The organism is Streptomyces sp. NPDC001515 (assembly GCF_053597115.1).
On sequence record NZ_JBSFHN010000027.1, the window covers coordinates 55701 to 113371 of the forward strand.

The window sequence follows — 57671 nt, forward strand, 5'->3', positions numbered from 1 at the left end:
CGCCTTCGTCCTCGCCCCGTGGCACGACGTCGACCCCGAGGCCCAGCTCCCCGGCGCCGGACCGGTCGCCGAGCTGCTGGACGGCGTGGGCCGCGGCGGCGTGCTCCCCCGCACCGATCTGGAACTCCGGCTGCCCGAGTAGTCGTTAGGCTCATCGCAGACAGCAGGACAGGAACAGGCGGCGAAGGGCGGCACACCCGGTGAAGCAACTACGGCTCGGAGTACTGGCGGGCCTCTTCGCCGCCGCCGGGGTCCTCTCCTGGGGCGCCGCGCGCCTCTGGAGCGCCTTCGGCACCCTGCCGGCCGTCCCCCTGGCCGCCCCCATCGTGCTCGCCGTCATCGCCGTCGTCCTGCTGGCCACGGCCCTCTCCCTGCGCGCCCGCCTCCGCGCCCAGCGCGAGCGGCGCCCCGGCGCGAAGGGCGTCGAGCCGATGATGGCCGCCCGCGCCGTCGTCTTCGCCCAGGCCAGCGCCCTCGTCGTCGCCCTGGTCGCCGGAATGTACGCCGGGGACGGCATCTTCCTCCTCGGCTCCCTCGACATCCCGCCCCGCCGCGACCAGGCCATCTACGCCGGCTCCGCCGTCCTCGCCGGCATCGCCGTCGTCGCCGCCGCCCTCTTCCTCGAACACGTCTGCAAACTCCCGGACGACAAGGACGGCGCCAACGGCAGAAGCGCGGCGGGGGCGTAGGGGAGCCGCTCCGGCTCAGCGAGCCATGATCAGGCTCATCGCCTCGGCGCGCGTCGCGGGGTCGCGGAGCTGGCCGCGGACCGCCGAGGTCAGGGTCTTCGCGCCAGGCTTGCGGATACCGCGCATCGACATGCACATGTGCTCGCACTCCACGACGACGATGACGCCGCGCGGCTCCAGGATCTCCATCAGCGACTCGGCGATCTGCGTGGTCAGCCGTTCCTGGACCTGCGGCCGGCGGGCGTAGACGTCCACCAGCCGGGCCAGCTTCGAGAGCCCGGTGATCTTTCCGCTGGTCGCGGGGATGTAGCCCACGTGCGCGACGCCGCGGAACGGGACCAGATGGTGTTCACACGTACTGAATACTTCGATGTCCTTGACGAGCACCATCTCGTCGTGGCCCAGGTCGAACGTAGTCGTCAGGACGTCCTCGGGCTCCTGGTACAGCCCCGCGAATATCTCCTTGTACGCCCGCGCCACCCGCGCCGGCGTCTCCCGCAGGCCCTCCCGGTCCGGGTCCTCGCCGACGGCGATCAGGAGTTCGCGTACGGCCGCCTCGGCCCGCTTCTCGTCGAACTCGCCGATCGAACCCTGGCCGTCCAGCGTCACCGGGTCGGTCATCTGTGCCTCGTTCCTCTATGCCGTGCCGCGGTGTCATCCGCGCAGGTGTACGGAAATGCCGCGCCCCCACAGGCTAAAACCTGGGGGGCGCGGCATCCATTCCGGGCCCGGTGCGGGCCCCGTGACGGGGACCACACCGGGGACGGGTCTAGCTCTCGGGGCGGTCCTCCGCGACCGGCTCGGCGGGGGTCTCCGTGACCGAGCCGTTGGCGGTGGTGGCGCCGTTGGTGAGGGCGAGCTCCTTCGGGGAGAGCACCGGGGGCCGGGTGGACGGCGTGCGCCGGGCGGAACCGGTCCACGCGGGGCGGGCCGGGCGCTTGACGATCGGGGCGAAGATCTCGGCGATCTCCGCCTTGCCCAGGGTCTCTTTCTCCAGGAGCTGGAGGACCAGGGCGTCCAGCACGTCGCGGTTCTCGACGAGGATCTCCCACGCGTCGTTGTGGGCGGTCTCGATGAGCTTCTTGACCTCTTCGTCGACCAGCGCGGCGACCTCTTCCGAGTAGTCGCGCTGGTGGCCCATCTCGCGGCCCACGAACGGTTCGGTGTTGTCGCCGCCGAACTTGATCGCGCCGAGCCGCTCGGTCATGCCGTACTGCGTGACCATCGCACGGGCCGTCGCGGTGGCCTTCTCGATGTCGTTCGCCGCACCCGTGGTCGGGTCGTGGAAGACCAGCTCCTCGGCCGCGCGCCCGCCCAGCATGTACGCCAGCTGGTCGAGCATCTCGTTGCGGGTCGTGGAGTACTTGTCCTCCTCCGGGAGCACCATCGTGTAACCGAGGGCGCGGCCGCGGGAGAGGATCGTGATCTTGTGGACCGGGTCCGACTGGGGAGAGGCCGCCGCGACCAGGGCGTGTCCGCCCTCGTGGTACGCGGTGATCTTCTTCTCCTTCTCGGACATGATCCGGGTCCGCTTCTGCGGACCCGCCACGACGCGGTCGATGGCCTCGTCGAGCGTGGCGTTGTCGATGAGCTTCTGGTTGCCGCGCGCCGTGAGGAGCGCCGCTTCGTTCAGCACGTTCGACAGGTCGGCACCGGTGAAGCCGGGCGTGCGGCGGGCGACGGCGCCGAGGTCGACGTCCGGGGCGACCGGCTTGCCCTTCTGGTGGACCTTGAGGATCTCCAGACGGCCCTGCATGTCGGGGCGGTCGACCGCGATCTGGCGGTCGAAGCGGCCCGGACGCAGCAGCGCCGGGTCGAGGATGTCGGGCCGGTTGGTGGCGGCGATCAGGATGACGCCGCCCTTCACGTCGAAGCCGTCCATCTCCACGAGGAGCTGGTTGAGCGTCTGCTCGCGCTCGTCGTGGCCGCCGCCCATGCCGGCGCCGCGGTGGCGGCCGACGGCGTCGATCTCGTCGACGAAGACGATCGCCGGGGCGTTCGCCTTGGCCTGCTCGAAGAGGTCGCGCACCCGGGAGGCACCGACACCGACGAACATCTCGACGAAGTCGGAGCCGGAGATCGAGTAGAACGGGACGCCCGCCTCGCCGGCGACGGCGCGGGCGAGCAGGGTCTTGCCCGTACCGGGAGGGCCGTACAGCAGGACGCCCTTGGGGATCTTGGCACCGACGGCCTGGAACTTCGCCGGCTCCTGGAGGAACTCCTTGATCTCCTGGAGCTCCTCGACCGCCTCGTCCGAACCCGCCACGTCGGCGAAGGTCGTCTTGGGGGTGTCCTTGGTGATCAGCTTGGCCTTGGACTTGCCGAACTGCATGACCTTGGAGCCGCCGCCCTGCATCTGATTCATCAGGAACAGGAAGACGACCACGATGAGGACGAACGGCAGCAGCGTGAAGAGGATCGAGACGAACGGGGACTGCTTCGACGGCGAGACGGTGTAGCCCTTGTCGATGTCACCGCTCTCGAACTTCTTCTGCAGCGCGTCGGCGATCTGGACGCCCTGGTCGCCGATGTAGCTCGCCTGGAACTTGCTGCCGGACTCGCCCGAGAGCTTCTGGCCGTCCTTCAGCTCGATCTTGATGATGTGATCGTCGCCGGTGGTGAGCTTGGCCTCGTCCACCTGGTTCTTATTGATCGCCTGGATCACCTTGCCGGTGTCCACCGTCTTGTAGCCGCCACCCGAGCCGACGACATTCATCAACACGACCACGGCGAGGACGGCCAGCACGATCCACATGACCGGCCCACGGAAGTATCGCTTCACGTCCATCCATACGGAGCGGAAGCCGCCCCGTCCCTCCTGCCCGTAGGTAAATGCTGCTGTGAGTAAAGACTGTTCTTCGGACGGTACACCGGCATTGTCGCCGACGTCCGCCTGGGACGTCCGGCAAACCCGCCTTCGAAGGCTCAACGGCGGGACCCCGGTGAGGGTTCCCCGCCCCCGGGGCGGGTTGTCCCGGCGTGGTCAGCCGCCGTACACGTGCGGGGCGAGGGTGCCGACGAACGGGAGGTTGCGGTACTTCTCCGCGTAGTCCAGCCCGTAGCCGACGACGAACTCGTTGGGGATGTCGAAGCCGACCCACTTGCAGTCGAGCGCGACCTTCGCCGCGTCCGGCTTGCGCAGCAGGGTGCAGATCTCCAGCGAGGCCGGCTCGCGCGAGCCCAGGTTCGACATCAGCCAGGACAGCGTCAGGCCCGAGTCGATGATGTCCTCGACGATCAGGACGTGCTTGCCCTTGATGTCGGTGTCGAGGTCCTTGAGGATCCGTACGACCCCGGAGGACTGGGTGCCCGCGCCGTACGAGGAGACGGCCATCCAGTCCATGGTGACGGGGGTGGACAGCGCGCGCGCCAGGTCCGCCATGACCATGACCGCGCCCTTGAGGACTCCGACGAGGAGCAGGTCCTTGCCGGCGTACTCCGCGTCGATCTTCGCGGCCAGCTCGACGAGCTTCGCGTCGATCTCTTCCTTGGTGAGGAGCACCGCCTGGAGGTCGGCGCCCATGTCCTTCTCGTTCACCCGCGTCTCTTTCTCCGCCTGGCGGGTCCGGGACGTGGTCCCGGGCCCGGGCGGCCGCTCGCCCTGCATGTCAGCACGCTTGTGCGTCAGCTCTGCCGAATGACCAGTCTGCCACCCTGACGCAGGGCTTCGACGCGGCCGGGGAGGTTGATGGCCTGCTGGCCGCGCCAGCCGGTGACGAGGCGGTCGACTTCCTCGATGTGCCGGGCGAAGAGCGAACCGGCCGGGGAACCGGCTTCTATGGCGGCGCGGCGCAGGACGCGGCGGCGGACGGCGGGGGGCAGCGCGTGCAGTTTGGCGCACTCCAGCCGGCCCGCGTCGTCGCGCACGTCACGTCCGGCCTCGGCGGCCCAGGTGTCGAGGGCGTCCGCGTCGTCGCGGGAGAGCTGGGCCGTACGGGCGAGTGCTTCGACGACCCCCTTGCCCAGGGCCTTCTCCAGGGCGGGCAGGCCCTCGTGGCGCAGCCGGGAGCGGGTGTAGGCGGGGTCGATGTTGTGCGGGTCGTCCCAGACGGGCAGGGACTGGGCCATGCAGGCGGTGCGGGCGGTCTGCCGGTCGAGCTGGAGGAAGGGGCGGCGGTAGCGGCCGGCCGGTCCGGAGGCGGCGGCCATGCCGGACAGGGAGCGGATGCCGGAGCCGCGGGCGAGTCCGAGCAGGACGGTCTCCGCCTGGTCGTCGCGGGTGTGGCCGAGCAGGACGGCGGCGGCGCCGTGGCGTTCGGCGGCGGCGTCGAGGGCGGCGTAGCGGGCGTCGCGGGCGGCGGCCTCGGGTCCGCCGTCGCGGCCGACGTGGACGGCGACGGCTTCGACGGGGTCGAGGCGCAGGGCGCTGAGGCGGCCGGCGACCTCGGCGGCGCGGAGGTCGGAGCCGTCCTGGAGGCCGTGGTCGACGGTGATGCCGCCGGCGCGGACGGGGAGTTTGCGGGCCTCGAAGGCGAGGGCGGAGGCGAGGGCCATGGAGTCGGCGCCGCCGGAGCAGGCGACCAGGACCAGGGGGCCCAGGGGGGTGTCGGGCCGTTCGGGGAGGGCGGGGGCCCGTCCGCCGGAGCCGGCCCGGACGAGCTCGGGGCGCGGGGCCCGATCGGTCCGTTCGGCTCGTTCGGTGTGTTCGTTGAGTACGTCGTGGAGTACGCGGCGGACCGCCAGGCGTATCGCCGCGACCGCAGGATGGGGACCCATGTCCGGTGCCCTTCGTGAAGTTCTGGAGAGGAGCCTCCGAGTTCCGGGACGGGAAGGAGTGCCGTCACTCAGAGTGCGTCGATGGTGACAGAGCAATGCCGTTCATCGAGCATTGCACGCCTTCCCATGCCCCTACGGTCCCTCGGATGGGTGATTACCGGCGCGTTGCCCTCGTGGAAGTGTCCGGTGAGCGCCCCCCTCGTCCATGATCCGCCGGGCAGCTCCGCTTCCGGGGCGTCCCTCAGCGGTGCACGCGGGCGATCCAGTCCTCGGGGGCGGCGATCTCCGCCTTGGTGGGCAGGGTGTTGGGCGAGGTCCAGACCCGGTTGAAGCCGTCCATGCCGACCGCGTCGACGACGGCGCGCACGAAGCGTTCGCCGTCGCGGTACTGGCGGAGCTTGGCGTCGAGGCCGAGGAGCTTGCGCAGGGCCTGGTCCAGGCGGCTCGCGCCGCGCGCCCTGCGCTTCTGGAACTTCTCGCGGATCTCGCCGACGGAGGACACCACTTCGGGGCCCACGCCGTCCATCACGTAGTCGGCGTGGCCCTCCAGGAGGGACATCACCGCGGTGAGGCGGCCGAGGATCTCGCGCTGGGCGGGGGTCTGGACGAGCTCGACCAGGCTGCGTCCGCCGTCCTCTCCCTCCTCGCCCTCGGGGCGGCCCCCGGCGAGGGACTGGGCGGCCTCGCGGAGCCGTTCGAGGAAGGTCATCGGGTCGACGTCGGTCTCGTCGAGGAATGACTGGATCTCGCCCTGGAGGTGGTCGCGGAGCCAGGGCACGGCGGTGAACTGGGTGCGGTGGGTCTCCTCGTGGAGGGCGACCCAGAGGCGGAAGTCGTGGGGGTCGACCTCCAGCTCCCGTTCGACGTGGACGATGTTCGGGGCGACCAGCAGCAGCCTGCCGCCGCCCTCGGCGGAGGCGGGCAGATCGCGGGTGGCGGGGGCGAAGGTCTCGTACTGGCCGAGGACCCGGGAGGCCAGGAACGACAGCAGCATCCCGACCTCGACGCCGGTCACCTTGGAGCCGACCGCGCCGAGGACGGCGCCGCCCGCGCCGCCGCCGCGCCGCTCCTCCATCTTCTCCAGGAGGGGGCGCAGCAGTTCCCGGAAGCCCGCGACGTTCGCCCGGATCCAGCCCGCCCGGTCGACGACCAGGACGGGGGTGTCCTCCGGTTCGGTGCCCTCCGGGATCATCCGGGTGAAGGCGCGGACGTGCTCCTCGGCCGCCTTGGCGTGCCGGCGCAGCTCCGCGACGACCTCGCGGGCCTCCTCCCGGCTGACCTCGGGGCCCGGCCGCACAAGCCGGGTCGCGGTCGCGACCGCGAGATTCCAGTCGACCATCCCGGCACCACCGATGCGCGTCATGCGTCAACCGTACGTGCTCCGCCCTTGATGCGGAGCGGTGTTGACGGGCCGGAGGGCGGCGTCCGGCCGGTCAGCGGTGGCCGGCCGCCAGGGCGGCGGCGAGGGAGTCGAGGGCGGACTGGGCCTCGGCCGGAGCGGTTGTGCCGGAGGCGAGGAAGGCGAAGGCGAGGAGCCGTCCGGCGGGGTCGACGACGGTGCCGGAGAGGGTGTTGACGCCGGTGAGGGTGCCGGTCTTGGCGCGGACCAGGCCGGTGCCGCCGGACTTCGTGGTGTAGCGGCCGCTGAGGGTGCCGCTGAAGCCGGCCACCGGGAGGCCGGTGAGGACGGGGCGGAGTTCGGGATGGGCGGGGTCGGCGGCGCGGGCCAGGAGCCCGGCGAGGAGGGCGGCGGTGACCTTGTCCTCGCGGTCCAGTCCGCTGCCGTCGGCGACGGTGACGCCCTTGAGGGGCAGTCCGAGCTTCTTCAGCTGGGCGGTGACGGCGCGTCCGCCGCCCCGGAAGTCGGCCTTCTGCCCGGCGGCGTGCGCGGTGCGGCGGGCGAGCGCCTCGGCGATGTCGTTGTCGCTGTGGGTGAGGGCCCGTTCGACCAGGGCGGAGAGCGGCGCGGACAGGTGCCGGGCGACGGGTGCGGAGCCGGCGGCGGCGCGGCCGGGGGCGGCGCCTTCGCCGGTGTCGACGCCGGCCTGTTCGAGGAGTTTCCCGAAGGCGTCGGCGGCGTCGCCCGCCGGGTCCTCGCTGCGCGGCGCGGGCCCGCTGGAGCTCTTGTCGAGCCGCCCCTCGTCGATCATCAGGGCGCTGAGCGGGGCGAGGTTCTCGTTGGGGCCGATCGGGTGGAGCGCCGGTCCGGAGTAGGCGGAGGTGTCGTAGCGCAGCCGTACGGAGCGGACGCCGCCCTCCTTGAGGGCGCGGGCGGTGTCGGCGGCCAGGGTGCGCAGGGCCGCCCGGTCGAGGGTGGGGTCGCCGCCGCCGACGAGGGTGACGGTGCGCAGGTCCTTCGAGGCCCGGACGGTGGTGGGGATGCGGTCGTCCGGGCCGAGCGCGGTGAGGGCGGCGACGGTGGTGGCGATCTTGATGGTGGAGGCGGGGGTCATGGGCGCGTCGGCGGCGACGCCGTAGAGCCGCCGGCCGGTGGCCGTGTCGATGACGACGGCGCTGCGCCGGGTGCCGAGCGCGGGGTTCCTCAGGAGCGGGTCCAGGGTGGCGCGCAGGGGGGCGGTGGCGGGGGCGTCGGCCGTCCGGGGGGTGGCGTCGCCGGACGCGGTGCCCAGGGGGGCGAGAACGGCCGGGGCGCTGGGGGCGGGGGCGGCGGCGACGGTGCCGGGTTCGTGATGTGCGCCACCTGTCCGGGTCCGGGCGGCCGCCCAGTCCTGCTCGGCCTTACGCTGACCCGAGTCCCAGGGACCGGCGGCGAGGACGGCGCCGGCGGCGAGCGCCAGGCCCAGGACGGCGGAGACGGCCGTGAACTGCCGGTCGCTCAGTCCGTTGCGCAGCGAGAGGTGGTCCGTGAGGGCCCTCCCCTTCAGCGCGGAGAGCGGGTTGAACGACGGTCTTTTCCCCGGCTCGGCCACCGTTGACCAGCCCCTTTCGCGAGCACACATCTCCGTGGGGGACACTTAACCACCAGTCGTATGTGTTGATCATGGAGGAGCCACCCGTGGAGTTCGACGTCACCATCGAGATTCCGAAGGGTTCGCGGAACAAGTACGAGGTGGACCACGAGACCGGCCGGATCCGTCTGGACCGTCGACTCTTCACCTCGACGAGCTACCCCGCGGACTACGGCTTCGTCGAGAACACCCTCGGCGAGGACGGCGACCCGCTGGACGCGCTGGTCATCCTGGACGAGCCGACCTTCCCGGGCTGCCTCATCAAGTGCCGCGCGATCGGCATGTTCCGGATGACGGACGAGGCCGGCGGCGACGACAAGCTGCTGTGCGTGCCGGCCTCCGACCCCCGGGTGGAGCACCTGCGCGACATCCACCACGTGTCGGAGTTCGACCGCCTGGAGATCCAGCACTTCTTCGAGGTCTACAAGGACCTGGAGCCGGGCAAGTCCGTCGAGGGCGCCGACTGGGTCGGCCGCGCCGAGGCGGAGGCCGAGATCGAAGCCTCGTACAAGCGCCTGGAGGCGCAGGGCGGCGCTCACTGACGCAGCGCTGTCCCACCGTTCCGCTTGAGGTTCGGTACAGCGTGTCGCGGGCGGTACACCTTCGCGGGTGTGCCGCCCGTTCGGCTGTCCGGCCATAGCCGTGGCCATACTGGGCAGAAGCGCGGCCGAGGGCCTGTCCGGCCCTTCCCGTCGTCCGCCCGGAGGGCCGTCGGACGGGAGTGGCCGGACAGGCCCTGTGGACGCGCAGCCGATGAGGAGCGAGGTCGAGCAGTGGCGGAACCGGGCGGTCCCGATGACCAGAAGCCCCAGTCCGACGAGGCGCGCAGCGCCTTCTCCCAGCCTGCCGGGGTGGAGAGGTCCACTCCGGTGGACGACGACCATCCGACGTCGGAGTTCGCTCTTCCGGAGGGGCTGACGCCCGAGCCGCAGGGCCCGGCCCAGGGTTCCGGTTCGGGTTCCGCTTCCGGTTCGGAGACGATCGGCTCGGCGTTCGCCCCGCCCCGCACCTACGACGTCCGCTCCTCCCCTCCGGCCTTCACCCCGGCGCACGGCATCCCGATGGTCCGGCTGACCCGGGAGGCGCCCTGGCAGGACCGGATGCGCACGATGCTGCGGATGCCGGTGGCCGATCGTCCGGCGCCGGAAGTCGTCCAGCGGCACGACGACGCGGGTCCGGCCGTGCCCCGGGTGCTCGACCTGACGCTGCGCATCGGTGAGCTGCTGCTGGCCGGGGGCGAGGGGGCCGAGGACGTCGAGGCGGCGATGTTCGCGGTGAGCCGCAGCTACGGGCTGGACCGCTGCGAGCCGACGGTGACGTTCACCCTGCTGTCGATCTCGCACCAGCCCTCGCTGGTCGACGATCCGGTGACGGCGAGCCGCACCGTGCGCCGCCGGGGCACGGACTACACCCGGCTGACCGCGGTCTTCCGGCTGATCGACGACATCACCAGCGAGGACGCGGAGGTCTCCCTGGAGGAGGCCTACCGGCGGCTGGCGGAGATCCGGCGCAACCGGCATCCGTACCCCGGCTGGGTGCTGACGCTGTCCGCGGGGCTGCTGGCGGGGGCGGCCTCGGTGCTGGTGGGCGGTGGTCCGCTGGTCTTCCTGGTGGCGGCGCTGGGCGCGATGCTCGGGGACCGGCTGGCCTGGCTGTGCGCGGGGCGGGGGCTGCCGGAGTTCTACCAGTTCGCGGTGGCCGCGATGCCGCCGGCCGCGATGGGGGTGGCGCTGACCCTGACGCACTGGTCGGACGTGCGGCCGTCGGCGGTGATCACCGGTGGGCTGTTCGCGCTGCTGCCGGGGCGGGCCCTGGTGGCGGGGGTGCAGGACGGGCTGACGGGCTACTACATCACCGCCTCGGCACGGCTGCTGGAGGTCATGTACTTCTTCATCGCCATCGTCGCCGGGGTGCTGCTGGCGCTGTACGGGGGGCTTCAGCTGGGGGCCGAGCTGGACCCGGAGGCGCGGTTCATCACGCACGACCGGCCGGTGGTGCAGATCCTGGCCTCGATGATGCTGACGCTCGCGTTCGCGATCCTGCTCCAGCAGGAGCGGGCCACGGTGCTGGCGGTGACCCTGAACGGGGGCGTGGCCTGGGTGATCTACGGGGCGATGGCCCGGACCGGGGGTCTGTCGGCGGTGGCGTCCACGGCGGCGGCGGCCGGTCTGGTGGGGCTGTTCGGGCAGTTGTTCTCGCGGTACCGCTCGACGTCGTCGCTGCCGTACATCACGGCGGCCATCGGTCCGCTGCTGCCCGGTTCGGCGACGTACTTCGGTCTGCTGGGCGTGGCGCAGAACGAGCTGGACCGGGGGCTGGCCTCGCTGTCGACGGCGGTGGCGACGGCGCTGGCCATCGCGATCGGGGTGAATCTCGGGAGCGAGATCTCCCGGATGTTCATGCCGGGGGCGGTCGGCAGGTCGAGCCGCCGCGCGGCCAAGCGGACGCGCGGCTTCTGACCCGGGACCCGGGAGCCGGGACCGGGGGCACGGACGGCAGGGGCCGGGGCCCCGAGGTCAGGGGCCCGGACCCCCGGGCGGCGGGTTCAGCGCTTGGCGTGCCGGCCGCCGCGGCGGGCGGCCGGGGCGGTGCCGGGGGCCCGCTCCGGGTCGTCGGCGCCGCCGGCGGCGGCCTCCCTCTTCGACTTGGAGCGGGCGCGCAGGTACTCGATGCCGATCGGGACGACGGAGATCAGCACGATGAGGACGAGCATCGCCTCGATGTTCTCGTGCACGAAGTCGATCTGGCCCAGGCCGGCGCCGAGCAGGGTCACGCCGACGCCCCAGAGGACACCGCCGATGATGTTGAACGTGATGAAGGAGCGGTAGTTCATCCGGCTGACGCCCGCGATGATCGGCGTGAACGTCCGCACGATGGGCACGAAGCGGGCCAGGACCAGCGACTTGGGCCCGTACTTCTCGAAGAACTCGTGGGCCTTCTCGACGTTCTCCTGCTTGAAGAGGCGGGAGTCCGGGCGGTTGAAGAGCGAGGGGCCGACTTTGCGGCCGAAGAGATAGCCCACCTGGTCGCCGATGATCGCGGCGAGCGCGACGAGCACGCAGACCAGCCAGAGCGGGGTGTCCAGCTTGTCCGTCGTCACCAGCAGGCCCGTGGTGAACAGGAGCGAGTCGCCGGGCAGGAAGAACCCGATCAGCAGCCCCGACTCTGCGAAGACGATGACCAGCACGCCGATCAGCCCGAACTGACCGATGAGGTGGTCCGGATCCAGCCAGCTGGGTCCGAGCGCAAGCGTATTCAAGGGTCCGGGCTCCAGGATGTGGGTCGATGGCGGCTGCGTGGCCGCCCAAAGCTATCAACGCCGCGGGAGGGCTCCGGGTTCCACCGGCCGCTGTGGAGATGCACAGGGGGCGAAGCGGGGCAAAACTCTTCTCCAGGAGGTGCCACCCATGGGCATGGAGGAGTACGGCGGCGGCCAGGCGGCCCAGTCCGATGTGCTGGTCGTCACGACCAACGATGTCCCCGGACACCAGGTGACGCAGGTGATCGGGGAGGTGTTCGGACTGACGGTCCGCTCCCGCCATCTGGGCAGCCAGATCGGCGCCGGGCTGAAGTCCATGATCGGCGGCGAGCTGAGAGGGCTGACCAAGACCCTGGTCGAGACCCGCAACCAGGCCATGGAGCGCCTGGTCGAGCAGGCGCGGGCGCGGGGGGCCAACGCGGTGCTGATGATGCGCTTCGACGTGACGGAGGCGGCCGACGTCGGCACGGAGGTCTGCGCGTACGGGACCGCCGCCGTGATCAGCCGGACCTGAGCGGGGGCGGACACCCGCCCCCGCTCAGCCGCCGTGCCGCTCAGCCCCGGCGCCGGGCGTTGGCCTCGATCGCGTCCCTCAGGTGCTCGGCCAGGCCCGGCCGCATCGAGTCGTAGTACGCCTTGAACCGGGGATCGGAGACGTACATCTCCGCGAGCCCCCGGTGCATCTCGGTGGAGCACTCGTAGAACCAGCCCGTGATGTGGAGCCGGTGCTCCTCGGCCATGTCCATGGCCCGCTCCCCGTCGGCGGGCTCGCCGTCCGCCATCAGGGCGTCGTAGCGCTCGCCCCAGGAGGCGACCTCGGCGTGCATGCGCTGCCAGTCCTCCTTGGTGTAGCGGGCGGCCCGGCGCTGCGACTCCGCGTAGGACTCGGTGCCTCCCCAGCGGCGCTCGGCCTCCTCGGCGTACCGCTCCGGGTCCTTGTCCCCGAAGACCTCGAACCGTTCCTCGGGCGTGAGGTCGATACCCATCTTCCGTGCCTCCATGGCTCTCTCCACCGCATCGGCCATCCGTTGCAGTTCGGCGATCCGACGCTCCAGGAGGGCGTGCCGGCGGCGCAGGTGCTCCCGCGCGTCCGCGCCCGGATCGTCGAGCAGCGCGGCGATCTCGTCGAGGGGGAAACCCAGCTCCCGGTAGAACAGGATCTGCTGGAGCCGGTCGAGGTCGGCGTCGTCGTACCGCCGGTGGCCGGCATGGCTGCGCCCGCCGGGCGAGAGCAGTCCGATGCCGTCGTAGTGGTGCAGCGTGCGCACCGTGACCCCGGCGAATCCGGCGACCTGTCCCACGGAGTACTCCACGGTTCCCCCGCTCCTTCCCTGTGGTCGGTACGTGTCCGAGCCTCGGTCCTGACGTGACGTGAGGTGCAAGTCCGAAACCCCGCACTCTTCGCCCGATTTGCGGGGTTATCAGCCTTTTGCCTGGCTAGGGTGACCCCCATGGCCACCGATTCCGCCGCCCCCGCCGCTCCGGCGCCCGCGCGCCGGCTCCTGCTGCTCATCGTGCCCGCCCTGGCGGTCGGTGTGGTGTCCGCCCTGATCCTGCTCGGCGTGAGCCTGCTCGCCGAGGGGCTCCAGGACGTGCTCTGGGAGACGCTGCCGGACGCGCTGTCGATCGGCGGCTACTCCTCGCTCTGGATGATCGTCATGCTCACCGCGATCGGCCTGGTGACCGGCCTGGCCGTACGGGCGGTGCCCGGCCGGGCCGGACCCGATCCGGCGACCATGGGCCTGGTCGACCCGCCGCTGCCGCCGATGGTGGTGCCGGGGCTGCTGGTGGTGACGGTGCTGGCGCTGGCCGGCGGGGTCAGCCTGGGCCCCGAGAACCCGATCACCGCCGCCAACATCGCGCTCGCCTTCTGGGCGGGGCGCCGCTTCGCGCCCGGTGCCCCGGCCGAGCTGTGGCTCGGGCTCGCCGCCGCCGGCACCATCGGGGCGCTCTTCGGCACCCCGGTCGCCGCCGCGCTGATCCTCTCCGAGACGCTCGCCTCCGCCCCCGGCGCGGGCGCCCTCTGGGACCGGCTCTTCGGGCCGCTGGCGGCCGGTGCCGCCGGTTCGCTCACCATGACGCTGGCGGCCCACCCGAGCTTCGACCTGTCGCTGCCCGACTACCCCGGACCGCACTGGGGCGATCTGCTCTCCGCCGTCGTGATCACCTCGGCCGGCGCACTGCTGGGGCTCGCGGCGGTGTACGCGTTCCCGCCGGTGCACCGGGGGTTCCGCGCGCTGCGCCACCCGGTCCTGGCGATGACGGCGGGCGGGCTGCTCCTCGGGCTGCTGGGGGCCCTCGGCGGGCACCTCACCCTCTTCAAGGGGCTCGACGAGGTGAAGACCCTCGCCGCCGACCCGGACGGCTGGTCGGCCGGGGAGTTCGCGGGCATGGCCGTGGTGAAGGCCGCGGCGCTGGTGATCGCGGCGACCTGCGGCTTCCGGGGCGGCCGGATCTTCCCCGCGGTGTTCTCCGGCGTGGCGCTCGGGCTGTGCGCCCACGCCCTGGTCGACGCGGTGCCGGTCTCGCTCGCGGTGACCTGCGGGGTGCTCGGGATCCTGCTCGCCATCACCCGGCAGGGCTGGCTCAGCCTGTTCACCGCCGCGGTCCTCGCCTCGGACATGGACCTGATCCCCCTGCTCTGCGTCGCCACGCTCCCCGGCTGGCTGCTGGCGACCGGACGCCCGCTGATGCAGCTGCGCGAGGACGGGACACCGATGCGGTAGCCCGACGCGCCGGACGCCCCAACTGTCCGTATCGTCGGGAAGGTCCATCACCGGACCCTCCGTCAGGCCGGCGCCACGCCGGGAAGGGCAGGTCAGCGATGCCGCTCCACCAGGGCTCCGCCGCGAGCGCCGAACCGTCCGACGCCCACCGCAGGCTCGCGCTCAACCCCTTCTTCGGGGAGGCCGACCCGGTCGCCGGGATGGAGTCGGCGCCGCCCCTGCACCGGATGCCCGACGGACCGCTGCCGCCGCGCACCGCCTACGGCCTCGTCCACGACGAGCTGATGCTCGACGGGAACTCCCGGCTCAACCTGGCCACCTTCGTCACCACCTGGATGGAGCCCCAGGCCGGGGTGCTGATGGGCGAGTGCCGCGACAAGAACATGATCGACAAGGACGAGTACCCGCGCACCGCCGAACTGGAGCGGCGCTGCGTCGCGATGCTCGCCGATCTGTGGAACGCACCCGACCCGTCGTCGGCCGTGGGCTGCTCGACGACCGGGTCCAGCGAGGCGTGCATGCTGGCCGCGCTGGCGCTCAAGCGGCGCTGGGCCGCGAAGAACGCCGACCGCTATCCGGCGACCGCCCGGCCCAATCTGGTGATGGGCGTCAACGTGCAGGTCTGCTGGGAGAAGTTCTGCACCTTCTGGGAGGTCGAACCGCGTTTCGTCCCCATGGAGGGCGACCGCTTCCACCTCGACCCCCAGGCCGCCGCCGCACTCTGCGACGAGAACACCATCGGCGTCGTCGGCATCCTCGGCTCCACCTTCGACGGCAGCTACGAACCCGTCGCCGAGCTGTGCGCGGCCCTGGACGCCCTCCAGGAGCGCACCGGCCTGGACATCCCCGTCCACGTGGACGGGGCGTCCGGGGCCATGGTGGCGCCCTTCCTCGACGAGGACCTGGTCTGGGACTTCCGGCTGCCCCGGGTCTCCTCCATCAACACCTCGGGGCACAAGTACGGACTGGTCTACCCGGGCGTGGGCTGGGCGCTGTGGCGCTCGCCCGCCGAACTGCCCGAGGAGCTGGTCTTCCGGGTCAACTACCTCGGCGGCGACATGCCCACCTTCGCGCTCAACTTCTCCCGGCCCGGCGCCCAGGTGGTCGCGCAGTACTACACCTTCCTGCGGCTGGGCCGCGAGGGCTACCGGGCCGTGCAGCAGGCATCCCGGGACGTGGCGACCGGGCTGGCGCGGAAGATCGAGGCGCTGGGCGACTTCCGGCTGCTGACCCGGGGCGACCAGTTGCCGGTCTTCGCGTTCACCACGAAGCCGGAGGTGACGGCGTACGACGTCTTCGACGTCTCCCGCCGGCTGCGCGAACGGGGCTGGCTGGTGCCCGCGTACACCTTCCCCGCCAACCGGGAGGACCTCTCCGTGCTGCGGATCGTCTGCCGCAACGGCTTCTCCTCGGACCTGGCCGCGCTGCTCCTGGGGGACCTGACCCTCCTGCTGCCGGAACTGCGGGCCCAGGACCACCCGTTGAGCAGGGACCACGCCCCGGCCACCTCCTTCCACCACTGAGGCTCAGCGGCTGAGCCGGGCGAACCTCCGCACCGCCAGCGGGAAGAACACCGCGAGCATCGCCAACGGCCAGAGCACCGCGAGGAGTCCGGCGTGGCCGGCGGCCCAGGAGTCACCGCCGCCGCCCGGGTTCCCGAACAGTCCGCGCACCGCCGTCGCGGTGGCCGACAGCGGGTTCCACTCCACGGCCGCGCCCAGCCAGCCCGGCATCGACTCCGGGACGGCGAACACGTTGGAGAGGAAGCCCACCGGCCAGACCAGGATCTGCACCGCCTGGACCAGCTCCGGCCGCCCGGCCACCAGCGCCAGCAGGATGCCGGCCCACAGCATCGCGAACCGCAGCAGCAGGAGCAGCCCCACCGCCCCCAGCGCCGCGACCGCCCCGCCGTGCCACCGCCAGCCGACGGCGTACCCCACCGCGCCCATCACCAGCAGCCCGGCCACCGACTGGAGCATGTCCGCGACCGAGCGGCCGACCAGCACCGTGCCGGAGACCATCGGCATCGAGCGGAACCGGTCCACGACCCCCTTGTCGAGGTCCCGGGTGACCGCGAGCATCGTCCCCTCCAGACCGAAGGCCATGGTCAGCGTCAGCATCCCGGGCACCAGGTACGCGGACGGGTCGCCCTCGACGCCGCGTCCGCCGCCCACCAGATAGGTGAACATCAGCAGCAGCATCACGGGGAAGACCAGCCCCACCGCCACCTGCACGGGCTGCCGTGCCCAGTGCGCCAGTTCGCGCCGGGTCATCGTCCAGGAGTCCGACACCACCCATGCCACCGCGCTCACGCGGCCACCTCCGCACTCTCGTCGCGCCCGGTCAGGGAGAGGAAGACCTCGTCGAGCGTCGGCCGGCGCACGGCGATGTCGTCCACCGCGACGTCCGCCTCCTCCAGCGCCCGTACGGCACCGGCGAGCGCCGCCATCCGGTCGGCGGCCGGGGCCCCGACCGTCCGGCGGTCCCGGTCGGTCACCGAGCCGCCGGGCAGCAGCGCCGCCGCGCGCTCCACCTGGGCGGCGTCCCGCACCACCACCTCGACGCGGTCGCCGCCGACGCGCGCCTTCAGCTCGTCGGCCGTGCCCTCGGCGGCCACCCGGCCGCCGTCCACCAGGGAGATCCGGTCGGCGAGCTGGTCGGCCTCCTCCAGGTACTGCGTGGTCAGCAGGACGGTCGTCCCGGCACCGACCAGGGAGCGGACCGCAGCCCACACCTCGGCCCGGCCGCGCGGGTCGAGCCCGGTGGTCGGCTCGTCCAGGAACAGCACCTCCGGATCGGTGATCAGGGCGGCGGCCAGATCGAGACGGCGCCGCATCCCGCCGCTGTAGGCGCGGACCGCCTTGCGGCCGGTGTCGTCGAGCCCGAAGCGGGCCAGCAGTTCGTCGGCCCGCGCCCCGGCCCGGCGCGCCCCCAGGTGGTACAGCCGGCCGAACATCTCCAGGTTCTGCCGGCCGCCCAGCTCCTCGTCGAGCGCCGCGTGCTGCCCGAGCAGGCCGATCCGGCGGCGGACCTCGCCCGGCTCCCTCCGGACGTCGCGGCCCGCCACCTCGGCCCGGCCTGCGTCGTGCCGGAGCAGGGTCGACAGGATGCGGACCAGCGTGGTCTTGCCCGCGCCGTTCGGCCCCAGGACCGCGTGCACGGTGGACCGGCGCACGGTCAGGTCCAGTCCGTCCAGGGCGTACCGCGCCCCGTAGCGTTTGCGCACTCCCTCGACGACGATCGCGTCCGTCTCCATCGCCTCACCCCTTCGTAGTCAAACTTGACTAGTGCGAGGAACGAAAGGTAGGCGACGGACCGCCATTCGTCAAACTTGATTAGTGCGCGTCCCCGGGATCCGGCACCCCGGTCGCGTACGGGTTCTCCTGGCCCTCGGCCAGCACCCCGACGAAGGGGTCGCCCTCGCCCGCGAAGACGTAGGCCCCGCTCTCGATGCGGGCGATCAGCCCGCGCGTCCACTCCGCGCCCGCGTCCGCCGAGTGCACCCAGAGGTTCATGACCTCGCCGATGTGGCCGACCGCCTCGGGCCCGTCCTGCGGGATGTAGTGCTCGGTGACCGCGGTCCGCCACACCGCCAGGTTCTCCAGCCGCTTCCTCAGCAGGGCCACCGCCTCGGAGCGCTCCAGGTCCACGATGAAGCCGATGCCCGCGGAGAGCACGTCCATCTTCTGGTCGTACGAGGTCAGCGCGGCGCGCAGCAGGGTCAGATACTCCTCGGTGCCGCGTTCGGTGATCTCGTACTCGATGCGCGGCGGGCCGCCGACCGTACTCGGCGCCACCTCGTGGGCGAGCAGCATCCCCTGCTTGGCCAGCTGTTTCAGCGCGTGGTAGACGGAGCCCGGCTTGGCGTTGGACCACTCGTGCGCGCCCCAGTACTCCAGGTCGTTGCGCACCTGGTAGCCGTGCGCACGGCCGTGCTGGCGGACGGCGCCGAGGACCAGCAGCCGGATCGCGGACATGCCTCCACCCTCTCTGATCAACTTTGACCAGAGTAGCCGGGCGGGCGGACCGGCCCCCGGGGAGCCGTCCGGGAGGGTCAGAGCGGGAAGTGGCTCCGGCCGTGCTGGATGGAGATCCACTTCTGCGTGGTGAACGCCTCCACCGTCGCGTCGCCGTTCAGCCGGCCGTTCCCGGACGCCTTCTCGCCGCCGAAGGCGACCAGCGGATCGTCCTGGACGGTGGCGTCGTTGACGTGGAACATCCCGGTGTCGATCCGCCGGGCGAACCGCACCCCGCGCTCGGGGTCGGCGGTGTGCACCGCGCCGCTGAGGCCGTAGGGGCTGTCGTCCGCGATCCGCACGGCCTCGTCCTCGCCGTCGAAGGGGATCAGCAGGGCCACCGGGCCGAAGATCTCCTGGGTGAGCAGCGGGGAGTCCGCCGGGAGGCCGGTGAGCACGGTCGGTCCGACGACCGTGCCCCGGGTGCGTCCCCGTACGAGCGCGGTGGCGCCCTCGGCGACGGCCTGGTCGACCAGGGCGGTCAGCGCCTCGGCCTGGAAGGTGTTGATGACCGGACCGACCTCGGTCTCCGGATCGCGCGGGTCGCCGGTGCGCAGGGCGGCCACCCGGGCGGTGAACTTCTCGGTGAACTCGGCGGCCACGGACCGGTCCACCAGGATCCGGTTGGCCGCCATGCAGACCTGGCCCTGGTAGACGAAGCGGCTGAAGACGGCGGCGTCGACCGCGTAGTCGATGTCCGCGTCGTCGAGCACCACCAGGGCGCTGTTGCCGCTGAGTTCGAGGATGACGCGCTTGAAGCGGGCGCCCGCGGTCGCGGCGACATGACGGCCGGTGCGGTCCGATCCGGCGAAGGAGATCACCTTGGGGACGGGGTGCTCGATGAACGCGTCGCCTATCTCCGCTATGTCGGTGACGACGACGTTGAGCAGCCCGGCCGGCAGTCCGGCCTCCTCGAAGATCCGGGCGATCAGCCCGCCGCCGGTGACCGGGGCGTTCTGGTTGGGCTTGAGGACGACCGCGTTGCCGAGCGCCAGGGCCGGGGCGACGGACTTCATCGTGACCAGGAAGGGGAAGTTGAAGGGGCTGATGACCCCGATCACCCCGACCGGGACGCGGTAGAGGCGGTTCTCCTTGCCGTCCACCGGCGAGGGCAGGATCCGGGCGGAGGGGAGCAGGCTCTGGCGGGCGGCCTCGCGCAGGAAGTCCTGGGCGGCGGCCAGTTCGTAGCGCGCCTTGGAGCGGGTGCCGCCCAGTTCGTCGACGATCGCCTCGACGATGCCGTCGGCCAGCTCCTCGGTGATGCGCACCGCCCGCTCCAGCACGCCCCGGCGCTCGTGCGCGGTCGCGGCGGCCCAGTCGCGCTGGGCGCGCTCGGCGGCGCGGTAGGCCAGGTCGACCTCGTCGGCGGTGGCGACGGTGATGGCGGCGAGCTTTTCCCCGTTGTAGGGATTGAAATCGATGATGTCCCACGAACCCGATCCGGCGCGCCATTCACCGTCGATGTACTGCGCGGCCAGCTCGTGGAAGAAGGACATGCGATCCCTTAACTCAGGTGCAGACTCCTGCGGTTGAGCCATCGTACTGAAAAGTCAGGAGAGTTGGAGAAGTCCCCGCAGCAGATCCCGGCTCTCCTCGGGTCCCGGGCTCTCCTCGTGGAGACGCGTCATCGCCTTTTCGTACTGGGCGACCTCTTCCGCCTTGTCCAGATAGAGCGCACTTGTCAGCTGCTCCAAATAGACAATGTCCGACAGATCGGATTCCGGGAATCGCAGCATCGTGAAAGCGCCGCTCTCGCCCGCGTGCCCGCCGAAACTGAAGGGCATCACCTGGAGCGTGATGTTGGGCCGTTCCGACATGTCGATCAGATGCCGCAATTGCGCGCGCATCACGTCCCGTCCGCCGTACGGACGGCGCAGCGCGGCCTCGTCGAGGACGGCGTGGAAGCTCGGGGCGCGTTCGGAGACGAGGGCCTTCTGGCGCTCCAGGCGCAGCGCGACCCGGCGGTCGATCTCAGCGGCGGGGGCGCCCCGCATGCCCCGGGAGACGACGGCGTGCGCATAGTCCTCGGTCTGCAACAGACCGTGCACGAACTGGACTTCGTAAATCCGGATGAGCGAGGCCGCGCCCTCCAGGCCGATGTAGGTCTGGAACCAGCCGGGCAGTACGTCCCCGTAACTGTGCCACCAGCCCGCCACATTGGCCTCGCGGGCCAGACCGAGCAGGGACTCGCGCTCCGCCTCGTCCGTGACTCCGTAGAGCGTGAGCAGGTCCTCGACGTCCCTGGCCTTGAAGCTCACCCGTCCCAACTCCATGCGGCTGATCTTCGATTCGGAAGCCCGGATCGAGTAGCCGGCCGCTTCCCGGGTGATACCGCGGGAGTCCCGCAGCCGCCTGAGCTGCGAGCCCAGCAGGATGCGCCGCACCACGGATCCACTCGACTCGCCTGCCGCCACCGGTCCAACCCTCCCCATCGCTTCCTGGGCATCGGGGCTCCCCCGAACCCCAAGAGCCGGATTCTGCCATCAAAACGCTTCAGCCCGTACTCATTCGATTACGGAAATGAGAAGAGATCCGGAAGCCCTCGATTCCTCCCCCGGGAAGAAATAGCCAAGAACCGGCACGGGGTCGGACAGGTCCGGCGCGTGCACGTGCATCTGCCCTTGCATCTGCCCTGCGCATTCGGAACCATGGAGCCCGCGCACCTGCGTGCTCGTTCGTGTTGTGCCGCTGTACCCCGCGTACCCGTAGTACCCGATACAGCCGCGATTCCCGGGAGTGCCTCGCATGGGGACGAATGGATCGACGATGCTCGAGCCGTTACGGCAGGGGCTTCCCCCCATCGATCCCTCCGCCGTCTCCGGATCGGCCACCTGCACCCTGCCCGCCCGTTACGAGGCCGTCGGCGGGGCCAGGCAGTTCACCCGGGCGACGCTCCACGGCTGGGGTCTGCACGAGCGGTTCGACGACGTCGCGCTCGTGGTCTCCGAACTCGTCACCAACGCCCTGCGGCACGCCCTGCCGGCCGACGCCGCACGCGACTGCCAGGACCCGCCCGTGCGGCTGCATCTGATGCGCTGGACCTCGCGGCTGGTGTGCGCGGTGCGCGATCCCAGCCACGCGAGCCCGGTGGCGTCCGAGGCCGCGGACTCCGCGGAGTCGGGCCGGGGGCTGTTCCTGGTGGAGTCCTTCAGCGACAGCTGGGGCTGGCACCCGTCACCCGTACTGACTACGGAGAGTGCGAACGCCGGGGGTCCCCCGCGCGGGAAGGTCGTCTGGGCGCTGTTCCGGCTCTCCGACCCGGCGTGACGCCCGGCGTCACGGAACGCCGGCCCCCGGCGGGGGCCCGAGCGCACCCCTGGGGGCGCGCTCAGGCCTCCGCTACGAGGTGGTCGAACTCCCCGTCCTTCACGCCCAGCAGCAACGCCTCTATCTCCGCGGGCGTATAGACCAGGGCCGGCCCGTCCGGGTGCCGGGAATTGCGCATCGCCACGTCCCCGTCGGGCAGCTTCGCGAACTCCACGCAGGAACCCTGGGAGTTGCTGTGCCTGCTCTTCTGCCAGACGACTCCGCGAAGCTCTGTGGCCGCCATGCCGTTGTACACGTGGTGCACAGGAAGCTCCCCGAGTTGCAAGGTGCAAGTGTCAACTGTCTCGGATCATAGCTGTGTTCAATTTCCCGTGCATGAGCGGATGCATGAGCAGATGCACGTGCACGGGGGGTGTTCCCTCGGTTACTCATTTCCGGCCGGGCACCCCTGGAGACGTCCGGGAGTTCCCATCGGTTGAGACGCGCGGGAGGCCGGTTCGGCTCCCGATTACGGAAGTTGGTCACCGGGATCCGTGGCCGGGCCACTGGTAGCGTGGACGGCCATTCGTCTTCCAGGGGGAATTCCGCATGCACCGAATCGCACGTTCCGGCGCTCTCGTCGCCACCGGACTGCTGGCCGCGCTGGCCCTGACCGGATGCGGCGGCGACGGTTCGAAGGACGACGCGGACAAGGGCTCGCCCACGACCGCCGCACCGGCGCCGGACGGTGGCGGGGACTCCGCTTCCGAGGAGCCCTCGACCACCGGCGACCTCAAGGCGCTCGAAGGGGCCTGGGCCGGGCAGACCGACGGCAAGGCCGTGGTGCTGTCCGTCGCCGCCGGGAAGGCCGTCGTCGTGGCCGACGCCCATGTCTGCACGGGCACCGCCAAGGACATGGGCAAGCCGATGCTGGAGCTCACCTGCGCCGACGGCGACACCGCGCGCACCATGGGCACGATCGAGTCCAACGACGGGAAAACGGTCGTCGTCTCGTGGGACGCCGGTACGAAGGACACGCTCGCCAAGACCGACGCCGGTGCGCTGAAGGGGCTGCCCGACCTGCCCGGCCTCTCCGACGTCACCGACCTGCCGACCCCGTAGGGCCGGGGGCGGGCGGGGCTACGGGGCGCCGCGCCCGCCGCCGTCCAGGCCCCGGGAGAAGTCCTCCAGCGCCTGGAGCAGCAGATCGGCCCCGTTGCGCAGGACGGGGTCGGGGCCGTCCGGACCCGCCGCGTCCCACTCCTCCAGCGCCTCCCGGACCGGCGACCAGTCCGGCACCCGCCGCTCCCGTACGGCCTTGGCGCCCCGCTCGGTGGCCCGGCGCAGCGCCTCGGCCAGCGGGGCCGCGGCCGGCAGCGGGGCGGCGCCGCGCTCCGGCAGATGGGCCTCCATGAGCATCGCGACCCGGCCGAACTGGGCCAGGGCGTGCTGGGTCTCGTCGGCCGCCGCGCGGGACATGCCCCGGTGGCGCACCGGTTCGTGCTGGGCGGTGGAGACCGCCTCCTGCCAGGCGACACGGGCGTCGCGGGTGGCGAGCAGGGCGTGCCGCACGTCGTCGTGGTCCCGGTCGTCCGGAGCGGCGTACCGCTCGACGACCGCCGCCGCGTACCGTCCGTCCGACTTGAGCCAGTCCCCCAGCCTGCCGCGCAGCCGCGGTGTCTCCCAGGCCGGGTAGACGGCGTACGAGACCATCGCGAGGAGTCCGCCGAGCAGGGTGAGCAGGACCCGTTCGTAGACGGTCTGGGAGAGGTCGTCGCCGGCCATGCCGAGCAGGAAGACCACGTACGCGGCGATGCACGCCTGGCCGACGGCGTAGCCGGTGCGCATCAGCAGGTACATCAGCAGGGCGCAGGCGACGGCGAGCACGGCGGAGAGGCCGACGCGGGGGTGGGCCGCCTCGACGACGACGCTGGCCGCGAAGACCCCGACGACGGTGCCGCCGAAGCGGGCCACGGAGCGTTCGTAGGTCTTGGAGAACTCCGGCCGCATCACCATGACTGCCGCCATGGGCGCCCAGTAGCCGTGGCCGAAGGGGAGGCCCCGGCCCAGCAGATAGCCGGCCGCGCCGACCACGGTGATCCGGATGGCGTGCCGCAGGATCGGGGAGCCGTGGTGCAGTTCGCGGCGCATGGACCGCAGCACGACCGGGACGAGGCGCAGCAGTCCGGGCCGCCGCTGGTGCTCGGCCGGGAGCCGGCCCTCCCGGCCCGACTCGATGGCGTCGGCGGCCTCCTCCGCCCGCGCCCGCTCCTCCCGGGTGCCCTCGCCCTCGGCGGCCTCCATGACGTCGGCGAGCAGGGCGGCCAGCCGGTCGGCGGCGCGGAGCGGGGGCCCGGCCAGCACCGCCCCGGTGTCGGGGGTCCTGAGCGCGGCGAGGGCGGGGGCGGGCAGGTCCACGGGGTCGCCGTGGCGGATGGCGCGGGCGGCCGCGTCGAGCAGGGCGCCGGCGGCGGCCAGCAGTTCGCGGACCCGGTCGCGTTCGGCGCCCTCGGAGGGAACGCCCATCGCCGGGTCGGCCAGCGAGGCGAGCACCGGGCGGATGCGCTCGGCGAGCCCGCGCGAGCCGTGCAGTTCGGCGGGGCGGCGGCGGGCCTGCCGGGCGGTGACGGCGGCGGCCTGCCGGGCCAGCATCAGCGGCTCCGGGTCGAAGTGGGCGACCGGGTCGTGGCGCAGCCGGCGGGCGTAGTCCGCCTCGGCCGCCAGCGCGTCGGCCAGGGCGTCGCGCTGGGCGCCCCACCGGCGCACCGGGAACAGCACGATCAGCGCGGCCTGCACGACCCCGCCGAAGGTGATCACCACGGCGTGCAGGGCCGCCTCGGCGACGGAGGTGGGCAGGGTGATCGTCACGAGCATGATGGCGACGTTGGACGCGGCGATGATGCCGCCGGTCGGCCCGGCCGCCCAGGCCAGCCCGGCCACGAAGGTCCACACCACCAGCAGGGCCAGGAAGAGGGTGAGATGGGGGCCGGTGACATAGCCGAGGAAGGTGGAGACGCCGAGGCTGAAGCCGGAGACCAGGGCGAGCACCGGCCGGGGGCGCCAGCTGCGCTGGAAGGTCGCGATGGCCGCCTGAAAGGCGCCGAAGGCGGAGCTGGCCGCGACCACGGGGCCGAACAGGGCCAGGGTCACCCCGATGACCAGGGCGAGCCCGGCCGCGCCGCGCACGGCGATCAGCGGTTCGAGACGCGCCCTCTCGATCCTCAGCCCCGAGCGGGCGGTCTCCCTCAGCGCCCGGAGCCAGCTCATGCCCAGAGCCTAACCGGAATTACCGTTATGCCCGACTTGTCGGGATCCGGCCGGTGCCCGGCGAGACCCCGGAACCCCTCAGTCCGGCAGCTCCGGGGCGCTCCCGCCCATCCGGGCGCGGTCGGCCGCGGCGGTCCCCTGGGTCCAGCCGTCCATGTCGTGGACGCCCCGGACCCGGGTGGTCGTCGTCCTCGGGAACATCCGCTCCGCCGCGTCCGTGACCGCCACGTCCCGCGCGGCCAGCACGGGCAGCAGCCCGGAGGACCCGCCGCCGGAGGCGGGGCCGTCACCGGCGACCCCCTCCGCGTCCGCCTCGGCGGTCGCGCGGGCCGTGCCGTCGGCCAGCCGGCCGCCCAGCCGCTGGGCGTACGCCATCAGGAAGGACTGCCGGAAGGTCTTGGTCCGCTTGCGTCCGCCGGCCCGCTGGCCCGCCTCGGCGCGGGTCATCGCCGCCGTGCCCTGCACCAGCAGGGAGGTGTGGAGCAGCTCCACGGCCTCCAGGTCCGGTTCGAAGCCGACCACGGTGGTGAAGCCGAACTCGCCGTTCCACACGGCCCGGCAGCGGTTCGCCGAGGCGACGGCGTCCAGCAGGATCGCCTTGGCCGTCTCGTACGGCGCGTCCACCCCGATCCGGCGGGCGCCGGGCCCGCCGGAGCCCCCGCCGCGCGCCGCGAGCAGCGCCTCGTCGATGCTGTGCCGGGCCATCAGCTCCTGGGCCTTGGCCGTGAGCGCCTCCGCCTCCTCCGGATAGCCGGTCGCCTCGGCCTTGGCCAGCAGCGCCCGGATGCGCGTCAGCATGCGCGGCTCGCCGTGGACGGGCGGCGGCGCGGTGGCCGCCCCCGTGCCGGGCGGCGGTCCCACCGGCTCGATCGCGGGCAGCCCGAGCAGCAGCCGGTAGAGCCCGAGGAGAGCGGAGGCGTACGAGAAGCGGTCCGGCCGCCAGGCGGGCGGCGGGGCCGGCAGCTCGTCCAGCTGCTCCCGCCAGCGCGGCGGCAGCACCGGGTAGCGGCGCAGCTCGGCGGTGATCAGCCCGGCGGCCAGGCCCGCCGCGTGCGCGTCGCGTTCGCGGCGGACCAGGCGCACGACATCGGCGGGCAGCCAGCCCCGGTCCCAGGCGCGCCGCACGAACTCCTCGCCCCGGCGCAGCAGCTCCGCGTCGGCGGCGGGGTCGGCGGCGAGGAGCGAGGCGCCGGTGTCGATCCCGTCGTCACCGTCCGCGTACAGGGCCGCCGCGCACGCCCGGTCGATCACCGATTCCATGGAGCCAGGGTAGGCGGGACCGCCCGCGCACCCGTCGTCCACACCCTGTGGACAACGGACGGGCGCCCGCGCCGGTCCCTCACGGCAGCAGGACGAGCTTCCCGCGTACGTGCCCCTGCTCGCTCAGCTCCTGCGCCCTGGCCGCCTCCTCCAGGGAGAGCGCGGCGGCCACCGGCACCCGCAGCTCACCGGCCGCCGCCCGCCGGGCGTGCTCGGCCAACTGCTCGCCGGAGCGGGAGCCGCCGCCGGAGAACGCCACGCCGTACTTCCCGGCGTCCGGGTCGGCGATGGTGACGATCCGGTCCGTGGTGCCGCCGCGCAGCTCGATCGAGTCCGGCAGCGCGCCGCGTCCGGAGGCGTCGAAGACGGCGTCCACCCCCTGCGGGGCCGCCTCGCGCACCCGCTCGACCAGCCCTTCCCCGTACGTCACGGGCGTGGCCCCGAGCACCCGCAGATAGTCGTGGTTGGCCGGTGACGCGGTGCCGATCACGGTCGCGCCCCGGGCGACGGCGAGCTGGACCGCGGCGGTGCCGACGGCCCCTGCGGCCCCGTGGAGCAGCAGGGTCTCCCCCGCGGCCACGACCAGTTCGTCCAGGACGCGCTGGGCGGTGCTCGCCGCGATGGTCAGGGCGGCCGCGTCCGGCCAGTCCAGCCCCGGGGGCTTGCGGGCGATCAGGGACGCGGCGGCCAGGGCGTACTCGGCGTACGAACCGGTCGCCGTCCAGCCCAGCACCTCGTCCCCGACCGCGAATCCGGTGACGCCCTCGCCGAGCGCGTCGACCACCCCGGCGCCCTCGACGCCCGGGACCGCCGGGAGCGAGGTGGGGAACACGTCCTCCATCCAGCCGCGCCGGATCTTGTAGTCCATCGGGTTGACCGCCGCGGCCCTGATCCGCAGCCGGACCTGTCCCGGACCGGGATGGGGGTCCTCGACCCGGGCCGGATGCAGCACCTCCGGTCCGCCGAACTCCTCGAACACGATCGCTTCCACGGTGTCGTCCGCCTCCTCCTGGCACGGTGCTGGGGATGGGCCGCCGGCCGGCGCGCGGCCCGCGTCCGATCCTCGCAGCGACCACCGCCCCGCGCCTTTCGTCCCGCTGTCAGTGCCGGGTGCCAGACTCGGCCGTATGACCGAACGCTGGGCCCTGGCCCCCACGGAGGACGGCGGCGCGCTCCTCGCGCCGCTGGACGCCGCCGGTCTGCCCGCCGGCCCGGTCCGCGCCGAGCCGGACCTGGCCGAGGCGGTCCGCTCGCGCCCCTCGGTCGCCCGCTGGGTGTGGCGTTCGACGGCGGAGGTCTACCCCCGCCTGCTGGCCGCCGGAGTCCGCGTCGAGCGGTGCTACGACATCGAGGTCGCCGAATCCCTGCTGCTGGGCCACGAGGGGCGGCACGGCGAGCCCCGCTCCGCCGCGGCGGCCCACGCCCGGCTGCACGGCGGCCCGGTGCCCCCCGACCCCCCGCCCCGCTCGGCCGAACCGGGCGCGCAGTCCTCCCTGTTCGATCCCCCGTCCGGGACCGGACTGCCCCTCGACGCCCTGCTCCAGGTGTACGGGGCCCAGCTCGCCCGGCACGGGGCGGCGGAGCGGCCGGACCGGATGCGGCTGCTGACCGCCTCCGAATCGGCCGGGATGCTGGTCGCCGCCGAGATGGACCGCGCGGGCCTGCCCTGGCGGGCCGACGTCCACCGCGAGGTGCTGCACGAGCTGCTGGGCGAGCGGTACGCGGGCGGCGGCGAGCCCCGGAGACTGGCCGAGCTGGCGGACGAGGTGTCCGCCGCCTTCGGCCGCAGGGTCCGCCCCGATCTGCCCGCCGATGTGGTGAAGGCGTTCGCGCGGGCCGGGATCAAGGTCCGCTCGACCCGCCGCTGGGAGCTGGAGGAGCTGGACCACCCGGCGGTGCGCCCCCTCATCGCGTACAAGAAGCTCTACCGGATCTGGACCGCGCACGGCTGGGGCTGGCTCCAGGACTGGGTGCGCGACGGCCGGTTCCGCCCCGGCTACCAGCCGGGCGGCTCGGTCAGCGGCCGGTGGACGACCAACGGCGGCGGGGCGCTCCAGATCCCCAAGGTGATCCGGCGCGCGGTCGTCGCCGACGACGGCTGGGTGCTGGTGGTGGCCGACGCCGACCAGATGGAGCCCCGGGTGCTGGCCGCGATCTCCCGCGATCCGGGCCTGATGGAGGTGGCGGGCCACGACGGCGATCTGTACACGGCGCTGTCGGACCGCGCCTTCCACGGCGACCGCGACCACGCCAAGCTCGCGCTGCTGGGGGCGGTCTACGGGCAGACCTCGGGGGACGGGCTGAAGAATCTGGCCGCCCTGCGCCGCCGCTTCCCGCGCGCGGTCGCCTTCGTGGACGAGGCCGCGAAGGCCGGCGAGGAGGGCCGGCTGGTGCGGACCTGGCTGGGCAGGACCTCCCCGCCGGCCGCGGGCGGGGCGGACGACGGGGAGGCCGGTCTTCCCCAGGAGCCCGCCGGCCCGGACGGCGCGGGGGCCTCGGACGGCTGGACTCCGGGTTACGCCTCGTCGGACGCGCGGGCGCGCGGCCGGTTCACCCGCAACTTCGTGGTGCAGGGCAGCGCGGCCGACTGGGCGCTGCTGCTCCTGGCCGCGCTGCGGCGGTCGATCGGCGCGGCCGGTCTCCGCGCCGAGCTGGTCTTCTTCCAGCACGACGAGGTGATCGTGCACTGCCCCCGGGAGGAGGCGGACGCGGTGGTGGAGGCGATCGGGGCCGCCGGTGCGCTGGCCGGGCGCACCACGTTCGGCGAGACCCCGGTCCGCTTCCCGTTCACGACGGCCGTGGTCGAGCGGTACGCGGACGCCAAATGACGCCCCCCGTCCGGACCGTTCGGTCCGCTCGATCTGCTCAGTCCGTTCGGTTCGTTCGGTTCGCCCCGCTCGGGGTGAGGGAATGACCCCGGCCCGGTCCGAAACCCCCTCCGGTCCGGGCCGGGGCGCGGCGTGCGCCCCGGGGAGAGAGCCCGGGGCACACGCACGCAGCGGGTGACACCCCGCCGGTCTGCCCGTCTACCCGCGTTCCCACAACGCGGGGACGTTCGGCGGCTCCCAGCCGGTCAGGGCGGTGTGAGCCTGCAGACAGCGGTAGGTGACCCCGCCGTAGGTGACGCGGTCGCCCGCGTTGTAGAGCGTCCCGGCCTTCCAGGTGCCGCCCGTGGGCGGGTCCGTCGGGTCGGTCGGCGGATCGGTGGGCGTCTGGGCGACGTTGAGGACGAAGTCGAACGTCCCCTGCTGCCCGGAGCCCGCGGACCTGACGTTCATCAGGAGCGCCGGGTCGTAGATCGAGTCGGTGTTGTTGCGCGGCTCGTTCGGAAAGTACAGCTGGGTGGTGAGGACCGAGGAGCCGGGCGCCTGGACCTTCACGTGGATGTGCCGGGTCCGGCCCGGGTAGAGCCCCGGGACGATCGTCGTGAGCGAGAACGCCCCCTGCGCGTTCGTGAACTGGTGCCCGCGGAAGGCGTATCCGCTCATGTCGTACGCGCCGTTGGTGTCGGCCTGCCAGAAGTCCAGCAGCGCACCGGAGATCGGCTGGCAGGCCCGGCCGAAGACATATCCGCTGACCGTGAGCGGGACACCGGGGGTGCCCGCGGTCACCAGGCTGGTGCGGAGCGGGGAGTTGGGCTTGAAGTAGGGGCCCTCGATCTGGTTGTGCGTGGGGCCGTCGCCGTCGTCGCACTCGGGCGTCGGGGCGAGCGGCGCCCCGGCCGCGGCGTTGTCGCGGGCGAGGGCGACACCGCCGCCGGCCAGCAGCGGGACGGCGGAGGCGACCAGGGCCGCCTTGAGCAGGCTCTTGCGGCTGATCCGCCGGTCGGCCGGGGTGCCGTCGGCCGGGTCCGGGAGCGGTGCGGAGGTCGGGTCGGAGCTCATGGCTGATTCCTCGGGGTGGTGGGGGAGGGCACGTGCGGGGGGCGGGGGCGGGGGCCCGAGGTCGGGACTCGGACCCCCGCCCCCCGTTCCTCGTTCTCCGGAGGGCGTCGAGCGGGGTGCTGTCGTTCCCTGGTCCGGCCCTACAGGGCCTGCCAGAGCGCGGGGACGTTCGGCGGGGTCCAGCCGGGCTGCGCCAGGTGGCCCTGGAGGCAGCGGTAGCTGGCGGAGCCGTACGTCACGACGTCACCGGCGGAGTAGGTGGTGCCGGCCGCCCAGGTGCCGCCCGGGTTGGTCGGCGGGTCGGACGGGTCGGGCGGGGTGCTGCCGTTGGTGACCAGGGTCACGCCGTAGGCCGCGAGGGCCGGGTTGATCGGCTGGAAGTACGTCGTACCGCCCTGGGAGCAGTTGCCGGTGCCGCCCGAGGTGACGCCCTGGGCCTGGCTGCCGGAGATGAACGAGCCTCCGGAGTCGCCCGGTTCGGCGCACACGTTGGTGCGGGTCACCCCGGAGACGGTGCCCTCCTGGTAGGTGACGCTGCTGTTGCGCTGCTGGATGGTGCCGCAGTGCCAGCCGGTCGTCGAGCCGGAGCGGCAGACGGACTGGCCCTCGATCGCCTCGGTGGACCCGGTGACCGTGACGTCCGGGTTGCCGTAGCCGTTCACCAGCGGACGCGGGGTCCAGTTGGTGTTGGTGGCGACCCACGAGTAGTCGCGGCCGGGGAAGGTCGAGCCCTGGAAGGAGCCCTGGGCCTGCTGGTTGTAGCCGCTGGTGCTGACGCCCGGGGTGCCGCAGTGCCCGGCGCTGACGAAGCCGCTCTGGGTGCCGCGCTTGACCGGGAAGCCGATCGAGCAGCGTCCGGAGCCGTTCATGTAGTACGCGTCGCCGCCGCGCAGGTCCGCGAAGGTGTGGGGGGTGCCCTGGGACGGGGCGACCTTCACCAGCTCGCGGGAGACGCCGGCCGCCGCGAGGAAGGCGTCGGCGGCGGCGCCGCCGTCGGCCTGGACCACGACGCGGTTGGCGGCGATGTCGACGTACCAGGTGGGCACGTCGGCCGGGGCCTTGCGCAGCGCCACCCGGTCGAGGGCGGCCTTGGCGGTGTTCAGCTCGGCCAGGCTGTGGCCGACGACGACGGCGCGGGCGCCCGCCTTCGCGATCCGGGCGGCGTCCGAGGCGTCGGTGGTGGCGACGGTGAGCACGGCGTCGCCGCCGCTGAGCCGGGCACCGGCGTATCCGGCGCCGAGCGTGCGCACGAGGCCGGAGGCCGCGGCGACCGCGCGGGACTCGTTGCCGATGCGGCTGCGCGCCTGGTCGGCGGTGAGTCCGAGGTCGCGCTGCATGGCCTTGAGCAGGCCGGGGGACAGCTGGTCCGCCCCCGCGGCGGGGACGCGGGGTGAGGGGTCGGCGGACGCGGTGCCGGTGAGCCCGGCCAGCGCGAGCGCACCGACGGCCACGGTGGCGGTACACGCGGCCAGGGCGCGTCTGCGGAGCATGGAACTCTCCACGGAACTCTCCTTGACTTCGGGGGAATTGCCGACAACGTAGCCGCGTACACGTCATCCCAGGAGATCCCGTCCGCCCCATCGCACGACGTTATGGGGCTGCTCTGACCGGCCGCGATGCACCGGATCACGGGCCCGCGGCCTCCCCCCTGCACGGGGTGGCGAGTAGGTTCCTCTCATGCGAATAGGCCGGTTGCTGGGCAGGGGACGCTCCGCCGATGTGTACGAACTGGACGAGCGGTGGGTCCTGCGGCGCTACCGCGACGGGCTGGACGTCTCCCGCGAACTGCCCGTCATGTCCTACCTCTCGGCCTCCGGCTACCCGGTCCCCCGGCTCGGCCCGCAGCCGCCCTCGGCCGGGCCCGGCGATCTGGTCCTCCAGCGGCTGGCCGGCCCCACGATGGCGGAGTCGCTGCTCGGCGGCGGCATCGGCGGCGACGAGGCCGCCGCCCTGCTGGCGGAACTGCTCGCCGAACTCCACACCGTCCCGGCCCGGCTTTCGCCCGACCCCGAGGACCGGATCCTCCACCTCGACCTGCATCCGGAGAACGTGATGCTGACGGCGGACGGCCCGGTCGTCATCGACTGGAGCAACACCGAGGAGGGTCCGCCGGCCCTGGACCGGGCCATGTCGGCGCTGATCCTGGCCCAGTTGGCCGTCGATCCGGCCTTCCCTCCGGCGGACGCGGTCCGCGTGCTCCTCACCGCCCTGGTGCCGAGGCTGGTGGCCGACGGCGGCATCCCGGCCGCCGCCCTCGCCGACGCGGCGGCCCGCCGGTCCGCCAACCCGACCCTGTCACCGGCCGAACTGGCCCTGATCGCTGAGGCGTCGGAGCTGGTGGCGTCGCTGGCGGCGGCCTGACGGGGAGGCGGAGGCCACAGGGCGGGTTCCGGGGACGCCGTACGGCGGGACTTGGGGAGACCACAGGGCGGGGTCGGGTTCCGGGGACGTTGTACGCCGGGACCGGGGGAGACCGCAGGGCGCGGGGGCGGGTTTCGGAGAACCTCACCGGCAGGGCCCGGGGCTCCTCGCCCCCCTCTACGCCGCCCCCGCGTGTTCCACCGGCCGGGTGCGCAGGGCGAGGGCGGCGGGAAGGACCGCCGCCACGACGGCCACCAGCGCGCTCGCCGCGACGACGAGGCCGAGGGTCCCCCAGGGCGCGACGACCGCCGCGTCCACACCGAGCCGGGCGAGCGCGGCCCGCACCCCGAGGAGGTTCAGCCCGGCGACCGCTCCCCCGAGCACGGCCCCCACGGCCACCACGGCCAGCGCCTCCGCCGCGACGGCCCGCAACACCTGGGCCCGGGTCGCCCCGGCCAGCCGCAGCACCGCCAGGTCCCGCACCCGGTCGGCGGTGGCCATCACCTGGACCGCGGCCAGCGCGATCCCGGTGTACACGAGCGCGATCAGCAGGATCATCAGGAGGCCGGCACGGGTGCTCCGGCCGCTGCTCCGCCGTTCGCCGGCGAGGGCCGCGTACGAGGTCGTGACGGTGGCCCCGGTGGCCTCGCCGGCCGCGCGCAGCCCCGCGGCGACGGCCGAACGGTCCGCTCCGGCCCGGACCTTGACCTCGACCCGGTCGATCGGGGCACCTCCGGCGTTGCGCGGGGTCACGTACACCCCGTTGCCGCCGGTGCCGGTCCGCATGACGCCCGCGATCCGCAGGGTGGTGCGGCGCCCGTCGCCCAGCCAGACGGCGACGCGCGCGCCGACCCGGTGCGTCGCCCACTCCTCGTTGACGATCACGGACCCGTCGTCCAGCTCCGCGAGGTCCCCCGCCACGAGGGGCGGCGTGGACACCGCCGCCGCGTCCGCCGGGTCCACGCCCCGGGCCTCCGAGGTGATCAGGGCCGTGTCGTCCTCCAGCACGGTGACGGACGTGGAACGGGAGGCGCTGACGACCGCGCCCGGGACGGCTCGCGCCCGTGCGACGAACGCGGCCGGCACGGCGCCCCCGCCCCGGCCGCCCGCCACCGCCACGAAGTCCGCGGCCGACCGCCCGGCCGCCTCGGCCGTCCTGGCCCCGGCGAGGGTGGCCGTGGTGCCCAGCAGGGAGACGGCCAGGGCCGTGGTGACCAGGACGGGCGCGGCGACGGCCGCCGTCCTGCGCACGGCGGCGCAGGCGTTCTCCCTGGTCAGCAGGGGTAAAGCGGTGGGCATCCGGGTCGGCAGCCACAGCAGCAGCCGCATGACGGGCCTGACGAGCACGGGGGCGAACAACGCGAACCCGGTGATCAGCACCATCGGCTGGGTGACGTACGTCTTGCGGGTGAGCAGGCTCCCCGGGTCCCGGACCAGGGCGAGGACCGGCAGGGCGACCCCGGCGAGCAGCACGGCGGCGCCCAGCACCACCCGGCTCAGCGGCATGGTCCCGCGGTCGACGTCGGACTCGCGCAGCGCCTCCACGGGCGCCACCTTCCCGGCCCGCCGCGCGGCGACGGCCGAGCCGAGGAGCGCCACCGCGAGCCCGGTCCAGAAGGCGGTGTGCACGGGCCAGGTCTGCCCGCCGATCGCGAACCAGCCGGGCGCGAGGCCCTCGTGCCTCAGCAGGGCGGCCAGCCGGGGCGCACCCGACACCCCGAGTCCGCAGCCCGCCGCCGAGGCGAGCACCCCGACGAGCAGCGCCTCCGCGTAGACCGTCCGCCGGACCTGCCCCGGCGTGGCGCCCGCCGTGCGCAGCAGGCCGATCTCGCGGCGGCGCTGCGCCACGGCGTACGAGAAGGTGGAGGCGACGACGAAGACCGAGACGAACGCGGTGATCCCGGCCGCCGTGCCGAGCAGGGCGTTCACGGAGACGAGCGCCTCGGCGTCCCGGTCCGGATCGGGATCGGCCCGCCGCCGGTCGTCGCCGGTGAGAACGGCGAGCGGGGCGGCGGCGGTCGCCGTGACCGCGCTGTCCGCCTCGGCGACGGCCGTGCGTACGGCGGCGGCGGGGGCGTGGACGACGACGGCGTCGACGGCCGGGGAGATCCGGGCGGCCTCGGCGGCGGTGAAGAACACGGCGGTCTCGAAGCCGGCCGGGCGGACGGTGCCGACGACGGTCCGGGGGCCGGCGGAGCGCGGGGTCGTGACGGTGATCCGGTCCCCGGCGCGGATGCCGGAGCCGGGCCCGGCGGTGACGACCACCTCGCCGGGCGCGGCCGGGGCGCGGCCCTCGGTCAGCCGGTAGGGCGTGGCGGCGGCGACCGGCCACGGGTGGCCGACCGGGCCGGGGCCGTCCGCGTCGAGGCGGGCGGCTGCGACGGAGACCGGGAAGGTCCGGTCCTCGGCGGTGGGGCCGAGCCGGGCGAGGGCGGTGACGACGGCGGGCGGGACCGGCCGGGGCGTCAGCGGCTTCGCGGTGCGGACGCCGACCGGGGTGGGAACCTCCAGCCGGTCCGCGCCCCGGACCACGACGGGGGCGGCGGCGAACCGTTCCGGCCCCCGGTGCGGGGCGTCGAACGTGGCGGCGAGCCCCAGCCCGGTGGCGGCGACGGTCCCCACGCCCAGCGCCAGCGCGAGGAAGGAACCGGCGAGGGTGACCCAGCGGGCCCGGAGCCCGGAGACGAGAACGCTCAGCACGACCGCACCCCCGCGCCCAGCGCCCCACGCGCATCCGGCCCGGAGCCGTCCGTGACCGATGGCGGCTCCGCGTCCCCCGCCTCCACGTCACCTGGCCCACGCGCATCCGGCCCGGAGGCGGCCGTGACCGATGGCGGCTCCGCGTCCCCCGCCTCCACATCCCGTACCCCGCACGCATCCGACCCGCGAGCGGCCGTGGCCCGCCGCACCCCCGCGCCCCGCGAGCCGCGCGCATCCGGCCCGGCGTCCACCCTGACCGCCCGCCGCACCTCCGCGTCCCGCGACCCGTGCCGCCCGGGGGCGGCCGTCATCTGCGTCATGTGTGTGGCGATCCGCTCGGCGGTCGGGCGGGTCAGCGTGTCCCGGATCCGGCCGTCGGCGAGGAACAGCACCTGGTCGGCGCGGGAGGCGGCGACCGGATCATGGGTCACCATGATCACGGTCTGGCCGTCGTCGGCCATGGCGCGCAGCAGGGCGAGCACCTGCCGGCCGGACGCGGAGTCCAGGGCCCCGGTCGGCTCGTCGCCGAAGAGCACGTCGGGGCGGGTGACGAGGGCGCGGGCGAGGGCGACGCGCTGCTGCTGGCCGCCGGACAGCTCGCCCGGCCGGTGCCCGGCGCGGTCGCGCAGTCCCACCCGGTCCAGGACGTCCAGGACGTCTGCCCGCCGGGGCCGGCGGCCGGCCAGCCGCAGCGGCAGGGCGACGTTCTGCTCGGCGGTGAGCGCGGGCAGCAGGTTGTACGCCTGGAAGACGAAGCCGATCCGGGTGCGGCGCAGCCGGGACAGCTTCCGTTCGGAGAGACCGGTCAGTTCGGTGTCCCCGAGGAGGACCCGGCCCGCGGTGGGCCGGTCGAGCCCGGCGGTGCACTGGAGCAGGGTGGACTTGCCGGAGCCGGAGGGCCCCATGACGGCGGTGAAGGTGCCCCGGGGGATGTCCAGCGTGACGGCGTCGAGCGCGGTGACCGCGCCGGGTCCCGTGCCGTAGGAGCGGGTGACCGAGCGGAGCCGGAGGGCGGGGTGTGTCATGCCCTCCAGCCAACCGGCGCCGCCCGTACGGCACATCGGAGCCGGAAGGAGTCCTGGGGTGGAGCTGTCTCCACCCCCGCCACCCCCTCCTGCCGGGTGGCCCCCGTTCCGCCGCCCCGCCTACCGTTCCCCCATGCCGCCCCGTACCCCGCCGCCGTCCGCCACCCGGGCCCCCGCACCCCCGCAACTCCACGACCTCCACAAAGAACTGGAGGGACACGAGGGCCACGAGGGACAGGAGGTGGGCCTGGAGGCCACCGGCCTGCGGGAGGCGCTGCGGTGGCGTACGTATCTGCGCACCGCCTGGCCGTGGCGGGCGGCGCTCTATCTGCTGACGAGCGTGCCGCTGGGAGCGGTGACGCTCTCCGTCCTGCTGCTGCTCGCGGTCGCGGGCAGCGCGCTCACCGTGCTCCTCATCGGCGTCCCGCTCCTCCTCACCCTGGTGCTCGCGGGCATTCCGCTGGCGGCGCTGGAGCGGCGCAGGCTGCGGCTGGCCGACCCCCGCCCGCTCGCCCCCGCCCACCGCGAGCCGGACGGCACGGGACTGGCGTCCTGGCTGCGGACCCGGCTGCGGGAGCGCGCCACCTGGCGGGAGCTGGGCTACGCGGCACTGTTCGCGGTGGTGCTGTGGCCGCTGGAGGCCCTGGCGGCCGGGACCGCGGTCCTGGTCTCGGCCGGGCTGATCGCCGCCCCGGTGATGCTGGCGGTGAACGGCGGCGAGGAGACCCGCGTCCTGAAGCTCTGGCTCCTCCATTCCTACCCGCCGGCCTTCGCCGCGCTGCTCGCGGGCGTGGCGCTGCTGCCGGTGTGCGCGTACGCGCTGGGGGCGGTGGCGGCGGGCCGGGCCGCGCTGACCCGGTGGCTGCTGTCCGCCCCGGAGGGCGGGGCGGACTCCCGGCTGCGGGAGATGGGCCGGTCCCGGATGCGTCTGGTGGACGCCTTCGAGGCGGAGCGGCGCAGGATCGAACGCGATCTGCACGACGGCGCCCAGCAGCGGCTGGTCGCCCTGTCGATGACGCTCGGCCTGGCCCGGCTGGAGGCTCCGGCCGAACCGCTGGCCGGGATGCTGACCACGGCGCACGACGAGGCCCGCGCGGCGCTCGTGGAGATCAGGGAGCTGATCCGGGGGATCCACCCCCAGGTTCTCACCGACCGGGGGCTCCCGGCGGCGGTGGAGGACGCCGCCGACCGCTCACCGGTCCCGGTGGAGGTGGAAATCGATCTGCCGGACCGGCTCCCCGAACCCGTGGAGACGGCGGTCTACTTCGCGGTGTGCGAGGGGCTCGCCAATGTGGCCAAGCACAGCCGGGCGGACTCGGCACGGGTGGCCGGCCGGATCACTCGGGGGCGGCTGGTGGTCGAGGTGACGGACGACGGCGTGGGCGGTGCGGACTCGGGCGGCGGCACGGGCCTCCAGGGCGTCGCGGACCGTCTCTCGGTGCTGGACGGCCGCCTGCTAGTGTCCAGTCCCCCCGGCGGGCCCACGGTGTTCCGGCTCCAGGTCCCCCTGTCACCCGCGGACCCGAGGACCTGAGCGTGCGCATCGTACTGGCCGAGGACAGCGTGCTCCTGCGCGAGGGGCTGATCGGCCTGCTGGAACGCTTCGGCCACCAGGTCGTCGCGGGCGTCGGCACGGCCGACGAGCTGATCGCCGCCGTCGCCGCGCACTCCCCCGACATCGTCGTGACCGACGTCCGCATGCCGCCGGGCTTCTCCGACGAGGGCCTGCGCGCCGCGATCACCCTGCGCGCCCGCCACCCGGAGCTGCCGGTCCTCGTCCTCAGCCAGTACGTCCAGCGCGCGTACGCGGAGGAGCTGCTGGACTCCTCCGACGGTACGGGCGTGGGCTATCTGCTCAAGGAACGCGTCGGTGACGTGGAGGAGTTCGTCGACGCCCTCCAGCGGGTCGCGGCCGGCAGCACGGTCGTGGACCCCGAGGTCGTCCGCCGGCTGATCCGCCGCCGCCGGGACCCGCTGGACCGGCTGACCGCCCGTGAGCAGGAGGTCCTGGCCCTGATGGCGGAGGGCCGGTCCAACGCGTCGATCGCCGCGGCGATGACGGTCAGCGAAGGCACGGTCAGCAAGCACTTCGGCAGCATCCTCACCAAGCTCGACCTGTCACTGGACGACGCCACCAACCGCAGGGTGCTCGCGGTCCTGGCGTACCTGCGCGGCTGACGCGCGCCGGGGGGTACGTACCTGCGCGACTGACGCGCGCCGGGGGTACGTACCTGCGCGACTGACGCGCGCCTGGGTGAGTACGTACCTGCGTGGCTGACGCGCGCCGGGGTGGGGTACGTACCTGCCCCGCCGCCCGGCCCCACCGAAGCCCCCGCAAGGGCACTCGGCCGGAGCGCTCAGCCGCAGCACTCGACCGGGACCATCAGCCGGCCGGCGGGCCCTCCGCGAGCGCCTGCCGGGCGAAGGCGACGACGTGCTCGCGCAGGTCGGGCGCCTCGCCGCCGGGGCCGGCCTCGCCCACGATGAGCCGGGCGAGCTGCGGCACCGCGCTGGGCCAGGCGGCCAGCCCGATCATGCTCATCAGACAGGCCGCGACCCTCGGGGACGCCTCGCTCCCGAAGGTCTCGGCGAGAGCGGCGATCTTCTCCTCGTAGTGACCGCGCCGCCGGTCCTCGGCGGGGAGCACGCCCTCCCGGTGGTGCAGCCCCTCCCAGAGGAAGAGCCGCACGAGGACCGGGTGGGCGCGGTGGAAGTCGTACACCCGGCCCACGTACTCGGCGGGATCGTCGCCCGGAGCGAGGGGCACGGCCTCGGCCAGCTCGTCGAGCGCGCCGCCGACGACGGCGTCGAAGAGCTTCTGCTTGTTGCCGAAGTAGCCGTAGATCCGCTCCTTGTTGGCCCCGGCCCGCTCGGCGATGCGGTCGACGCGCGCGCCGGCGATGCCGTGAGCGGCGAATTCCTCCGTGGCGGCGGCGAGCAGCCGTTCCTTGGTGCGCTTGGTGTCCGAGGTCATGGCCCCAGCGTAGAACGGGCCGCCGCCCATACCAACCAACTGGATGGTTGATATCCAACCAGTTGGTTGGAACAGTGGGGCGCCGACGCAGCCACCCAGGAGGGGACCCCATGCCGACCACCGCCTCAGCGCGCACCTCAGCACCCACCTCGGCGCCCGCCCCCGTCCGGACGCCCGAACCGGCCGCCGCACCGCCCTCGTTGCATCTGCGGGCGCTGTTCACCTGGGCGGCGGTCTTCGCGGCCCTGTCCGTCGTGCAGCAGACGCTCGGTCCGTACCTCACGGGCCTGCCGACGGCACTGCGCACTCTGGTGATCACCGGGGTGGTCGTCCCGACGGTGGTCTACGGCGCGGTGCCCGCGCTGCTCGGGGCGCGTACGGCGCTCCTGCGCCGACGGCGGGAAAAGTCCTTGCCGGGGCGCACGCCCGTACCGCAGGATTCCGCCCTGTGACCTCACCCGAACAGCACAGCACCCCGTCCGCGTCCCCGTCCGAGACGGGGCCGGCCCGCCCGCTCGCGCTGATCACCGGAGTGGGTCGCACCATCGGGATCGGCGCGGGCATCGCCCGGCAACTGGCCGCCTCCGGCTGGGACATCGCCTTCACCTGCTGGACCCCGTACGACAAGCGCATGCCCTGGGGCGTGGAACAGGGCGCCACCGGGGCGATCGAGGCCGCGCTCGCCGAGCGGGGCGCCCGCACGGCCGCCATCGAGGCGGACCTGGCCGACCCCGACGCCCCGGCCCGCGTCTTCGACGAGGCCGAACGCCGGATCGGACCGGTGACCGCGCTGATCCTGAGCCATGCGGAATCGGTCGACTCGGGCCTCCTCGACACCTCCGTCGAGAGCTTCGACCGGCACTTCGCGGTGAACGCCCGCGCCTCCTGGCTGCTGATCCGGGAGTACGGCCTCCGCTTCCGCGCGGCCGCCGGCACGGGCCGCATCATCGCCCTCACCAGCGACCACACGGTCGGCAATCTGCCCTACGGCGCCAGCAAGGGCGCCCTGGACCGCATCACCCTGGCCGCCGCCCGCGAACTCGCCCACCTGGGCATCACGTCCAACGTCATCAACCCCGGGCCCGTGGACACCGGTTGGATGTCGGAGGAACTCGCCGGGCACCTCGCCCGCGAAACCCCCCTGGGCCGCCTGGGCACCCCGCAGGACACCGCGCACCTGGTGGATTTCCTCTGCTCACCCCAGGGCCAGTGGGTCAACGGCCAGCTCCTGAAGAGCAACGGCGGCGCCGCGTAGGCTGTTCGGTCCGCGGTCCGCCGGGGCCGCCCGCATGACCGCAAGGCCCGCGCCCTGCCCGGTGAACAGGCTGTCTATGCTCCGCCCATGGCACTCGAATGGGAACAGATCATCGTCGACTCCTCCGACCCCATCGCCCTCGGGCGGTGGTGGGCCGAGGCCCTCGGCTGGGTCGTGGTCGACGAAACCGAGGAGATCGTGGAGATCCGGCCCGCACCGGACCGGCTGCCGGGTCTGCTCTTCGTCCCCGTCCCCGAGGGCAAGACGGCGAAGAACCGGCTCCACCCCGACTTCCGCCCCGACGACCACGAGGCCGAGGTCGCCCGGCTGATCGCCCTCGGAGCCCGGCGCGCCGCCCCGGCGGAGGAAGGGCAGAGCTGGGTGACCCTCTTCGATCCGGAGGGCAACGAGTTCTGCGTCCTGTCCGAGCCGAAGGGCTGATCGGGACAAGGGCTGAGCGGGACAACAGCTGATCGGGACAACAGCTGAGCAGGACAACAGCTGATCGGGACAACAGCTGAGCGGGACCCCGCGCGCGGCCCGGTGGGCGGCCCGGTGGGCGGATTCACTCTCCGGCGTTCAGACCGGGCCCGAGCCAGGTCCCTGCGGCCGGCCGGCCGTCGAGGTATTCGACGCCCTCGGGATAGTTCTTGAACGCGGGGAGGTAGTACGACGCGTGGCCGCCCTTCTCCGGGAGCGGCAGGCGCGGCGGGTCGAGGAGGGCTTCGAAGCGGGGGCGGGTGACGGCCGGGACTCCGCCGTGGTCCAGGTGGTGGCGGGCCAGGCGCCGGACGAGCCGGCGGGCCAGGTCCGCGCTGTCGGCCTCCGGGGGCAGGACGAGGGTGAGCCGGGAGAACTCGACGGTGTCGGGGTCGCTGTCCTGCTGGCACACGACGACCAGCTCGCAGTCGTTGAGGAAGCTCTGCTTGGGGCGGTACGCCACGGTGGTGATCCACGGGTACCGGATGTGTCCGGCGAGCGTCCGGCCCCGGGAGTCCGGCTCGTCGACGACCAGGACCAGACGGGCGTCCGTGAGGTGGAGACCGGCCCCGCGCACCCGCCATGCGGTCTCGGTGCTCATGCTCAGGGCGCTGAGTCGGAGCCGCTCCTTCTTCCACACCGCCACGCGGACCGCGACGGGGGCGGCCGGCTCTCCGTCGTACGGGGTGAACAGGAGCCGGCCGTTCCGGCCGAAGCGGGGGTGCAGGCGGTCGGAGAGGCCCGCGCCGTCAGGGGTGTGCCGGGACATCATCATGAACGGTTCGTACGCGGTCCGGGTCTCGGCGCGGGGGCGGACCGCCGGCTCCGCCCCGGGCCGGGACCGCTCCGGAGCGCGGGCGGCGGGGAGCGAGACGTACGCCGGGCGCTCGGAGACGGGCGGTGGTGCGGCCGGTTCCCGGCCGGGGGCGGCGCCGAGTCCGACGTACGCGTACGCGAGGAAGGCGAGTGGCAACGCGCCTCGGCCGTCGCGCCAGCGCCCCACCTCCGCGCGCTGGACCGCGCGCAGGGCCTCGGCGGGTTCCGCGTGAGCGCGCAGGGCGTCGACGAGCGCCAGGTCGACACGGGTCGTGTGCGCGGCGTCGGGCACGGGGAACAGCGTGCAGTAGACGTGCCGGGCACCGCCGTGGACGACCGCCGCCCCCAGGCCGAGCCACTCGGGGGTGTCGAGCAGCGAGGGCGCGTAGCCGTGCTCCGGGCGGCCGTAGAGGCCGAGGCTCGCGCAGGCGGCGAGCACGACGCGGTCGGGCAGGGAGTGGAGCGGGGCGCCGGTGTCGTCGGTGCGGTAGAAGTCGTGCAGGGACAGGGGCCCGTCGGCGAACCGGAAACCGGTGCCTCCCGGGTCCTCCCGGTCCGGCCGGACGACATGGCCGGCCAGGTGGAGCACGGTGTCGTCGGTGCCGTGGCGCGCCAGGAACCCGGCGAATCCCCCCTTGGTGAGGGGGCGGGGCGCCGGTTGGCTGTCCGTGGGCACTCCGGCCATCGCGTGCTTCAGGTCGTGCGTGCTCGGGTCGGCCGTGGCGTGCGGGGCGAGGACGGAGAGGACGCGCGAGGGCGCCGCCCCGGTGCCGGGAGCCGGGTCGCCGCCCTCCCGGACCGTGAGCCGCCGCCGCTGGGAGAGCAGGGCGATCGAGGGCAGATAGGTGAGCTGTGCGACGTCCACGACATCGCGCCCCGGGGTGACGGGCAGCGCGCACACCGGTACGAGGGCCAGCGCCCCCGTCGGGGCGAGGGCCAGCGGAACCGGGGCGCGGGTGGCGGCCAGCGCGTCCCTGAGCACGGCGGGGATCAGCGCCGCGCCCAGTGCGTCGAAGATCCGCGCCCACACCTGGCCGGCCGTCGCATACCCCCGGACCGGGTCGTCGGAGCCGGTGGCGGCGAACGCGCTGCCCCGGAGCCTGCGCCCGGCCGGCGGCGCGCCCGGCACGGCGACGGGCAGGTGGAGGAGGAGATCCTTGAACGCGTCGGCGAACCGGTCGTGGGGGCGCCGTTCGGCGTGCCAGTCGCCGGAAGGCGTGCGGACCGCGTGGTAGATCCACTCCCCGGCCCGCGCGTAGCTCCAGTACCACCCGCCCGGGGCCATCAGGTCGAGTTCGCCGTCGAGGTCGACGGCGTTCGCCGCCTCGCCGCCGACCCAGGACGCCTGCCCCACGAGGACGGTGCGGTCGGTCAGCAGCGGGTCGGTGCGGCGGCGGTCGTCGCCCGGCCCGTCCTCCGGCGCCTCCCCGGCCCCGGGCGGCAGCCCCGTACTCGAAGCCAGCGCGTCGAGCACGGCCCGCAGCCGGGCACCGGAGGCGTCCGACTCGACGGGAACGGACTGGGAGCGCACCGCTTCCAGCAACTCCGCGACGAGGGCCGGGTCGTCCACGGCGAGGTCGAGCGCGAGGGCGTAGACGTGTGCGTGGGCGGCGATCCAGTGCGCGCGCCACCGGGTGGTGGGCAGTTGGTAGCGGATGTGCTGGACGGCGTGGAGGCTTTCGAGCACGTTGCCCAGCGCTTCCTCGCGCATGCCGACGGCGCGCTGGATGTACGCCAGCACCGCGTGGGCCTGGGCCTGGAGGTGGGGGGTCCTGGACCTGCTGAGCTGGCTCAGCACGTTGTCCATCAACGAGGCGGCGTAGACGTAGCGTTCGTGCTGTCCGTCCTCGTCGACGCGCAGGGTGTCCGGGTAGCGGTCGGGGTTCTCGATGATGTCGAGGTAGAGGGTGGCCAACAGCAGGATTTCCGCCGCGTGTTCGGCGACGGATGCCTCGTGGGACGGTTTGCCCCCGGTCCGGTCGTGCTGGTCGGCCAACTGCTCCACCACGCCGACGGTGTTGCCCGCCTCGTGCATCAGACGCAGCAGATACCGCTCGGTCCTGGAGAGGAGCAGCATGTCGTTCGTGCGGATCGCGGTGTGCCGGGTGCGGCACAGGATGCGCAGACCGTCGACGCACCGGGCGGCGTCGGAGAGGTCGGCGGTGAGCGCCTCGATCATCCGCAGTTCGGCCTCGGCCGCCCAGTAGCGGCAGCGCGGCGCGGCCCTCAGCAGGTCCAGGGCCTCCCGCCAGCGCACCTCGGCCGCGGCCGGCTGACCCGCCGCGAACAGGACGTCGCCCGCCTGCAGCGCACACCAGCCCCGGATGCCGGGCGGGGCGCCGTCCCGGCCGGCCAGGGCACGGGCCTCCTCGGACAGCACCATCGCCGTCCGGAACTCCAGACCGGCCAGGGCTGCGAGGGCCCGGCACTGCACGAGGACCGGGCGCAGCCGGTCCGGTACGGGGCCGGGCGCGCCGTCGGTGAAGCAGGCGGTCCGGGCCCGGTCGTCGCCGGTCGCCTTGTCCACGGCCAGGACGACGGAGGCCGCTCCGGGGTCCCAGAGGGCGCGGAGAAGGAACCACCGCCCGAGAAATCCGGCGGGATTACCGGAAGACGTCCTCGCCACCAGCCCCACCTCCTGGACCGACAGGATCAGGCGGGCCTGGAAGACGAGGGCGGCGACGCCCGCCGCGGGCACCAGCAGCTCCGGCCGCTGCCGGCCGGCCCAGACGCAGAGCGCGACGAACAGCGCGGCGGCCAGGCCCCTGCGCCACCCCAGCACGCCCCACGCGCCGGCCGCGAACCAGAGAACCGCCCAGCCGGGGTCCGCGACCAGCAGACAGGCCCCCACCGCCACCCCCACGACCGCACACCGGACGGCGAGCGCCCGCCACCACAGCACGCGGTCGCGGACCGTGTGGAGGTCGCACGCGTGGAGCCCGATCCGGGACTCCCGCGACCGGCCCCGGCGGATGAACCGCCAGGAGCGAACGGCCCGCGCCAGCAGCCGCGCCCGGGTGCCGATGCCCTGCCCGCGCCCGAACAGGACGCACAGCGGCAGCGCGTACTCGACGACGTCCTCGTCGTCGCCCCGGTTGCGCCCGGCCAGCCAGCCGGGCAGCGCGTCGACGGCGTCGTCACGGAACGGGTCGAAGGACGAGAGGTTCATTCGGGCGTCAGCTCCCGCCGGATCTTCAGCAGACGGTAGGCGCCGGCCGCGCGGCGGTCCGCCCTGCGGTCGGCCTGGAGGTCCCCCTCCGTCAGCAGCGGATCGCCGACGTCCCCCCGGATCTGGAGCAGCGCCAGACGGCCGTCCGGCAGATCTACGAGACGGCACACCAGCGCCGCCCCGACCAGGGGCCAGGGAATGCCCAGCACCACGGAGACCGCCACGAGCACGGCATCGATGCCCAGGCGAACCGCCGGGACGGCCTGATGGCGGCGCACCGACAGGCTGACCAGCCACAGCGCCGACCACCACGTCACCGCCCACACGGCCCAGACCAGCACGGCCAGCGCGGCGAAGATGCCGAGCTGGTGCCACCACGCCACCGCGAGGTGCAGGCGCAGCAGATGGGCCTGCACATGCGAGGAGAGGTGCGCCGTGCTGGTCATCTGGGACCGCCGGCTGATGTGCCGTCCTTTGCGCGGCCCGATCGCGCGGTGCGGCGCCTGGAAGTGGTACGGCGCCGGCCGGCCGCTCCGGCGGCGCGAGAGGATCGGCCCGCGCTGGTTCGTCTGGCGGTCGTCCGCCGCGACGTCCCGCCGCACCGTCATGGCCTGCGACACGGCGACCCGTACGCTCAGCCCCATCGAGCGCACGGTCTCCCTCGTCTCCTGGTCACCGCCACCGGCCTCCAGACACGCCATGAGCAGATGCGCGGTGTCGGCGGTGTCGTCACCGGTCCGCCCCGCCCAGTACGGCAGCCGGGCGAGCACCGCGACGGCCCCCGGCCCGAACGGCACCGCCCCCGCCCGCGCCCCGGCACCGGCCTCTCCCACCGCCCGATACGCCTCGTCGCTGAGGAAGTGGTGCCACGCGGTCGCCCTCATCACCAGCCGGGCCCGGGTGTCGGCGGCCCCGTCGCAGGCCACCGCGAAGAACAGATGCCGAACCTCGACCGGACCCCCGTCGTCACGCGCCAGCACCCGCGCCGTCTCGACACACCTGCGCAGCGCGGCTGTACGGGGTACGGCGTCCGCGCCCTCGGCGTCACGGCTCACGGCTCACCGGCTGTCGATGCGCTGGTACGGCTCATGCCTCACCGCTGCCTCTTCTTGACTGGACCGACTGACACGGCTGGTACGACTCGCACGACTGATACGGCTCACGGGCCACGGGCCACGGCTCGCGGGCCACTCTCGGAAGGCCGCTCAGACGCCCTCGGCCACCCCGGAACCGTCCCGCTCCGGCCCCGGATCGGCCCAGGTCACGCGGACCAGCTCGGTCTCATCCGGCTCGTCCCACCCGTCCGCCTCCCCGCCCCCGGCAAGCTCGTCGTCGTCGTCGCGGAAGACCAGGTCGTACCCACGCAACGGCCGTTTGCGCAGCTGCACCGCGTTGAACAGCGGCGTCGCACCGTCCGGAACCACGACCTCCGCAGCGATCCCCTGCCGACGGGCGACCTCGCACCTCGCCGCGGCGCCGGCGAACGGCAGCGGGCTGGTCAGAGCGGCCGTACTGACCCGAAGATCCAGCCGGGCCCCTTTCCGCTCGGCGACCAGGATCACCGTGGGCCCCGTCCGCACCACCTCGGTCACCACCACGTGCTCCAGCCGCCAGTCCCCGCTCTCGTGCCGCGCACGCAGCGCGGACTCCAGCGCCGCAAGACTCCCCACGGCCTCCTGCACACACCCCGCCGCCTGGAACAACGTGGCACCGTCCCGGGCGAAGGTGACCGACACATCGCACAGTGCGTCCGCCGCGGACGACCCGAGACGCGCCCCCGTATCCACCGCGACACAGTCCGCCGACGCGTAGTTGATGTCGGCCACCGGACTGTCCTCGTCCCTGGCAAACGCGATCCCCAGCTCCGCCAGGCTCGTCACCCTCCTGAACCGATGCCCCTCCAGCACCCCCACGTCCCCCAGCGCCACACGGGTCGACGGCAGCCAGCACGCCAGGTACTCGACATTCCTGTGCATCTCACGCGTATACATCTCAGGGATGGACGCCATGCCCCACCTCTCCCCCACGCCCCGGCCCGCCCCGCGCAGCAGCGCGTGCAGGCCAACAGGCTTACCCGGTAGGGACGTTGCGCCCTCCGTCGGCTCAGGCTACGACCGCTGGGCAGGATATGTACCCCGTATGCCGGCGAATCCCCGACCGGCCGAAACCGACCCGCATGACGATGCAAAGGCCACTTATCCCCGACATGCCGGGACACCCCGATCACCCCACACAAAAACCCCAGGTCAGAAGCCTGACCTGGGGTTTCAATGGAGCCGCCTTCGGGATTCGAACCCGAGACCTACGCATTACGAGTGCGTTGCTCTGGCCAACTGAGCTAAGGCGGCACGCCCTGTCGCACCATGGTGCGATCAGCAGCGTCGCCAAGTGTACACAGTTTCCGGGGGTGCTCCGCACCAGGCCGGTTCGGGGGCGTTCGGGCTGGTCACGGGGTGGGCGGGGTCAGGTGCACTTCTTGCCGGGGGCGGGCGGGGTGCCGTCGAGGAGGTAGGTGTTGATGGCGGTGTCGACGCAGTCGCTGCCGCGGCCGTAGGCGGTGTGGCCGTCGCCCTCGTAGGTGAGGAGGGTGCCGGAGGAGAGCTGGCCGGCGAGGGACTGGGCCCACTTGTACGGGGTGGCCGGGTCGCGGGTGGTGCCCACGACGACGATGGGGGCGGCGCCGTCGGCGGTGATGCGGTGGGCGGTGCCGGTGGGCGGGACGGGCCAGTGGGCGCAGTTCAGGGCGGCCCAGGCGAAGCCCCTGCCGAAGACCGGGGATGCCTTCTCGAAGGTGGGGAGGGCGCGGGTGACGGCCTCGGGGGAGGTGAAGGCGGGCGGGAGGTCGAGGCAGTTCACGGCGGCGTTGGCGTACATGAGGTTGGTGTACCTGCCGCTGGGCTCGCGCTCGTAGTAGCTGTCGGCCAGGGAGAGCAGGCCGGAGCCGTCGCCGTGCTCGGCGCCGGTGAGCGCCTCGCGGAGCTGGGGCCAGGCCGTCTCGTCGTACATGGCGGCGATGACGCCCGTGGTCGCGAGGGACTCGCCGAGCTTGCGGGAGTCGCCCGTGGGGATCGGCCGGGCGTCCAGGTCCGCGAAGAGCCCCTTCAGCCGGTCCGCCGCGTCGTCGGCCGAACCGGTGCCGAGGGGGCAGTCCTTCTTCTTGACGCAGTCCTCCGCGAAGGCGGTGAACGCGGTCTCGAACCCCGCGGTCTGGTCGCGGTTCATCTCGACCGACGGGAGCGAGGGGTCCATCGCCCCGTCGAGGACGAGCCGCCCGACCCGGCCGGGGAACAGTTCGGCGTAGGTCGCGCCCAGGAACGTCCCGTACGAGGCCCCGACGTAGTGCAGCCGCTCGTCCCCCAGCAGGGCGCGCAGCATGTCCATGTCGCGGGCCGTCTCGACGGTCGAGACGTGCGGCAGGATCTCTCCCGAACGCTTCTCGCAGCCCGTGGCGAATGTCTCGAAGGCACCGCTCAGCTTCGCGATCTCCGCCCGGTCGTCCGGTGTCTGGTCGACCTGGGTGTAGGCGTCCATCTGCGGGCCCGTGAGGCATTCCACGGGTTCGCTGCGCGCCACGCCGCGCGGGTCGATGGCCACCATGTCGTAGCGGGCGCGGACCGGTGCCGGGTATCCGATCGCCGCGTACCCCTGGAGATAGCCGATCGCGGACCCCCCGGGGCCCCCCGGGTTCACCAGGAGCGAGCCGATGCGCTTGCCCGGACCGGTGGCCTTCTTGCGGGAGACCGCGAGCTTGATGGAGTCGCCCTCGGGCTTCGCGTAGTCGAGGGGCGCCTTCATCGTCGTGCACTGGAAGCCGGGGACACCGCAGTCGCGCCAGCTCAGATGCTGGGCGTAGAACGGTTCGAGCGCTTCCGGTACGGCCGAGGGGGACGCCGAGCCCGCCCGCGCCGGGGACGGGGAACCCGTCGTCGAGCTGCCGCCGCTGCAACCGGAGACGAGGAGGCCGGCGGTGCCGAGGGCGAGTGCGAGGGTATGGAGCGGGCGCCTGGTGTGCATCTCCGGAGCGTAACCGCCCGGCGACGGCTCGCCCGATTCCCTACTCTTTCGGGTGATAGTGGTTCAGCGCTGCCCGCCGACTCGTCGGCCCGTAGCCCTGTGCTGCGGAAAGAGCTTCCTGTGCTGCGGAAAGAACTGTCGAAGGGGCCGCCCAGCGTTCTACGGAACGCTACGGAAAGAGGGTGCCCGGCCGTCCTCAGCCGGCGCGCAGGGCCATCGTCATCGCCTCCACCGCGAGCAGCGGTGCCACGTTCCGGTCGAGGGCCTTGCGGCAGGCGCCCACCGCCTCTATCCGGCGCAGGGTGCGCTCGGGCGTGGACGAACGGACGATCCGGTCCAGGGCGTCCTGCGCGTCGGCGTTGGCGATGGCGATCCGGGAGCCGAGCTGCAGGGCCAGCACATCGCGGTAGAAGCCCGTCAGTTCGGTGAGCGCCAGGTCGAGGCTGTCGCGCTGCGTACGCGTCTTGCGGCGCTTCTGCCGGTCCTCCAGCTCCTTCATCACGCCTGCCGTGCCCCGGGGCATCCGCCCCCCGGCCGCCGCGCCGAGCGCCGCCTTCAGATCCTCGGTCTCCTTGGCGTCGGTCTCCTCCGATGCCTGCTTCGCCTCCTCGTTGGCGGTGTCGATCAGCTCCTGCGCCGCCTTGAGGCAGCCCCCGATGTCCTCGACGCGCAGCGGCAGCTTCAGGACGGCCGCTCTGCGGGCGCGCGCCCCCTCGTCGGTGGCCAGGCGGCGGGCCCTGCCGATGTGCCCCTGCGTGGCGCGGGCGGCGGCGGCCGCGCGCTCGGGCTCGATGCCGTCGCGCCGGACCAGGACGTCGGCCACGGCCTCGACCGACGGCGTACGCAGGCTGAGGTGGCGGCAGCGCGACCGGATCGTGGGCAGCACGTCCTCCAGCGAGGGCGCGCAGAGCAGCCAGACCGTGCGCGGAGCGGGCTCCTCCACCGCCTTCAGCAGCACGTTGCCCGCACCCTCGGTGAGCCGGTCGGCGTCCTCGATGACAATGACCTGCCAACGGCCCACGGCCGGGGAGAGCTGGGCGCGGCGCACCAGGTCGCGGGTCTCCTTCACCCCGATGGAGAGCAGGTCCGTGCGGACCACGTCGACGTCGGCGTGCGTACCGATGAGGCTCGTGTGGCAGCCGTCGCAGAAGCCGCAGCCCGGCGCACCGCCCAGCGCCCGGTCCGGGCTCGTGCACTGCAACGCGGCGGCGAAGGCACGGGCCGCCGTGGACCTGCCCGAGCCCGGCGGGCCGGTGAACAGCCAGGCATGGGTCATCTTCGAGCCGGGCGGCACCGGATCGCCCGACGACTGGGCGCTCACCAGCACATCGGCGTCCCGGGCGGCGGCGCCGAGCTGCTCCTGCACGCGGTCCTGGCCGACCAGGTCGTCCCATACGGACATGGGTCACCGCCCTCCCGTGGTGTGCGGGCACGCCGCCGCCTGAAACGGCCGCGTCACCCGCGGTGGTTCGCGCCCCGGCTGCCGCCGTGACGTCGTTCGTCGGTCCGGCTTCCATTGTGGCGGACGGGTCGGACAGTCCGGTCCGGCCGCCCGCCGGCCCCCTTGATCCTCCGCGTCCTCCGCGTCCACCCTGTTGAACGGTGCACGGCTGTCGGCCGCCTTTCGCACCCACCACGCCGAACGGCGCACGGCTGCCGGCCGCCTTTCGCGCCCGCCCCACCGAACGGCGTACGGCCGACTGCCGTTCCTCACCCGACGCGTGAACGGCGAACGGCCCCCACCGCCGCACGGCGGGAGAGGGCCGTCCCGACCGGACGAGGGCGCGGTCACGAGCACCGCCCCGGCCGTCCGGCCGTCCGTCAGCGCCTGCGGCGGCCCCGGCCCGTCGGCCCGGGACCGTCGTCGTCGTGGTCGCCGAGCAGTTCGTCCGCCAGGGAGGGGAGATCGTCGAGCGGGGTCTCCTCCGCCCAGTCGGGGCGGGGGCGACGCGGCCGACGGGACGAACCGCGCCGGTCCCGGTCCGCGTGCGGGTCCGCCTCCGGGTCGGTGATCTGCGGCAGTTCCCGGGTCCGCTCGTTCTCGCTCTCCGCCGCGGAGGACGCCGGGCGCTCGTCCCGGAAGATGCCGCGCGGCACCCGGTCGGCGGGGTCGCTGTCCCGTACGGGGCCCCGGCCCGGCTCGCGGACCTGCGGAAGCACCGCCGTCTCGTCCGCCGCACCGGGGTGCGTGGAGGAGTCGGAGATCCGGGGGATCATCGTCGTCTCGTCCTCGTCGGAGGACCGGCCGGCCGCCGACGACGCGCCCCGGCCCATCGACGAGGACGCCGACGACCCGCTCCCCGGCGAGGGCACCGGCTGGGTGACCTCGTTCGGTCCGACGGTGTTCTGCTTCAGGGGGTCCGAGCCGGCCGTACCGTCCCGGTCGTCCTCACCGCCCCGCGCACCCGTGTCCCGACGGGCGGCATCCGGATCGACGATCGGCGTCGGAACCGTCACCTCGTTGTCCGGAACGGACGCGCCGGACGTACCAGACGCCCCGGACGCCCCGGACGATCCACCAGCCCCCGCTGCCCCCGCCGCCCCGGACGATCCCGCCGCCCCGGACGACTCCGACGACGACGCGGCCCGCCCCGAAGAACGGGAAGTCTCCGCCGCACGCTCGGACTCCGCACGCGCGGACTCCGCACGCTCGGCCTCCACCCGCTCGGACTCCGCACGCGCGCGGGCCCTCTCAGCGGCGGCAGCCGCCTGCGCGTCCGCCTCCGCCTGGAGACGGGCGGTCTCGGCCGCCGCGGCGGCCTCCGCCTCGGCCTGACGGCGGGCGGCCTCCGCCCTCAGCAGAGCCTCCTCCGCCTTGCGCTGCTTCTCCAGCCGCTTGGCCTCGGCCTCCTTGCGGAGCCGGGCCTCCTCCTCGGCCTGGCGGCGCAGCCGGGCCTGTTCGGCCTCGCGGGCCGCCTCCTCGGCCGCGAGCCTGGCCCGCTCCTCCTCGGCGAGACGGCGGGCCTCCTCGGCCTGGCGACGGGCCTCCTCCGCCTGGCGTTCGGCCTCGCGCCTGCGGGCCTCTTCCTCCTCGGCGGCCTTGCGGGCCTCCTCCTCGGCGCGGAGCTTGGCCAGCTGCTCCTGGCGCTCGCGCTCCAGCCGCTCCTCCTCGGCCTTGCGCGCGGCCTCTTCCTCGGCCTTGCGCCTGGCCTCCTCCTCGGCCGCCCTGCGGGCCTCCTCGCGGGCCTTGATCTCGGCCTCGGAGAGGGGCAGGACCTGGTCGAGCCGGTGCCGTACGACGGTGGTGATCGCCTCGGGCTCCTGGCCCGCGTCCACCACCAGATAGCGCAGCGGGTCCGCGGCGGCCAGCGTCAGGAAGCCGGAGCGCACGCGGGCGTGGAACTCGGGCGGCTCGGACTCCAGCCGGTCGGGCGCCTCGGTGAACCGTTCCCGCGCGGTCTCCGGGTCGACGTCCAGCAGCACGGTCAGATGCGGGACGAGCCCGTCCGTGGCCCAGCGCGAGATCCGGGCGATCTCGGTCGGCGCCAGATCGCGGCCGGCGCCCTGGTAGGCGACGGAGGAGTCGATGTACCGGTCGGAGATGACGACCGCGCCCCGCTCCAGCGCCGGACGCACCACCGAGTCGACGTGCTCGGCCCGGTCGGCCGCGTACAGCAGCGCCTCGGCGCGGTTGGAGAGCCCCGCCGACGACACGTCGAGCAGGATCGAGCGCAGCCGCTTGCCGACGGGGGTCGCCCCGGGCTCGCGGGTGACGACGACCTCGTGCCCCTTGGCGCGGATCCAGGCGGCGAGCGCTTCGACCTGGGTGGACTTGCCGGCGCCGTCGCCGCCCTCCAGGGCGAGGAAGAAGCCGGTCGGGGCGGGGGCGACCGCCGGGTCGCCGCCGCGCAGCGCCTCGCGCAGCTCACGGCGGAGCGGAACGCCGGCCCGGTCGTCCGTCCGGGCGAGGACGATCACGGCGACCGGCAGCAGCAGGGCGCCGATCAGCATCAGGGTGAAGGCCGCGCCGCCGTGGGCGAAGACGAAGTCGCCCATGGTCAGCCGGTGGGTGCCGATGGCGGCGGCCACCAGCGGGCCGCCGACCGCGCCGAGCCCGATCAGGACCCGGACGACGGCCTGGAGGTGGTCGGCGGTCCGGGCCCTGCGGGACTCCTCGGTCTCCTGGTCGATGAGCACATGGCCGGTGTTCGCGGCGACGCCCGCCGCGTATCCGGCGAGTACGGCGATCAGGACGACGGTCGTCGTGTCCGGGACCAGCCCCATCACCAGCAGTGCGATGCCCGTGACGGCGGTGGCCAGCGAGAGCAGGCGGCGGCGCGACAGGGTCGGCAGCACCTTCTGGGCGGTGCGGATGCCGACGCCGGTGCCGCCGGTCAGGGCGAGGATCAGCAGCGCGAGGGTGGCCGGGCCGCCGCCCAGGTCGACGGCGTGCAGGACGGCGACGGCGGCCGCGGCCGCGATGGCCCCGGCGACGGCCGCGCAGGTCCCGACGACGAGCGGCACCGCACCGGTGCGGCCCCGGTCGGGCGTACCGGACGCGGACGGCCGGCGCAGCCCCTCCAGGGGAGAGCGGGGCCGGGGCGTCGGCGTACCGGGGAACTCCAGGAAGTACACGGTCGACAGCGAGGCCGAGAACAGCCCGGCCGCGACGTACGACCCCAGCGCCGCCTGGTGGAACGAGAACCAGTCCAGCCCGGATCCGAGCAGATCGCCGATGAGGCCGGCGACCAGCAGCACCACGGCCGCGGCCGGAACGGCGGCGAAGTCGGTCCGCAGCGAGAGCCGGCGCAGCGCGTCGAGGTGGTCGGGCAGCGGGCGCACCGCCGCGCCCTCGATCGGCGGGGCGGGCAGCAGCGCGGGCGCGGCGCTCTCCTTCGCCACCGTCCACAGGCGCTCACCGGTCCCCGTGAGGAAGACGGTGATGAGGATCATCATGAGCGCCTTGTCGGGCATCCAGTCGATCCACAGCGGGGCGACGACCAGCAGGGCGAGCCTCAGCCCGTCGGAGCCGATCATCACCCAGCGCCGGTCGAGCGCTCCGCCGGGTCCCGTGAGGGCGGTGAGGGGGCCCAGGAGTACGGCTCCGAAGAGCAGGGTGGAGAGAATCCGGACCCCGAAAACGGCGGCGACGGCGAAGGCCGCCCCGCGGTAACCGGATCCGAAGGAGCCCTCGACGACCGCCGCCTGGAGCGACAGCAACACCAGCACCAGCAGGGCGAGCGCGTCGCCCGTACTGCCGACGAGCTGGGCGCTCCACAACCGCTTCAGCGGGGGAACACGCAACAGGGCACGTACGGCGCGCTCGCGTGAGTCTGCGGCAAGTGTGTCGGAGGTGGGGCTCACGACCGTTGGCTGCTCGGCTCGCGTCATCCGCCCAGCCTATCGGGACCGGACCGGTGCCCGGAGTCCGCGTCCGAACATACGCCCGCCGCCCCGGCACGGCGGCACCGCGCCGGGCGGGCCGTGCGGGACGGGACCGTCCTGTCCCGGCCCGCACACGGAGGCCCGGATTCCGGCCCCCGGAATCACTCCTCGGTGGACGTGGCCTTCGCGGCGGCCGTCTTCTTCGCGGCCGTGGCCGTCTTCTTGGCCGCCGTCTTCTTGGCGGTCGTCTTCTTCGCGGCGGTCGTCTTCTTGACCGCGGTCTTCTTCGCCGCCGTCTTCTTCGCGGGAGCCTTCTTCGCCGTCTTCTTCTTGGCGGGGCCCTTGGCGCGCTTCTCGGCCAGCAGCTCGTAGCCGCGCTCCGGCGTGATGTCCTCGACGCTGTCGCCGGTGCGCAGCGTCGCGTTCGTCTCGCCGTCGGTGACGTATGCGCCGAAGCGCCCGTCCTTGACGACGACCGGGGCGCCGCTCACCGGGTCCGTGCCCAGTTCCTTCAGCGGCGGCTTGGCGGCGGCCCGCCCGCGCTGCTTGGGCTGGGCGTAGATCGCCAGGGCCTCTTCGAGGGTGATGTCGAAGATCTGGTCCTCGGAGGTGAGCGACCGGGAGTCCGTGCCCTTCTTCAGGTACGGGCCGTAGCGGCCGTTCTGCGCGGTGATCTCCACGCCCTCGGCGTCCTCGCCGACGACGCGCGGCAGCGACATGAGCTTCAGCGCGTCGGCCAGCGTGACCGTGTCCAGCGACATCGACTTGAAGAGCGAGGCGGTCCGCGGCTTCACCGCGTTCTTGCCGGTCTTCGGCGTGCCCTCGGGCAGCACCTCGGTGACGTACGGGCCGTAGCGGCCGTCCTTGGCGATGATCTGGTTGCCGCTGACGGGGTCCGCGCCGAGTTCGAAGTCGCCGCTGGGCTTGGCCAGCAGCTCCTCCGCGTACTCGACGGACAGCTCGTCGGGCGCCAGGTCCTCGGGGACGTCCGCGCGCTGGTGGCCCTCGGAGTCCTTCTCGCCGCGCTCGATGTACGGGCCGTAGCGGCCGACGCGCAGCTTGATGTCGTTGCCGACCGGGAACGACGAGATCTCCCGGGCGTCGATCGCGCCGAGGTCGGTGACGAGCTCCTTGAGCCCGCCGAGGTGGTCGCCGTCGCCGTTGCCCGCGTCGGAGGCCGCCCCGGCGCCGGAGACGTCGCCGCCGTCCTGCGTACCGAAGTAGAACCGCTTCAGCCACGGCACGGACTGGGCCTCACCGCGGGCGATGCGGTCGAGGTCGTCCTCCATGCGGGCGGTGAAGTCGTAGTCGACGAGCCGGCCGAAGTGCTTCTCCAGCAGGTTGACGACGGCGAACGACAGGAACGACGGCACCAGGGCCGTGCCCTTCTTGAACACGTAGCCGCGGTCGAGGATCGTCCCGATGATCGAGGCGTACGTCGACGGGCGGCCGATCTCGCGCTCTTCCAGCTCCTTGACCAGCGACGCCTCGGTGTAGCGGGCCGGGGGCTTGGTCGCGTGGCCGTCGACGGTGATCTCGTCGGCCAAGAGCGCGTCGCCCTCGGCCACCTGCGGCAGCCGGCGCTCGCGGTCGTCCAGCTCGGCGTTCGGGTCGTCGGCGCCCTCGACGTACGCCTTCATGAAGCCGTGGAAGGTGATCGTCTTGCCGGACGCGGAGAACTCGGCGTCCCGGCCGTCGCTCGCCCGGCCGCCGATCTTGACGGTGACCGAGTTCCCGGTGGCGTCCTTCATCTGGGAGGCGACGGTCCGCTTCCAGATCAGCTCGTAGAGGCGGAACTGGTCGCCGGTGAGGCCGGTCTCGGCGGGGGTGCGGAAGCGGTCGCCGGAGGGGCGGATCGCCTCGTGCGCCTCCTGCGCGTTCTTGACCTTCCCGGCGTACGTGCGCGGCTTGTCCGGCAGGTAGTTCGCGCCGTACAACTGCGTGACCTGGGCACGGGCCGCCGAGACGGCGGTGTCCGAGAGGGTCGTGGAGTCGGTACGCATATAGGTGATGAAGCCGTTCTCGTACAGCTTCTGCGCGACCTGCATGGTGGCCTTCGCCCCGAAGCCCAGCTTCCGGCTCGCCTCCTGCTGGAGGGTCGTGGTGCGGAAGGGCGCGTACGGGGAGCGGCGGTACGGCTTGGACTCGACGGACCGGACGGCGAACGCGGAGTCGGCGAGCGCGGCGGCCAGGGCGCGGGCGTTCGTCTCGTCCAGGTGCAGGGTCTGGGCCGAGGACTCCTTGAGCCGGCCGTCCGGACCGAAGTCGCGGCCCTGGGCGATGCGCCGGCCGTCGACCGCGCTGAGCCGGGCGGTGAACGTCGAGGGGTCGGAGGCGTCACCGGAGCGGCCGGTGGCGAACTTTCCGGTCAGGTCCCAGTACTCGGCGGAGCGGAAGGCGATGCGCTCGCGCTCCCGCTCGACGACGAGCCGGGTGGCGACGGACTGGACGCGGCCCGCCGAGAGCTTCGGCATGACCTTCTTCCACAGGACCGGCGAGACCTCGTAGCCGTAGAGGCGGTCGAGGATGCGGCGGGTCTCCTGGGCGTCGACCATGCGCTGGTTGAGCTCGCGCGGATTGGCGACGGCGGCCCGGATGGCGTCCTTGGTGATCTCGTGGAAGACCATCCGGTGGACCGGGACCTTGGGGCGCAGGACTTCCTGCAGGTGCCACGCGATGGCTTCGCCCTCGCGGTCCTCATCGGTGGCGAGGAAGAGTTCGTCCGACTCGGCCAGCAGCTGCTTCAGCTTCCTGACCTGGGCCTTCTTATCGGCGTTGACGACGTAGATCGGCTGGAAGTCGTGCTCGACGTCCACCCCGAGGCGGCGCACCTCGCCGGTGTACTCGTCCGGCACCTCGGCGGCGCCGTTCGGGAGGTCGCGGATGTGCCCGACGCTCGCCTCGACGACGTATCCGGGCCCGAGATAGCCCTTGATCGTCTTCGCCTTGGCAGGCGACTCGACGATGACGAGTCGGCGGCCGCCCTGTGCGGTCTCGCTGGTCGGGGACAACTTCGCTCTTCTCTCCGGTCGACGCTCGGTGGGCCTCAGGGCAGCGTGACGACGCTGCCGACAGTGCTGTCGCTGCGGAGTGTGACGGTACAACCCGCCCCCGTGTCAAACGGCAAAAGCCCGCAACGGCCACTCGAACGGTAACCCGACTTCCGCCATTCCTGCCGCCCGGCCCGCTCGGTCCGCCCGGCGCACGGCGTCTGCCTGCGGGTTTCGTCCGGGCCCGGCCGCCCTGCGGGCGCCGGGTGCGAACGGTGGGCGGTCCGGGCGTGTTCCGGAGCCCCGAGCGGGGCCCGGACGCGGCCCCGCACGGGGCGGGCGGAGCGGTGGCGGGTTCAGATCGTGGTGAGGCACCACACGCCGAGGACGAGAAAAAGTACGCCGAACACAGTGGCGAGAACGGTGGAGGCGACGGGGCTCACTCCGTGCGCCACCGGCGCGCGGCGTACTGCGCGCGCCCCCGTCCACCACAGCAGCGCGCCGCCGAACAGCGCGAACGCCGCTCCGGC

At 73.5% G+C, this 57671-nt stretch carries 45 protein-coding genes, 1 tRNA gene and 1 pseudogene (2 of these 47 cut by a window edge); 16 read left to right on the forward strand and 31 right to left on the reverse strand.

The features are described 5' to 3' along the window. Positions 1–142 carry the end of a 2-amino-4-hydroxy-6-hydroxymethyldihydropteridine diphosphokinase gene (gene folK / locus ACWCXC_RS26265; RefSeq protein ID WP_450890706.1) on the forward strand. The gene continues 470 nt to the left of window position 1, outside the view, so 142 of the gene's 612 nt are visible here — the last part of the coding sequence; its start codon lies beyond the left edge, outside the window; the stop codon is at positions 140–142. Positions 143–200: 58 nt separating this feature from the next. Next, complete coding sequence (locus ACWCXC_RS26270) at positions 201–689, forward strand: DUF3180 domain-containing protein (protein ID WP_450683668.1); 489 nt, start codon at positions 201–203, stop codon at positions 687–689. Between the two features lie 15 nt (positions 690–704). Here ACWCXC_RS26270 and folE read toward each other — a convergent pair whose 3' ends face one another. The 6 genes from folE to dacB all read right to left on the reverse strand — a co-directional run bounded on the left by folE (position 705) and on the right by dacB (position 8335). Continuing rightward, positions 705–1310: a GTP cyclohydrolase I FolE gene (folE, locus tag ACWCXC_RS26275; RefSeq protein WP_383648669.1), complete on the reverse strand. Its 606-nt coding sequence runs from the start codon at positions 1308–1310 to the stop codon at positions 705–707. Positions 1311–1458: 148 nt separating this feature from the next. Next, the gene (gene ftsH / locus ACWCXC_RS26280; RefSeq protein ID WP_450683671.1) at positions 1459–3477 is read right to left on the reverse strand and encodes an ATP-dependent zinc metalloprotease FtsH; all 2019 of its coding nucleotides are present in this window, start codon (positions 3475–3477) and stop codon (positions 1459–1461) included. A 195-nt stretch (positions 3478–3672) separates the two neighbouring features. Beyond that, a complete protein-coding gene (gene hpt / locus ACWCXC_RS26285; RefSeq protein WP_383648825.1) occupies positions 3673–4212 on the reverse strand; it encodes a hypoxanthine phosphoribosyltransferase in 540 nt (179 codons plus the stop codon). Between the two features lie 101 nt (positions 4213–4313). Continuing rightward, positions 4314–5405 (reverse strand): tRNA lysidine(34) synthetase TilS, encoded by a 1092-nt coding sequence (gene tilS, locus ACWCXC_RS26290; protein WP_450890707.1) that lies wholly within the window; start codon positions 5403–5405, stop codon positions 4314–4316. A 241-nt stretch (positions 5406–5646) separates the two neighbouring features. Then, positions 5647–6768 carry a zinc-dependent metalloprotease gene (locus ACWCXC_RS26295; protein WP_450890708.1) on the reverse strand — a complete coding sequence of 374 codons (1122 nt, stop codon included), beginning with the start codon at positions 6766–6768 and terminating at the stop codon, positions 5647–5649. A gap of 70 nt (positions 6769–6838) precedes the next feature. Beyond that, the gene (dacB, locus tag ACWCXC_RS26300) at positions 6839–8335 is read right to left on the reverse strand and encodes a D-alanyl-D-alanine carboxypeptidase/D-alanyl-D-alanine endopeptidase (RefSeq protein ID WP_450890709.1); all 1497 of its coding nucleotides are present in this window, start codon (positions 8333–8335) and stop codon (positions 6839–6841) included. An 86-nt stretch (positions 8336–8421) separates the two neighbouring features. Here dacB and ACWCXC_RS26305 point away from each other — a divergent pair, with 86 nt between their 5' ends. Together ACWCXC_RS26305 and ACWCXC_RS26310 are read left to right on the forward strand one after the other, a co-directional pair. Beyond that, positions 8422–8916: an inorganic diphosphatase gene (locus tag ACWCXC_RS26305; RefSeq protein ID WP_003968257.1), complete on the forward strand. Its 495-nt coding sequence runs from the start codon at positions 8422–8424 to the stop codon at positions 8914–8916. 231 nt (positions 8917–9147) lie between these two features. Further along, positions 9148–10833, forward strand: coding sequence for a threonine/serine ThrE exporter family protein (locus tag ACWCXC_RS26310; protein ID WP_450683675.1), 1686 nt, complete (start codon positions 9148–9150; stop codon positions 10831–10833). Positions 10834–10919: 86 nt separating this feature from the next. On the opposite strand, the gene ACWCXC_RS26315 is transcribed toward ACWCXC_RS26310, so the two are convergent. Then, the gene (locus tag ACWCXC_RS26315) at positions 10920–11633 is read right to left on the reverse strand and encodes a DedA family protein (protein WP_450890710.1); all 714 of its coding nucleotides are present in this window, start codon (positions 11631–11633) and stop codon (positions 10920–10922) included. A 148-nt stretch (positions 11634–11781) separates the two neighbouring features. On the opposite strand from ACWCXC_RS26315, the gene ACWCXC_RS26320 reads away from it, so the two are divergent. Beyond that, complete coding sequence (locus tag ACWCXC_RS26320) at positions 11782–12147, forward strand: YbjQ family protein (RefSeq protein ID WP_450890711.1); 366 nt, start codon at positions 11782–11784, stop codon at positions 12145–12147. Positions 12148–12187: 40 nt separating this feature from the next. On the opposite strand, the gene ACWCXC_RS26325 is transcribed toward ACWCXC_RS26320, so the two are convergent. Continuing rightward, on the reverse strand, positions 12188–12946 hold the full coding sequence (locus tag ACWCXC_RS26325; protein ID WP_450890712.1) for a MerR family transcriptional regulator: 759 nt from the start codon (positions 12944–12946) through the stop codon (positions 12188–12190). Positions 12947–13084: 138 nt separating this feature from the next. Between ACWCXC_RS26325 and ACWCXC_RS26330 the strand changes: the two genes are divergently transcribed. Next, a complete protein-coding gene (locus ACWCXC_RS26330; protein ID WP_450683679.1) occupies positions 13085–14359 on the forward strand; it encodes an ion channel protein in 1275 nt (424 codons plus the stop codon). Between the two features lie 98 nt (positions 14360–14457). Then, a complete protein-coding gene (locus tag ACWCXC_RS26335; protein WP_450890713.1) occupies positions 14458–15882 on the forward strand; it encodes a glutamate decarboxylase in 1425 nt (474 codons plus the stop codon). Between the two features lie 3 nt (positions 15883–15885). On the opposite strand, the gene ACWCXC_RS26340 is transcribed toward ACWCXC_RS26335, so the two are convergent. From ACWCXC_RS26340 to ACWCXC_RS26360, 5 genes are all read right to left on the reverse strand, one after another. After that, on the reverse strand, positions 15886–16632 hold the full coding sequence (locus ACWCXC_RS26340) for an ABC transporter permease (protein WP_450683690.1): 747 nt from the start codon (positions 16630–16632) through the stop codon (positions 15886–15888). A 35-nt stretch (positions 16633–16667) separates the two neighbouring features. Continuing rightward, positions 16668–17615, reverse strand: coding sequence for an ATP-binding cassette domain-containing protein (locus tag ACWCXC_RS26345; protein WP_450683681.1), 948 nt, complete (start codon positions 17613–17615; stop codon positions 16668–16670). 79 nt (positions 17616–17694) lie between these two features. Next, positions 17695–18336 carry a PadR family transcriptional regulator gene (locus ACWCXC_RS26350; protein WP_450683682.1) on the reverse strand — a complete coding sequence of 214 codons (642 nt, stop codon included), beginning with the start codon at positions 18334–18336 and terminating at the stop codon, positions 17695–17697. Between the two features lie 77 nt (positions 18337–18413). Next, on the reverse strand, positions 18414–19871 hold the full coding sequence (locus tag ACWCXC_RS26355; RefSeq protein ID WP_450683683.1) for an aldehyde dehydrogenase family protein: 1458 nt from the start codon (positions 19869–19871) through the stop codon (positions 18414–18416). Positions 19872–19925: 54 nt separating this feature from the next. After that, the gene (locus ACWCXC_RS26360; RefSeq protein WP_450683684.1) at positions 19926–20807 is read right to left on the reverse strand and encodes a helix-turn-helix domain-containing protein; all 882 of its coding nucleotides are present in this window, start codon (positions 20805–20807) and stop codon (positions 19926–19928) included. Between the two features lie 334 nt (positions 20808–21141). Here ACWCXC_RS26360 and ACWCXC_RS26365 point away from each other — a divergent pair, with 334 nt between their 5' ends. Continuing rightward, a complete protein-coding gene (locus tag ACWCXC_RS26365) occupies positions 21142–21642 on the forward strand; it encodes an ATP-binding protein (protein ID WP_450890714.1) in 501 nt (166 codons plus the stop codon). A gap of 61 nt (positions 21643–21703) precedes the next feature. On the opposite strand, the gene ACWCXC_RS26370 is transcribed toward ACWCXC_RS26365, so the two are convergent. Then, complete coding sequence (locus ACWCXC_RS26370) at positions 21704–21946, reverse strand: DUF397 domain-containing protein (RefSeq protein WP_365403739.1); 243 nt, start codon at positions 21944–21946, stop codon at positions 21704–21706. 284 nt (positions 21947–22230) lie between these two features. Here ACWCXC_RS26370 and ACWCXC_RS26375 point away from each other — a divergent pair, with 284 nt between their 5' ends. Next, a complete protein-coding gene (locus ACWCXC_RS26375) occupies positions 22231–22743 on the forward strand; it encodes a hypothetical protein (protein WP_450683686.1) in 513 nt (170 codons plus the stop codon). 18 nt (positions 22744–22761) lie between these two features. Here ACWCXC_RS26375 and ACWCXC_RS26380 read toward each other — a convergent pair whose 3' ends face one another. From ACWCXC_RS26380 to ACWCXC_RS26390, 3 genes are all read right to left on the reverse strand, one after another. Then, positions 22762–24888, reverse strand: coding sequence for an FUSC family protein (locus tag ACWCXC_RS26380; RefSeq protein WP_450683687.1), 2127 nt, complete (start codon positions 24886–24888; stop codon positions 22762–22764). Positions 24889–24966: 78 nt separating this feature from the next. Beyond that, positions 24967–26148 carry a DUF2786 domain-containing protein gene (locus ACWCXC_RS26385; RefSeq protein ID WP_450890715.1) on the reverse strand — a complete coding sequence of 394 codons (1182 nt, stop codon included), beginning with the start codon at positions 26146–26148 and terminating at the stop codon, positions 24967–24969. 79 nt (positions 26149–26227) lie between these two features. Further along, positions 26228–27139, reverse strand: coding sequence for an NADP-dependent oxidoreductase (locus tag ACWCXC_RS26390; RefSeq protein WP_450685898.1), 912 nt, complete (start codon positions 27137–27139; stop codon positions 26228–26230). A gap of 136 nt (positions 27140–27275) precedes the next feature. Here ACWCXC_RS26390 and ACWCXC_RS26395 point away from each other — a divergent pair, with 136 nt between their 5' ends. Beyond that, positions 27276–28976 (forward strand): bifunctional 3'-5' exonuclease/DNA polymerase, encoded by a 1701-nt coding sequence (locus ACWCXC_RS26395; protein WP_450890716.1) that lies wholly within the window; start codon positions 27276–27278, stop codon positions 28974–28976. Between the two features lie 198 nt (positions 28977–29174). Here the strand turns inward: ACWCXC_RS26395 and ACWCXC_RS26400 are convergent, their stop codons facing one another. Next, a complete protein-coding gene (locus tag ACWCXC_RS26400; RefSeq protein WP_450685896.1) occupies positions 29175–30032 on the reverse strand; it encodes a dioxygenase family protein in 858 nt (285 codons plus the stop codon). Between the two features lie 140 nt (positions 30033–30172). Next, positions 30173–31534, reverse strand: coding sequence for an alpha-lytic protease prodomain-containing protein (locus tag ACWCXC_RS26405; protein ID WP_450890717.1), 1362 nt, complete (start codon positions 31532–31534; stop codon positions 30173–30175). Positions 31535–31709: 175 nt separating this feature from the next. Between ACWCXC_RS26405 and ACWCXC_RS26410 the strand changes: the two genes are divergently transcribed. Then, positions 31710–32393: a phosphotransferase gene (locus tag ACWCXC_RS26410; protein WP_450685894.1), complete on the forward strand. Its 684-nt coding sequence runs from the start codon at positions 31710–31712 to the stop codon at positions 32391–32393. Positions 32394–32570: 177 nt separating this feature from the next. Here the strand turns inward: ACWCXC_RS26410 and ACWCXC_RS26415 are convergent, their stop codons facing one another. Together ACWCXC_RS26415 and ACWCXC_RS26420 are read right to left on the reverse strand one after the other, a co-directional pair. Then, a complete protein-coding gene (locus tag ACWCXC_RS26415; RefSeq protein ID WP_450890718.1) occupies positions 32571–35093 on the reverse strand; it encodes an FtsX-like permease family protein in 2523 nt (840 codons plus the stop codon). Between the two features lie 296 nt (positions 35094–35389). After that, positions 35390–36118: pseudogene (locus ACWCXC_RS26420) on the reverse strand (ABC transporter ATP-binding protein); the annotation flags it as partial. Positions 36119–36365: 247 nt separating this feature from the next. On the opposite strand from ACWCXC_RS26420, the gene ACWCXC_RS26425 reads away from it, so the two are divergent. Both ACWCXC_RS26425 and ACWCXC_RS26430 read left to right on the forward strand, forming a co-directional pair. Further along, a complete protein-coding gene (locus tag ACWCXC_RS26425) occupies positions 36366–37652 on the forward strand; it encodes a sensor histidine kinase (protein ID WP_450890729.1) in 1287 nt (428 codons plus the stop codon). A 2-nt stretch (positions 37653–37654) separates the two neighbouring features. Beyond that, on the forward strand, positions 37655–38296 hold the full coding sequence (locus ACWCXC_RS26430) for a response regulator transcription factor (RefSeq protein WP_450890719.1): 642 nt from the start codon (positions 37655–37657) through the stop codon (positions 38294–38296). 205 nt (positions 38297–38501) lie between these two features. Here the strand turns inward: ACWCXC_RS26430 and ACWCXC_RS26435 are convergent, their stop codons facing one another. After that, complete coding sequence (locus tag ACWCXC_RS26435; RefSeq protein ID WP_450685259.1) at positions 38502–39092, reverse strand: TetR family transcriptional regulator; 591 nt, start codon at positions 39090–39092, stop codon at positions 38502–38504. A gap of 110 nt (positions 39093–39202) precedes the next feature. Between ACWCXC_RS26435 and ACWCXC_RS26440 the strand changes: the two genes are divergently transcribed. From ACWCXC_RS26440 to ACWCXC_RS26450, 3 genes are all read left to right on the forward strand, one after another. After that, positions 39203–39544 carry a hypothetical protein gene (locus ACWCXC_RS26440; RefSeq protein ID WP_450685258.1) on the forward strand — a complete coding sequence of 114 codons (342 nt, stop codon included), beginning with the start codon at positions 39203–39205 and terminating at the stop codon, positions 39542–39544. After that, positions 39541–40347, forward strand: coding sequence for an SDR family oxidoreductase (locus tag ACWCXC_RS26445; protein ID WP_450685257.1), 807 nt, complete (start codon positions 39541–39543; stop codon positions 40345–40347). The genes ACWCXC_RS26440 and ACWCXC_RS26445 overlap by 4 nt, the downstream gene beginning before the upstream one ends. A gap of 87 nt (positions 40348–40434) precedes the next feature. After that, positions 40435–40788, forward strand: a complete 354-nt coding sequence (locus ACWCXC_RS26450) for a VOC family protein (RefSeq protein ID WP_450685256.1) — start codon at positions 40435–40437, stop codon at positions 40786–40788. 124 nt (positions 40789–40912) lie between these two features. Here ACWCXC_RS26450 and ACWCXC_RS26455 read toward each other — a convergent pair whose 3' ends face one another. The 9 genes from ACWCXC_RS26455 to ACWCXC_RS26495 form a co-directional block, all read right to left on the reverse strand. Continuing rightward, on the reverse strand, positions 40913–44812 hold the full coding sequence (locus ACWCXC_RS26455) for a CHAT domain-containing protein (protein ID WP_450890720.1): 3900 nt from the start codon (positions 44810–44812) through the stop codon (positions 40913–40915). Beyond that, the gene (locus tag ACWCXC_RS26460; RefSeq protein WP_450890721.1) at positions 44809–45867 is read right to left on the reverse strand and encodes a hypothetical protein; all 1059 of its coding nucleotides are present in this window, start codon (positions 45865–45867) and stop codon (positions 44809–44811) included. Before ACWCXC_RS26460 ends, ACWCXC_RS26455 begins: the two co-directional genes overlap by 4 nt. 150 nt (positions 45868–46017) lie before the next feature. Continuing rightward, on the reverse strand, positions 46018–46788 hold the full coding sequence (locus tag ACWCXC_RS26465; protein WP_450890722.1) for a hypothetical protein: 771 nt from the start codon (positions 46786–46788) through the stop codon (positions 46018–46020). A 295-nt stretch (positions 46789–47083) separates the two neighbouring features. Beyond that, positions 47084–47160: transfer RNA gene (locus tag ACWCXC_RS26470), tRNA-Thr, on the reverse strand. 115 nt (positions 47161–47275) lie between these two features. Next, on the reverse strand, positions 47276–48826 hold the full coding sequence (locus ACWCXC_RS26475; RefSeq protein WP_450890723.1) for an alpha/beta hydrolase: 1551 nt from the start codon (positions 48824–48826) through the stop codon (positions 47276–47278). Positions 48827–49022: 196 nt separating this feature from the next. Beyond that, a complete protein-coding gene (locus ACWCXC_RS26480; protein ID WP_450890724.1) occupies positions 49023–50228 on the reverse strand; it encodes a DNA polymerase III subunit delta' in 1206 nt (401 codons plus the stop codon). 419 nt (positions 50229–50647) lie between these two features. Next, the gene (tmk, locus tag ACWCXC_RS26485) at positions 50648–54157 is read right to left on the reverse strand and encodes a dTMP kinase (protein ID WP_450890725.1); all 3510 of its coding nucleotides are present in this window, start codon (positions 54155–54157) and stop codon (positions 50648–50650) included. Positions 54158–54312: 155 nt separating this feature from the next. Then, complete coding sequence (topA, locus tag ACWCXC_RS26490; RefSeq protein WP_450890726.1) at positions 54313–57162, reverse strand: type I DNA topoisomerase; 2850 nt, start codon at positions 57160–57162, stop codon at positions 54313–54315. 335 nt (positions 57163–57497) lie between these two features. After that, a protein-coding gene (locus tag ACWCXC_RS26495) for a hypothetical protein (RefSeq protein ID WP_450685248.1) crosses the window boundary here: on the reverse strand, positions 57498–57671 show its 3' portion. 24 nt of this gene lie beyond the right edge of the window; 174 of the gene's 198 nt are visible here — the last part of the coding sequence; the start codon falls outside the window, past its right edge — the gene reads right to left on this strand; its stop codon occupies positions 57498–57500.

Coding starts and splice junctions, on each gene's coding strand:
- folE (WP_383648669.1), bottom strand. CDS start 1,310: ATGACCGACCCGGTGACGCTGGACGGCCAGGGTTCGATCGGCGAGTTC.
- ACWCXC_RS26355 (WP_450683683.1), bottom strand. CDS start 19,871: ATGTCCTTCTTCCACGAGCTGGCCGCGCAGTACATCGACGGTGAATGG.
- ACWCXC_RS26385 (WP_450890715.1), bottom strand. CDS start 26,148: ATGGAATCGGTGATCGACCGGGCGTGCGCGGCGGCCCTGTACGCGGAC.
- ACWCXC_RS26410 (WP_450685894.1), top strand. CDS start 31,710: ATGCGAATAGGCCGGTTGCTGGGCAGGGGACGCTCCGCCGATGTGTAC.
- ACWCXC_RS26360 (WP_450683684.1), bottom strand. CDS start 20,807: ATGGGGAGGGTTGGACCGGTGGCGGCAGGCGAGTCGAGTGGATCCGTG.
- ACWCXC_RS26295 (WP_450890708.1), bottom strand. CDS start 6,768: ATGACGCGCATCGGTGGTGCCGGGATGGTCGACTGGAATCTCGCGGTC.
- ACWCXC_RS26440 (WP_450685258.1), top strand. CDS start 39,203: ATGCCGACCACCGCCTCAGCGCGCACCTCAGCACCCACCTCGGCGCCC.
- ACWCXC_RS26345 (WP_450683681.1), bottom strand. CDS start 17,615: ATGGAGACGGACGCGATCGTCGTCGAGGGAGTGCGCAAACGCTACGGG.
- ACWCXC_RS26330 (WP_450683679.1), top strand. CDS start 13,085: ATGGCCACCGATTCCGCCGCCCCCGCCGCTCCGGCGCCCGCGCGCCGG.
- tmk (WP_450890725.1), bottom strand. CDS start 54,157: ATGACGCGAGCCGAGCAGCCAACGGTCGTGAGCCCCACCTCCGACACA.
- ACWCXC_RS26475 (WP_450890723.1), bottom strand. CDS start 48,826: ATGCACACCAGGCGCCCGCTCCATACCCTCGCACTCGCCCTCGGCACC.
- tilS (WP_450890707.1), bottom strand. CDS start 5,405: ATGGGTCCCCATCCTGCGGTCGCGGCGATACGCCTGGCGGTCCGCCGC.
- ACWCXC_RS26395 (WP_450890716.1), top strand. CDS start 27,276: ATGACCGAACGCTGGGCCCTGGCCCCCACGGAGGACGGCGGCGCGCTC.
- ACWCXC_RS26480 (WP_450890724.1), bottom strand. CDS start 50,228: ATGTCCGTATGGGACGACCTGGTCGGCCAGGACCGCGTGCAGGAGCAG.
- ACWCXC_RS26375 (WP_450683686.1), top strand. CDS start 22,231: ATGCACCGAATCGCACGTTCCGGCGCTCTCGTCGCCACCGGACTGCTG.
- ACWCXC_RS26380 (WP_450683687.1), bottom strand. CDS start 24,888: ATGAGCTGGCTCCGGGCGCTGAGGGAGACCGCCCGCTCGGGGCTGAGG.
- ACWCXC_RS26365 (WP_450890714.1), top strand. CDS start 21,142: ATGCTCGAGCCGTTACGGCAGGGGCTTCCCCCCATCGATCCCTCCGCC.
- ACWCXC_RS26350 (WP_450683682.1), bottom strand. CDS start 18,336: ATGTCCGCGATCCGGCTGCTGGTCCTCGGCGCCGTCCGCCAGCACGGC.
- hpt (WP_383648825.1), bottom strand. CDS start 4,212: ATGGGCGCCGACCTCCAGGCGGTGCTCCTCACCAAGGAAGAGATCGAC.
- ACWCXC_RS26320 (WP_450890711.1), top strand. CDS start 11,782: ATGGGCATGGAGGAGTACGGCGGCGGCCAGGCGGCCCAGTCCGATGTG.
- ftsH (WP_450683671.1), bottom strand. CDS start 3,477: ATGGACGTGAAGCGATACTTCCGTGGGCCGGTCATGTGGATCGTGCTG.
- ACWCXC_RS26335 (WP_450890713.1), top strand. CDS start 14,458: ATGCCGCTCCACCAGGGCTCCGCCGCGAGCGCCGAACCGTCCGACGCC.
- ACWCXC_RS26455 (WP_450890720.1), bottom strand. CDS start 44,812: ATGAACCTCTCGTCCTTCGACCCGTTCCGTGACGACGCCGTCGACGCG.
- ACWCXC_RS26465 (WP_450890722.1), bottom strand. CDS start 46,788: ATGCACAGGAATGTCGAGTACCTGGCGTGCTGGCTGCCGTCGACCCGT.
- ACWCXC_RS26340 (WP_450683690.1), bottom strand. CDS start 16,632: ATGACCCGGCGCGAACTGGCGCACTGGGCACGGCAGCCCGTGCAGGTG.
- ACWCXC_RS26435 (WP_450685259.1), bottom strand. CDS start 39,092: ATGACCTCGGACACCAAGCGCACCAAGGAACGGCTGCTCGCCGCCGCC.
- ACWCXC_RS26450 (WP_450685256.1), top strand. CDS start 40,435: ATGGCACTCGAATGGGAACAGATCATCGTCGACTCCTCCGACCCCATC.
- ACWCXC_RS26400 (WP_450685896.1), bottom strand. CDS start 30,032: ATGAGCTCCGACCCGACCTCCGCACCGCTCCCGGACCCGGCCGACGGC.